Origin of the sequence: Paenibacillus sp. SORGH_AS_0306 (assembly GCF_030819345.1) — a bacterium.
In the GTDB taxonomy this organism is placed as follows: domain Bacteria; phylum Bacillota; class Bacilli; order Paenibacillales; family Paenibacillaceae; genus Saccharibacillus; species Saccharibacillus kyungheensis.
In genome coordinates this window covers 3,513,186-3,570,856 of record NZ_JAUTBP010000001.1, presented here as the reverse complement: position 1 = coordinate 3,570,856, position 57,671 = coordinate 3,513,186, and the positions used below count along the sequence as shown (strand labels likewise).

The window sequence follows — 57,671 nt, the reverse complement described above, 5'->3', positions numbered from 1 at the left end:
AGGGATTATCGGTTCTCAATTTGGTATGCCGTGGTTAGATATTGTAGCTGCTCTTGCCGTCGGACTAATTATTTGCAAAACCGCATGGGAAATTCTAAGTGAATCAATGCATCGCTTAACCGATGGATTTGACGAAAAAGAATTACCTGGACTGCGTCAAACAATCGAATCGATTGATGGAGTTGAGCATATCAAAGATATCAAAGCTCGTGTGAATGGAAGTCAGACGTTGTTGGATGTAGTGATCGAGGTACAGCCGGATTTAACGATTATCGAAAGTCATGATATTACGGATGAGATTGAAGCCAAAATGGAATTAGTTCATAATATCCGATATGTTCATGTACATGTAGAACCAAAAACGATCAAATAAACACTACATTATATTGTATAAAGGGGCAGCTTACATGTCCGGTACACGTTCTACCACTCGGCGTATTCGTTTGTGGATCATTTGGATAATCAGCATCATTTTGGTAATGGGGATTGCAGGAGCAGCTACATTATATTGGGTAGCAGCGCCTGAACGCCAGCTTAATCTGAACTATACAGATGTAGATACAACATCCAAAATTTTAGCAATGATCGAGACCAAAAAGTTACAGACGACTATTTCTCAAGATGAATTTAATCAATTAGCCAAAAAGGAATTGATAGATCGTGAAAATGAATTTCCGGTCGGTCTGAAAATGAACGGAGCGCAATTTACTCTGGATCACGATACGGTCAAAGCTGATCTAACAGGAACATATTTTGGTGTTCCTTTTGGAGCAATACTTGATTTTCATATTAGACGAGAAGATAATTTTTTGATTTTGGATCATCAAGCGACTCATGTTCGTCATGGAAATGTGCAAGGGGCACTGATTTCTCCTATTCGAATATCGTTAACTAAATATTTCCCTGCTATAGCAAATGTAAGCCAGATGGAATTTGAACAAGATCATATTCAAGTATCATTCAAGCTCAATTTGATGAGTCTACCCCGATTGTTATTGCGATAATGATAACGGGTACTTACATAACAAAAACGCTTATCTCTTGAAGAGATAAGCGTTTTTTGGTGTATTATAGTCATTTCTAACCGATTAGTGCTTTGTTAGAAACTACGTTTTCTGCCTGTAAACAAGCTGATCACGAACAATACTAAGAAGATAAAGAATAATACTTTAGCAATAGAAGCAGCAGCTTCAACAATTCCGAAGAATCCGAAGATACCAGCTACTAATGCAATGATTAGTAGGATAACAGACCATTTCAACATAAGTAATCACCATTCCTTTTCAATATTAAGTATAATTAAATAACGATTGAAATAATCGTAAAACGACTTCTATTGAGTAGATATGTATGTGTAATCTACGATGACTCAATGTTATGATGTCGTTGGTAGTTGTATCTTAACCGACAAAGTTTAGCTTGAAACAATTTACATTGTTTAAGCAAGCGTATCTTGATGCTCATAACGCCATCATGTTTCGGTGACAAAACTGAAGGGTAGTTATTGAGTAACATCTTGAAATGTTGACAGATACATTTTCTACTAGAGAAATGTAGTAACACCAAATCATATTGTGAAGAAAAGAGAGGGAATGCCATGATTATTGAGATTAGTGTAGCCGTTATCGCATTAGCATTTGTAGCACTTGTTATTTTCCTAATTAAAGTGCTTCAATCCGCAGCAAAATCTTTAGACAATGTATCTTCTACTTTGGTAGACGTACAAAAAACGATCGAAGAGTTAACGTATGAAGTGAAACAAACGATCCGTAACGTGAACGATATTACAGTGGATGTTGAACACAAACTAAAACAGGTTGATCCTTTAATGGAAACTGTAAAAAACTTGGGCGAAATCTTAAACGAAGTAACATTGTCTTCTAAAGATTTGTCGACACGCGTTATTGAAAAAGTAAAACATATTGGTGAAAGTAAACCAAAACCGGTTGCTTCTACAAAAACAGGCGTAAGCAATCAAGCGACTGCTTCTACACCTCAACAACGTACATTGCAATCGTACTCAGCTACATATAGCCACAGTAAAGCTACCAACTGGATGAAATGGGTAGATACAGCGGCTACAGTATGGCAAAGATATCGTAAATAAAAGGAATTTGTACATTTTTAAGATCATTAACCAAAGGTATAACCGATAACAACGTATATTGTATTGAGAGTTTATACCGTAAGAAAGGGTGAGACGATGATTACTTTCATGATGTTACTTGCTGGCATATTGTCCCCTTACTCCGGTTCTGCTCAAGTATCCGCTGCTACTCCAGTACAAGCTGTTACAGCTGTACAAACTGCTGATTATGAAGCAACACCAGTATCTTATACTGAAGTAGCGACACCTAAGTTAACAGCTTCGACTGCGGTGTATTCAACGACTGACTCTGTTTATGATGAACAATATAGCCGTTTGAATGGAATTTCTTTGGCAGATACCAGAGAAGATGTTCTACGGATCAAAGGGAAACCGATGAATATTGTGACCAACGAGTTAGGAGATCAAGAATATCAATACAAAGATGTAAGTGTTGGTTTTCAAGATCAATGGATTACCTATATTAGTGTGCCTAAACAAGCAGGCAGATTTACACTAGATGGTCGGACATTAACGATAGACAAAGCCGAGATCAGACAAGAACTAGGTACTCCTGATTTTTCAGCAGAAGATGGAGAAGGTTATACCAATGGTATATCTGCTCTAAAAGTGTTTTATGATTCCAGCACAGGCGCTATTCGTAGCGTAGACATATTTGATGCAACTTCAGAATAACAGCCTATCATTTAAATGTTTCATTCCATGATAAGTAAGGTTAATACTATTCAATCATAAGTATATAGAGGAGAGTGGAGAATGATGAGTTCAACAGATTCCAAAGCTTATGCTAAAGTAGTCGAAAATGGTGTACAAGCAGTCGAAGAAGCTAAAAACCTGCGTAATACAGGATATAGCGTTGAAGAGATTTATGTACTTGCACATCAAAAAGACCGTACTGAAAAAATTGCAGAAACAGCTAATGCCAAAGAAGTTGGCGTGAAAGAAGAAGGAATGTTCGATTCTGTAGCTAACTTTTTCCGTTCACGGGGAGACGAATTGCGCTCCAAAATTACATCTATGGGCTTTACGAAAGAAGAGGCTGATTTCTATGAAAGTGAACTCGATTTGGGCAAAGTACTTGTTATTGCCAATCGTAAATCATAAAGAAGTTGTATCAAAATATAACAGTGAATCGTCTACCTTCAATTTTACTTTTTAGTAGAATTGAAGGTTTTTTGACGAGTTTTGATACAGCTTCTTTTTGGACAAAAGAGGTATTTGATCTATAATAGAAACTGCATTTAGTAATGAATATCAATCAGTATACGTCTAAAAAAGCTGAAATAAGGCGACAAGGAGAAATTATGCATATATTAATAGTTGATGATAACCCTACTAATGTGATTATTATTCGTGAAATTCTTAAGCGAGAAAAATATACAAATATAACGACTTCTTCTTCTGCACGCGAAATGTTTGGATATTTAGGGATTGAAGATTCAGGTGTAGTTAATGTACCGAAGATGAACAAAGTAGATCTGGTATTGCTAGATATGATGATGCCGGAAATGGATGGAATTGAAGCTTGTCGGATAGTACAACAACATGATGAACTACGTGATATTCCGATTATTATGGTTACCGCTGTCGGGGATTCTAAAAAGTTAGCTGAAGCTTTGGATGCAGGCGCAGTCGATTATGTGACCAAACCGATTAACAAAGTGGAACTGTTAGCAAGAATTCGCCTTGCGTTACGCTTAAAACATGAAAAAGATTGGCACAAAGAGCGTGATCAACATATTCAAGATGAATTGAAATTAGCAAGTCAGGTACAGCATGCTGTATTAAGTGTACCTATTCAAGAAACCAATATTCAAATTGAAGCACTTTATAAGCCTTCATTTGAACTAGCAGGAGATCTGTATGCGTGGTATCCGTTAGGCGAAGGACGATATGGAGTTATTTTGTTAGATATGATGGGACATGGTATTTCTTCTTCTTTATTCTGTATGTTTATCGCTTCTGTATTGAAAGATACAGTAACGACTTATGTAGAACCAGAAAAAGTAATCCAGGAGCTGAATCGACGCTTTAATCAATTGCATATCGAAAATCAACTGGTGCAATACTACTTTACCGCTATTTATCTGGTTGTCGATACCAAATACAAACGGGTAGATTATGTAAATGCGGGTCATCCACCAGGACTATTTTTCCATGACGATGGGGAGATTACCAAATTATCCACCACTACATTCCCGGTTGGATTATTTGATCGTATTGAAGCAGAACCGAAAAGCTTTTCATATGAAGGCGCTGCTCACCTTGTCCTTTATACCGATGGTTTGCTGGAAATGGTTGAAGGTGATCAAGATGTACAATTAGAATTCTTGATCAATGAATTGAAATCCAGTCATCACATCAATAAACAACAGATTGAAAAAGTATTTTTTGACGAGATATCTTCACAAGAACGTGATGATGATAAATGCTTAGTATGGATTTCTTTGGCTGAAGGGGCGGAGCTTGGATGAAAATTAGAACGAAGCTGGTTATAGGATTCAGCGTTATCATTTTGACAATGATGACGCTGGCTTTTATCAGTTATGATCGAATGAATTACATGAATGCACAGTTAGATAAAGTGTATCAAGATCGGTATTTAAAAGTAAGATATTCTACAAGCTTGCGTGGGGATATGAATAGTATTGCCAAAGCATTAGCGAATCAATTGCTAAGCGCTTCATCAGAATCGGTATCCGAAAGTCGTGCTACTGTACAGAAGTTAAGTGATGATGCTCAAAAAAATGTAGATTTATTACAAAAGAGTGCTCAAACGTTAGAAGAAAAGCAAATGGTTAATGAAGTTGCCGATGCTTGGACAGACTTTGATGCTTATGGTGATCAAGTATTGAATCTATTAGAAGATAATCAGATTGCTCAAGCTAACAATTATCGTACCGGCACAGGGCTAGCTGCTCAGAATAATTTGGGTGCTTTAGCGAACGCATTAGCAGATTATCAAGACCTTGCAATCGATCAAGAAATAAAAAATGCGAATCAAGCATATCAGAACTCTATTCAGACAACCACCTTTGTCATGTTAGGTGGCATTTTGTTGAGTCTACTGATTATGTTATGGATTATTCCAAGTATTAGTAAAGGGCTGGGGACAGTTTCCTTAATGATCAACGGTTTTTCGGAAGGGCGCTTACGGGCGATCAGCCGAATTAAAGTACAATCCAAAGACGAGATCGGCGATGTAGCTCGTGTGTTTCAAGAGATGGCAACCGATCTGGAACAGCAACGAGAAGCAGAGCATCGTTATCAAAAAGCACAACAAGATCAATCATGGCTCAACTCGAACAGTGCACGCATTACAGAGTTATTACGTGGCGTTAGCACATTAGAGCAGAGTGCACAGACATTTATCAATGAATTTTCTCCGACATTGGGCGCACATTTTGGTGCACTTTATGTACGTAAGATTAACAACCCTAATGAACTTGCTTTGCAAGCGTCTTATGCAGGGGAAGGTACATTACAAGCGAAGCCTACTTTGATGTTGGGAGAAGGTCTTGCAGGACAATGTGCTTCTGATCAACACCCTATCATGTTGGATCATGTACCTGATAATTATGTTTCTGTTCATTCAGCAACAGGGCAGAACCCACCTCAAAGTATTATGATCTACCCGATTTTATTTGATGATGAATTGTTAGGTGTTATTGAATTAGCTTCTTTAGGCACATTTACAGAGTTACAAAAACAATTACTTGCGCTGTTATGCCATAATTTAGGCGTGATTTTGAATAATATTAATCGTCGATTGCATATCGAAGAGTTATTGCGTGAATCGCAAGCGATGACGGAAGAATTGCAAAGTCAGTCTGAAGAATTGCAAATGCAACAAGAAGAACTAAAACGCACCAACGAAAATCTGGAAGAACAAACAGAAGAGTTGAAGCGTTCTGAAGATTTGTTACAACGTCAACAAGAAGAGTTGGAACATTTCAACACGGAATTAATTGCGAAGACACGTGAATTGCAAGAACAAGTGCAACAAGTGGAAGAGCAGAATCAAGAGATCGAACAAAGTCGTCACCGGTTGGAACAACAAGCACAACAATTATCAATAAGCAGTAAATACAAATCAGAATTCCTTGCTAATATGTCTCATGAATTACGTACTCCGCTAAACAGTTTATTGATTCTTTCTCAATTGCTTACAGAGAACAAAGGCGGTAATCTGACCGAGAAACAGGTAGAGTATGCAAGCACGATCTATATGTCCGGAGCAGATCTACTGAAAATGATTGATGAAATTTTAGACTTATCCAAAGTAGATGCAGGTAAAATGGATATTAATCTAGAGGCTGTACCGATGAAAGCGATCGAAACATTTGTAAATATGAACTTTGCTCCGGTGGCTATCCAAAAAGGAATAGATCTAAATATCAATATTGATGATAACGTTCCAGAAGCTGTAGTGACAGACGATCATCGAGTGAAGCAAGTGTTGCGTAATATGTTATCGAATGCGTTCAAATTTACAGATAAAGGTCATATTGATGTCAATATTAAAATTCCTGCTGCGGAACAAGTACCTTCTTATCTGAATCGCAAGCATGATTATATAGCTATTACAGTAAAAGACAGTGGTATTGGTATTCCAGCAGATAAACAAGATATTATTTTTGAAGCTTTCCAACAGGTAGATGGTACAACCAGTCGTAAGTACGGTGGTACAGGATTAGGATTATCGATCAGTCGTGAATTATCCCGTCTACTTGGTGGGGGAATCGGACTGGAATCGGAAGAAAATAAAGGCAGTGCCTTTACGCTTTATTTGCCAAGACAAGATGCACTGACCGATGAACAGGTAACACAAGCAGAAGAATCGGACACAAATACAGCGAATCGTGATGTATATACGCCAGCTGACTTTACAGAGCAATTGCTTCGCAATTCACCAGGTTCATTAACACCTAACAAAAATAGTATGAATGAAGAACAAATGATTATTCCACAACCATTAGCAGATGATCGAGATCGTTTGAGTAAAAACGATAAAGTTATTTTGATTATCGAAGATGATGTGAATTTTGCTAAAATCTTATTAGAAATGGCTCGTGGTCGTGGATTTAAAGCTTTAGTCGCTATGCAAGGTGATACAGGTATGCATATGGCCAAAACGTATATCCCGGATGCGATTATTCTTGATATTCAGCTACCTATTATGGATGGTTGGTCGATCTTGAGTGAACTGAAAAGTAATGCTCATACACGTCATATTCCTGTTCATGTGATCTCTGTCGTCGATGATGTGAAGCAAGGATTAATGATGGGAGCGATTGCCTATCTCAAAAAGCCATCAAGCAAAGAATCGCTTGAACAAGCATTCTCTCATTTGGAATCTTATACAGATCAAAGCCTCAAACAATTATTGATTGTCGAAGATGATGAAAATCAACGTAAATCGATTATTGAATTGATAGGACATGATGATGTTGCGATCACTGCTGTATCTACAGGCGTAGAAGCTCTTAATGAACTACGAAGCAAGCGTTATGATTGTATGGTACTGGATCTAATGCTTACAGATATGACAGGCTTCGAATTATTAGATCGTATTCGTGATGATCAACAATTGAGTGATCTACCGATTATTATTTATACAGGTAAAGAACTCGATAATAAAGAAGAAACACAATTACGCAAATATGCAGAGTCTATTATTATTAAAGATGTGAAATCTCCAGAGCGTTTGTTGGATGAGACTACGTTGTTCTTACATCGTGTTGAAGCTGATTTACCAGAAGATAAGCGTCGTATTTTACAAAAGCTGCATAATAAAGAAACATTGTTTGAAGGCAAACGCATTTTGTTAGTCGATGATGATGTACGTAACGTATTTGCTTTATCGAGTGTGCTAGAAGGATATCGTATGGATGTTACATTTGCTGAAAATGGACGGGAAGCGATAGAACTTTTACAGCAGGATGATTTTGATCTGGTATTGATGGATATGATGATGCCAGAAATGGATGGATACGAAGCGATGCGTATTATTCGCCAAATTCCAGCTTATGAGAAATTACCAATTATTGCACTGACCGCGAAAGCGATGAAAGATGATCGAGCGAAATGTATTGAAGCCGGTGCTTCCGATTATGTGAAAAAACCGATTCAAACGGACCAACTTTTATCATTAATGCGTGTATGGTTGTATTCGTAAGTGAATAATTTGGGTAATGGATAGTAATACTGAAGTTTTATATCTTTCACAGACATTTTACACTTGAAAAATATACAAGAAATATTGAATCGGGGCTGAATATAATGACACAGACAGAACGTGACCAATTACCAATCAAATCCGAACCGCCCCAAGCGGATGAAATGATTGTCAATAATCTGGCAGAACGCGAAAATATCGAAGTTGATTTGCTTATGGATGGAGTTCATCGTCTATATGGTTACGATTTTCGCAATTATGCCAGAGCTTCTTTAACCAGACGGATCTGGCATCATGTACATGCAGAGAATCTTAAATCTATCTCAGCACTTCAAGAAAAAGTACTGCATGATCGTGCTTGTTTTGAACGCTTAGTACAGAATTTATCGATACCGGTCACTGAAATGTTTCGTGACCCTTCTCTTTTTCGTATGTTTCGTGAGAAAGTCGTTCCTTTATTACGGACGTATCCTTATATTCGGATCTGGCATGCTGGATGTTCTACAGGAGAAGAAGTCTATTCAATGGCAATCTTATTGCATGAAGAGGGTTTGTTAGATAAAGCAAGAATTTATGCGACGGATATGAATAACCGTTCTTTGCAACAAGCGCGTGAAGGTGTATTTGGAATAGAACGTATGCAACTTTACACTAAAAATTATCTAGAAGCGGGCGGGAAGCGTTCGTTTTCTGAATATTATACAGCGAAATATAGTTCTGTAATCTTTCAACCATTTTTACGAAAAAATATGATCTTTGCTGAGCATAATCTAGCAACAGATCGTTCATTTAACGAATTTAACGTTATTCTTTGCCGCAATGTTATGATTTATTTTAATGATGAATTACGTGATCAAGTTCACGGATTGTTTAATGAGAGCTTGAGTCGTTTTGGCATATTAGTACTGGGCTCCAAAGAATCGATGCAATTTACAGAATACAGTGATAGTTATGAATTATTGGATCGCGTAGAGAAAGTATATCGCAAAATTAATTAGAGATTGTAGGGGGATTCCATGAGGTTTCATGAACCGATTCATATCTTATTAGTAGATGATCGACCTGAAAACTTGCTCGCTCTGGAAGCCGTTCTTGAGAGTGAACGTTATAATCTGGTTAAAGCAACATCCGGTGAAGAAGCATTACGCTGTTTGCTAAAAGATGAATTTGCTGTAATTGTACTCGATGTACAGATGCCAGGGATGGACGGGATTGAAACGGCCAAACTAATCAAAGCGCGTGAAAAAACAAAAGAAATTCCGATCATTTTTATATCTGCAAATAGCAAAGAATCTGAGCACTTATTCGCAGGTTACTCTGCGGGTGCGATTGATTATATGGTCAAACCATTTATTCCACAGATCCTCAAGTCCAAAATTGAAGGATTTGTAAGTATGTATTTGACCAATAAACGTCATAAAACGCAATCGATGTTATTGCAACAAAAAACATTGGAATTGGAAAAAATCAATCAGGAATTAACGATAGCCAAAGAAGCAGCAGAAATCGCAGCCAAAGCAAAAACAGAATTTTTGGCAATGATGAGTCATGAGATTCGTACACCGATGAATGGTGTAATCGGCATGATTGATCTATTGATGGATACTGAACTTCAAGAAGAACAAAAAGAATATGCTTCGATTATTCGAAGCAGTGCAGATACATTGGTTATGGTGATTAACGATATTCTTGATTTTACTAAAATGGAATCCGGTAAAATGGAATTGGAAGAACATCCTTTCTCACTGGAAGCTTGTATTTCAGAAGTATTCAGTCTGTTCTCTGTCGATGCTGGCAAAAAAAATCTAGAGTTAATGTATTCTGTAACAGAAGATGTACCAGCTTATCTGTATGGAGATATGGCTCGCTTGCGCCAGGTATTGATCAATTTAACAGCGAATGCTATTAAATTTACAGATGAAGGCGGAGTTTATCTAGAAGTCATGATCAAAGATAAACTAGCAGATCGGTTAGAACTTGAATTTAGAGTGAAAGATACTGGAATTGGCATCGCTGAAGAGAAACGTGAACAATTATTCCAACCGTTTTCACAGCTTGATTCTTCGATGACAAGAAAGTATGGTGGTACAGGTCTTGGCTTAGCTATTTGCAAAAACTTGGTTCAAATGATGGATGGCGATATTCGATTAGAGAATACACCGCTTCATGAAGGCTCAGGTGCTGTATTTGTATTTACGATTTGTACAGGCGAATATGTTATGGAGGATCCCACGCTTGGATTGTTAGAAGAGCGTGCAGAGCATCTATGGTCGAATAGACATTCATCGGCTCCTAATATTCTTGTTGTAGATGATCACCCTATCAATCAGAAATTAATGGTAAGTATGCTTAATCGTCTAGGATACAATCCGGATATGGCAGATGATGGAGAAGAAGCGATTCGAATGGCTTCCGTTCATCAATACGATTATATTTTTATGGATGTTCAAATGCCTAATATTGATGGCCTTGAAGCAACAAGAATGATTCGAAGTCTCCAAAAAGACGAGAATCCTATTATTATTGCAATGACTGCTGATGTTATGGAAGGCATCAAAGGACGCTGTTTTGCAGCAGGCATGGATGATTATATTAGCAAGCCTGTCAAATTAATGAGTGTTAAAAATATGCTTGAACATTACTCTGCCAATCCTCATAATTATGAAACCAAAAAAACAGTCTTTTAAATAAAATAAGATTCGCTGATAAGAAAATAATGTTTATGTCCTGTAGTGAGCGTATACTTACAAGAGATAGAATTATTTTCTTATTTATACATTTGTTGAGACAATGAATTAAAGTAGTTTTATTGCTCTATTTTTTATGTTATATTTTGGATGTTTCAGAAGTTTTGCAGTTGGGTTATTAGTAAAGAAACCATTGTTCAGGGGAGAATGTCTATGACTACTAATAAAAATGAGAAATTTAATGTTGTAACTGAAATGGATGAAAGAGCATGCACCGTATTTTTAAGTGGGGAAATGGATTTATCGGTTGCTCCGGAATTCCGTCTTGTTATGGAACCGCTTGTTGGGGAAGCAGAACAAGATTTAATTATCAATATGAAAGACCTGAAATATATTGACAGTACTGGTATTGGTATTCTACTTTCGATTCTAAAAGCACGGCACGGTATGAATGCCAGCTTTACTGTTGAAGAAGTTCCTCCACAGATTCAAAAGTTATTTGAAATGACTGGTATTGCTAAGTTTTTTGTCCCTCAGGAGAATTCCCAATAGGAAAGGATCGAACATCGAATGAATGCTGATACTCAAAAAGTAGTTCTTAATTTGCCTGCGACGGCAGAATTTGTGGACGTTGTAAGACTAAATTTGTATGGAATTGCTTCTAAAATGGGCTTTTCTTATGAAGATATTGAAGATATGAAAGTAGCTGTCTCTGAAGCTTGTAATAACTCTGTGTTGTATGCGTACGGACAAGAGGGAGGACATGTGGAAGTGACTTTTGAAGTTGGTGAAGAAACATTATCCATTATTGTCGAAGATGAAGGGGAGAGCTTCGAATCAGTAAAGGATATGGGACAGAACAATACACTTCATGATAAAGACCTAAACGATGTACAAATCGGTGGATTAGGTTTTTATTTGATGCAAGCATTGATGGACAATGTGAGTATCGAAAATTCTGCTGGTCAAGGTACTCGTGTAGTATTATCTAAAAACCTTGCTCTAAGCGAGGAAACTGTATGAGTGAAAGATTAACTCCCCCCGAGTCTATGGACGAGGCAATCAGTATGATCTGGGAGTATCAACAAACAAAAGATAATGACATCGCTACAGTACTGATCAAAAAGTACGAGCCTATGGTCAAAATGGCTTCGGGTAAAATTGCCCGTAACCGACCGGACTTGTACGAAGATTTGTACCAAGTAGGTCAGATGGCATTAATCCGTTTGTTGCAGCAATACGATATCTCACTTGGGATTCCTTTCGAACCATATGCGATGAAGAGTATGATCGGGCATATGAAAAATTTCTTGCGCGATAAATCTTGGTACATACAGGTTCCCCGTCGTATTAAAGAAAAGGGAGCATTAGTACAACAAGCTATCGATGAATTGACCATGAAATTGGAACGATCGCCCCATGTGCGTGAGATTGCTCATTTTCTAGATCTATCTGAAGAAGAAACAATTGAAGTTCTAGCTGGACGTGAATGCTATCACTATGTATCTTTGGATTCTCCACTTTCACAAGAGGAGAGTGCGGCTACACTAGGTGAATTGATTAGTGCAGATGTGAATGATTACGATTCTGTCGAGAAACGTATGGATTTACAACAAGCGCTTAGTCAATTGAAAGAGCAAGAACAAAAAGTATTGTTATTGGCTTTCCAGGAAGGTCAATCTCAACGCGCGATTGCTCAAAAGCTTGGTGTATCTCAGATGAGTGTATCCCGTATCCAAAAACGGGCAACTGAAAAGTTGAAGCAGATCATGTCAAATGCTTCCACTTCAGGCTAAATGCATTTTATACATGCCACGAAGTGCAGCAATGATGCTAGGATACTTTGGAAAATAGAAGATTGTTAAAATGCGCTTTATTGTTCCGAACAATGGAATAGTAAAAGCGCATTTTTTGTAAGTATACATAGCTAAATACATCAAAAAACCTCTATATTCAATCCCTATACTATGTAGGGGATATATTGAACATAGAGGTTTTTTGACTTTGATAGAAAATTATATCGTCTTATCTACCTTGTGAAGCTTTCACATAATCTAGAAGTTGGGCGATATATTCCCCGATCAGAGGCATATCTACTAACTGACTTAAAATAAAACCCAAGATACCTAGAACTACAATCGTTCCTAAAGATAGCCCTAGACCACGTGCTGCACCTGCAATAAAGTTAACAACCAGTCTGCGTTTGACACTACTATAGTTTTCAATAATGTCCTGAATCTCTGCTTTATCTAACGCTTCTGCAATCTGATCTAGACGTTCATTGAGTCGTTTTACTTCATGGCGTAATTCAAAAGGATGCTCTCCAATTTCACTAGGAGGTTTGACGAGTTCTGGAGACCGTGGTGATACTTCCTTGTCTTTGGTGTCATGAGCCATCGGATATTCCCTCGCTTTCGTATAAATAATAAGATCAATTAAGTATATATTTCAGATGTTCTATGAACCGGACATAAAAATAGCCGACTGCAATGAGCCGGCTATTGGTGAATACCTATTAACGTGTAGGGAAACTTGTGTTGTTGCTACCCGTTGTAGAATTCACTTCTTTTTTCACTTCATTGCTTTTATTTTGAGCTTCTTTAGCTACATCGTTAGAAGCGCTTTTTACGTCTTTAGCAACGTCGTTAGAAGCATCTTTTACATCTTTGCTTACATTATCAGAAGCTTCTTTAACGTCTTTAGCTACGCTTTGAGCAGCATCAGCCAAAGAGTTACTTACTGTTTCTTTGTTTTCAGTAATAGATCTAGCTACATCTTTAGCTTTAGTAGATACCGTTTGAGCTAAAGAAACAGCAGAATCGCTTACTAGACCAGCTACTTGAGAAGTTTGATCCGCTACAGTAGTAGCAATCTCTTTCGTACGATCAGTTACATTACCTGCAACTTCTTTCGTTTTATCAGAAGCTTCTACAAATTTTTCAGAAATATCGCCGCGTAGTTCACGACCTGGTTTTGGTGCGAACAACAATGCTGCTGCTGCTCCCAACAATCCTCCGATAAATACACCTTTTACAAATGTAGAACTTGTTTGGACTGGGTACTGTTTTTCGACTTCATTCATTATTAATCACTCCTTGATTTAATTTAGATCGATTTGTCTGAACAGATCAATCTTTGTAAGTAAGAAAAAAATTAGCCATATGTTATTCCTTAATAAAGCTGTTCTCGAAGTTCAGGTATTATGTGTAGCTCACGTTAAGTATGGCTTATATATGTGATGCTGGTAAAGGTTCAGGCTGTTCTTCTGAACAATCTGGAAACCAGACCAAGCAAAAACACAAAAATAGCAGTTCCTAGTATAGCAGGAATAATAGCAAAATCTCCAATCGTTGGTCCAAAATGACCAAATACGAGAGCGCCTAACCAAGCGCCTACAAATCCAGCAATAGCAGCACCGATAATGCCACCTGGCATTTCATTACCTGCAAGTGCATTACCAATAACGCCGATAATAACCGCCATAACAATACTAATAATAATGCCCCACATCGTAATCGCCTCCTTTGCTGAACAAGTCAAAACACCTGTCGTAATATCAATCAGTTAGCAGTTTGTCTTACTTCGTATATAAACCCAGTACCAAAAGGTGAAACATTACATTTCTTCTATTCAATAGCGAATCGAAGCCCTTTGTTCATCGGAATGTCTCCATAAGTGTAAAGAATAAGCACAAGCAGACAGCCAAAGTGAACCAGCAATATAGCCACCAATAATATCTGTAGGGTAATGTACACCCAAATATACTCTAGATAGACCTATACCTACAATGAGGAAAATACCACAAATGACTGGAAGGACAATCGACAAATGACGTCTTCTACGATGCATTGACCAGATGACAAAAAGCATACCATACATCGCGGCTGCAATTGTAGAATGACCACTGGGGAAGCTATAACCTGAAGCATGTGTCCAAAATTCAAGATCAGGACGTGGACGCATAAAGAAAGATTTAAGCAATACATTGATTTGCCATGCGCCTGCTGTTGTAACGAGCAGAGCCAATCCTTCACGATACATATTATGGAACATAAATAAGATCGAAAATGATAATGCTACAAACACTGTAGAATAAAATGAACCCATATAAGTAAAAAATAACATAATCGTTCGTACAGGTTCTTCATGGAATGTACGTACATACGCTTGAAGCCCTTTTTCCCATGTGTGTATATCATATAATGCTATCGATTCAACAATCCATACGATTCCTCTTAATAATAGGAAGGAAGCTACACCTCCACCTACCAATACCATAACAATAAGGAGCCAGATCGGAATAGAAGAAAATCGTTGGGGTTGTTCATGTTTGGAATTAGAGAACTGCTCGGATGACATCTGTATCGCCTTCTTTCTTTACATAGAGTTATGTTTAATTTAACCCTAGTTTAACAAATGAATCGAATATAAAAAAAGCCTCTCCTTATTATTCAGGAAAGACTCATTCATTTTATTTATTTTTTACGTAAACGTCCTAATTCAGACACTAAAGCTTCTACTTCACTAATACTCAAGTTCGGCTTATTGATCACGATATCGTATACTTCTTGAATATCTTCGTATTGTTCGGTTGAAAAAGCAGAAGCTTGCATTGCTGCTCCGCTGGCCATCCGAAGTTTGGTTTTGATGCCTTCAATCATAAAAGCAATATTTTCTTGGGTAGGTTGAGACAAATCCATGAATGGGTTCTTCCTTTCTTCATTAAGCATTAGCTTATTTTTTGTATTGTATCATGGATAATGATGGGGAACCAATTATTTTGCGGTAACTTGTTGCATAAGGTAAAATGAGTATCGATAAGATACGCTATCGAATCGTACCTCAAGTACGTATATATGTTGATAAAAGGAGGGACATGGTTTTTATTATGATCAATCGTCGTTCCAGTCTGCTTCCTTATGATAATCAAGATCGTCGCAATGTAAATCAAGATGGACTGACTGATTTTTTTCGCGATATAGGAGCTACTCATTCTATAGATACTTTAGCTTTTGTGTGTATTGGTACAGATCGTTCTACAGGAGATGCGTTAGGGCCTTTAACCGGTAGCGGGCTAGTCGCTTATGGACTGCCTCATGTTATAGGTACGATGGACTTTCCTTGTGATGCTCATAATCTTCATGAACGTATTCCCCAAATTGAAGATCATCTCCAAGTGATAGCTATTGATGCGTGTCTGGGTAGACATCATACTGTGGGGTTGTATAGTATAGGAGCAACTCCATTATTTCCTGCATTATCGGTAGGAGGACGTTTTCCTGGAGTAGGCAATTATAGTATCGCAGCGATTGTCAATGAAAATGGCCCCAAACCATATTGGACACTTCAGACCACTTCACTGCATACAGTGATGAATATGTCACAAGATATTGTCCAAGCTGTTGTTCAAGGGCTAGGTATATTAAAATAAAAGGAATCAACGTTATTTCATTATTGATAGGAGATGAGGATATGAGTCAACCAACAGAACAGCAACCGATCAAATTACATTTTTCAGATACTGGTCAAGGAGAGCCGATTGTATTATTACATGGTTTTCTAGGAAGTTCAGCGTATTGGAATGAAGTAATTCCTCTTTTATCAAGACATTATCGTTGTATTGTGCCAGATCTGCGTGGACATGGTCATAGCCCTGTATCAACAGATCCTTATACGATAGAAGACATGGCAGCTGATGTGGTGAACGTATTAGATGAACTTGGTCTACAACAAGTGACTATACTGGGGCACTCGATGGGTGGATATACTACATTAGCGTTGGTGGATCTATATCCTTCATATATTAAAGCGTGGGGACTTGTACATTCCACCGCATACGAAGATACAGAAGAAGCGAAGCAGAAACGCTTGAATACTATTACACAGATTCGTACAACCGGCATTATCGACTTTGTTGATGGATTTGCTGAAGGGTTATTTGCTTCGCATTTAGTCTACAAATTACCTGAATCCGTATTAAAGGTAAAAGAGATCGGTTATATTACTTCTCCAGAAGGTGCATGTGGAGCAGCGGCGGCGATGCGAGAACGTCCTGAACGATTGCATATTATCCAAAACGCAAATGTTCCTGTATTATTAGTAGCCGGGGCAGATGATCCGATTGCTCCACCTGATCGGATGTTTATTGCAGATTCTACGAATATTACAACAGCAGTTATTCCAGATATTGCACATATGAGTATGATGGAAGCACCTGAACAATTGGTCAATATTATTCATGATTTTATGGAAAATCAACGAAAAGATTAATATTAAAGGCGGGATAGGAATGTTCAGAAATGATTACCTTATGGGTATGATTGAAGATATGGCATCGGTAATTTCGAAAGTATTCGGATTAAAGCAACAAAAGAAATTAACAGAAGCGCTCTGGGAATTGGATGATATGGTTCGCCAGAAGTTCCAGTTGAATAATGGATTGATTAACCGATTGCCAGCAGAAGAAGTAATAGAACTATTCCGTATCGGTTCAGTGGTTGAAGTTGATCGTCTGCAAGCATTAGCAAGATTGATGCGTGAAGAAGCAGATATTTACGAATTAAGCGAGCAAGAACAAGAAGCAGCAGTACGCCGAATTAAATCTTTACATTTATTTTTATATTGTGCAGTTAATGATGCCGATCGGACGATGTTTGATTATCCAGAGCAGATCGATCAATTAACCGATGAATTAGCAGACTATGCACTGCCAGCTGCGGTTGAGCATCTATTTGTCCAGTATGAAGAGCAAGAAGGCTACTACGATAATGCAGTAGATGCTTTGAAGCGTCTTACCGAGCTTGATCCTGCACAAGGTCATACAGAAGGTCAGGCGCTGTATCAACGTCTACTATTATTAAGCGATGAACAGTTAGAAGAAGGTGGCGTATCTCGTGCAGAGCTGACTACAGCACATGCCGAGCTTGAAGCCTAGTCAAATTAAGTTGAAAGACAGAAAGCGAGCTGTACACCATGGATTCACTGCAACGATTAATTACTCAATGTATCGAAGCTGGCGAGCTAATTACAGCAACTCTAAGCCAACTTCGTAAAAAAGATAATGATGCTTTTACCAAAGTCATCATCAAACCTGTCGAATTGAAAAAGCAACTTCATTACCAATTCGCATATCATTACAGCAACAAAGTGACTCATGATAATCTGTTACCAGCAGAAGCCATAACGACATTATTTGCATTATTGCAAGAAACGATGCGTCAGGGGCTCATCTGTACCAAAGAAGCGGATTATCAAGTACTGATCAGTAAAAAGTATAAAGTATCTATTTTGACCAAAACACCAACCAAAACATCGACCGATCTTAATCATAATCGCAAAAAGCAATATATTCTTGAAGATGGCGAACCTGTTCCTTTTTTGATTGAACTAGGTATTATGAATGCAGATGGCAAAGTATTAGCTCGTAAATATGATAAGTTCCGCCAGATCAATCGCTTTTTGGAAATGGTACAAGATGTACTTCCTTCTTTACCGGTTAACAAAGAGTTAACGATTGTTGATTTTGGATGTGGTAAATCGTATCTTACATTTGCACTCTATCATTATCTGAATATTCAACAACATCGTCCGCTAAATATTGTCGGTCTTGATCTCAAAGCAGATGTGATTCAACATTGTAGCCAATTAGCAGAAAAGCTTCATTATGATCAATTGAAGTTTTTAGTCGGTGATATTGCAGATTACGATGAGCTAGAACAAGTCGATATGGTAGTGACATTGCATGCTTGCGATACAGCAACAGATGCCGCGTTAGAAAAAGCAGTACGCTGGAACGCATCTGTTATTTTATCGGTTCCTTGCTGTCAGCATGAATTATTCAGCCAGATTCAGAACGATACTATGAGTCCACTGTTATCGCATGGTATTTTAAAAGAGCGTTTTTCTGCACTAGCTACCGATGCGATACGTGCCAAATTGCTTGATCTGTTAGGATACAAAACGCAATTGCTTGAATTTATAGACATGGAACATACACCCAAAAATATTTTGATTCGTGCTGTCAAAGCAGATACAGAGCAACCGGCGGAAATGTGGCAGGAATATACAGCATTTCGGGATATGATTCAAGCCAAGCCGTATCTTGAAAATGCATGCAAAGATCTGCTACAGCATTATCAAAAATCATTAGTATAATCTATATTTTATGGTATAATCCAAGCTGGATTCGTTGTTTAACAGCGAGTTCAGCTTTTTTCATGGGCAGAGGGGATTCAGTCACTCTGGTACATAGTGGAATGCCTTCTATGGGCTGTGCTAAAATAACAGAACATCGTGATAGCTGGCTTACTTGTACTGACATGGGAATACATAAATATGGGATACAGAGATACAGAATGATACACATCAAACAATGGGTTAAGGAGGATTGGTGGAAATTATATCTGATATTATTGCCCAATTATTGCATTGGGTTCAACAACTTGGGTATTTTGGAATTATGCTTGGATTGATGATCGAAGTCATTCCAAGTGAGATTGTACTGGCTTATGGAGGATATCTAGTCTCCACAGGAGCGATCAACTATTTTGGAGCTGTCTTTTTCGGAACAGTAGGGGGCGTTGTTGCTCAACTATTTATTTACTGGATAGGACGGTATGGCGGTAGACCTGTTTTAGAAAAGTACGGCAAATACATTTTGATCAAAAAAAGCCATATCGATCATGCCGAAGCATGGTTTGATAAATATGGTTCAGGTGTTATTTTTACAGCACGCTTTATTCCTGTTGTTCGTCATGCGATCTCGATTCCGGCAGGCATTTCTAGAATGTCACATATGCGCTTTATTTTATTGACTACCCTTGCAGTTATTCCATGGTCTGCGCTGTTTGTTTATCTAGGAATGGTACTTGGAAGTCAATGGGAACATATTGATGATATCGCTAGCAAATATACAGTACCATTGATTGTTGCAGCTATTGTGCTATTGGCAGCTTACTTTTTGGTTAAATGGAAGATAAAGAACAAAAAGAAGGGTGGCTAATCTTATGAACAAACCAAACTTAGCAGATAAATGGGAAAAAGGAATTTCTCCTCAGGAATTTATGGAGGGGATGACTCAAAATAAAGACGAATTTCATCATGGATACGAATTGTTTAACTGGACGGATCTAGACGATCATGAGTTTTTTAAATTGCTTGCTCATCGTGATGATTTGCGCTCATTAATTCTAGCAGCAGATTGGTGTGGAGATGTCGTTCGTAACGTTCCTGTCGTATTCCGTGCATTTGAAGAAGCAGAGATTCCAACCAAAATTTTAATTTTGGAAGATCATTTTGATACGATGGATGACTATTTAACAATGGGTGGTCGCTCTGTACCTGTGGTGATTATTACAGATACAGGTGGACATGTGCTTGCTCAGTGGGGACCTCGTCCAGAACACGTACAAGAATTAATGATCGCTTTCAAACAGGAAAATCCAGATCGTGAAGCACCAGACTATCAAGAAAAAATGGCTGTTGTCCGTAAAGGTATGGCTGAACGGTATGGTGAAGGTTCTGCTTCTCACGCTATGATTATTCGTGAATTGCGTGAAATTTTATCGGGGGTGTAATACATTTTGTTCAAAATAGAAAGTTTTTCGTTAGGCCCTTTACAGACCAATGCGTATTTACTCATTGCTGAAAATAGTTCCGATGCGATAGTGATTGATCCAGGTATGAATCCAGGTGCATTAGTTCGCCGCATCCAATCACTGAACCTCAACGTAGAAGCGATTTTGCTAACTCATGCTCACTTTGATCATATGGGCGGACTGGAAGAAGTACGTACATTATGCAACTGCCCTGTATACCTGCATGATCTAGAAGCAGAGTGGTTAACCAATGCCAAATTAAACGGTTCTGCTAATTGGTCTCAAGTGACACCGCCAATTACAGCCGAACCTGCTGAATATGCTTTAGATGAAGGACAACAATTGAAGTTAATCGGTCATACCTTCACCGTATATCATACGCCAGGTCATTCACCGGGGAGTGTAAGCTTCCTTTGTGGTAAAGAACTATTTGCAGGTGATGTCTTATTCCGTATGGGTGTAGGTCGTACTGATCTTACAGGTGGTAGTGAACGCCAATTGATTGATTCTATTCGTACCAAGCTATATCGTTTGGCAGATGATGTGACGGTATATCCAGGTCATGGACCCAAAACGTCAATCGGTGCAGAGAAATCCAGTAATCCTTACGTTCCTGCTTAATTTGAAGGTATAATCTATTACAATCTTCGAAAAGAGTTCCAGCACGCAAATCGAGATCATTTCTCTGGTTTGCGTGTTTTTTATTGAATAAGATTAATAATTGACCAGTAAATGACATGAATCGACTTTGGATATAGAAATAAACGTTATGCAAGTGTAATTAGCCTGATTTTTCGTAATAAAATTGGACATCGTTATTTTTTTTTAGTATGATACAGAAATAAAGTAGATAAAGCTAGGGGGAGTTACACGATGCTGCATTTAGGAGAAAAAATCGTAGTTGTCGCTGATACCTTTGAGCAAAGTCTGCCTGTAGGAGATTACGGATATGTTATTGCATATGACCGTAACCCTGATAATGCCTTCGATTATGTCATTCGTATTCCTAAGGTCAATCGTAATTTTTTTGTTCCTTCCGGTGATATTGAGCCAGAAGAACGGTTGCTCCGGCAGGAAGCTGAACGAGTCGGACGCGAGGCGCTAATCGATTATGCTCTAGCGACACATAATGAGAAATTATTTTATCATATTATGAATGGCGAAGAACTTCCGTTTGTGGAAGAACCTTTGACGGATACTGTAGCGCAAGCAGATTTTGTAAAACAAATTAATTTGCGTGCATGGATTTAAAGAGTCGGCTTGCCGGCTCTTTTTTATTATATACAAATAACTAACGATTTATTATAGAACTTCAATTGAATTGTCACCTTATCTACCCTATAATTAAAAAAGTTATTTTCAGCGAGGGAGGAACCACAATTGAGTATTAATATCAATGATGTAGAGCATGTAGCCAAGCTAGCACGTTTGGATCTGAGCGAGCAGGAGAAAGAAATGTTTACTGCGCAGTTGAGTGCTATTTTGAAATATGCAGAAAAATTAAAAGAATTAGATACAGAAGAGGTAGAGCCGACTACTCATGTATTGCATCTAAGTAATGTAATGCGTGAAGATGAAGTTCACGAAAGTCTTCCGATTGAAAAAGTGTTGCGTAATGCACCAGACGATGAAGACGGACAATTCAAAGTACCTGCTGTACTGGAATAGACTATAGATCAACCACTGTGATCAACAGAATTGAAGGAGGAACCTGCATTGACTTTATTTGATTTGAGTCTGAATGAAATACATAATCGGCTTCATGCCAAAGACTTGGCAGTCACCGACCTTGTAGCTCAAGCATTCAAGACAATCGGTGAACAAGACGACAAAATACAAGCATACCTTACACTTAACGAAGAAGGCGCAACAGAGTCTGCCAAAGCACTAGATGAAAAGCTAGTGAGCGGAGAAGCACGCGGATTACTGTTTGGACTTCCAGTAGGGGTTAAAGATAATATTGTGACAGAAGGACTACGCACAACATGTGGTAGTCAATTTCTTAAAAATTACGATCCTATTTATAACGCAACCGTAGCGGACAAGCTTCGTCAAGCAGACGCTGTTACAATCGGCAAGCTAAATATGGATGAATTTGCTATGGGCGGTTCTAATGAGAACTCTAGCTTTGCACCTGTGCGCAATCCGTGGAACTTGGATTATGTTCCTGGAGGTTCAAGTGGTGGTTCGGCAGCAGCTGTAGCAGCAGGAGAAGCTTACTTTACGCTAGGATCAGATACAGGTGGATCGATTCGTCAGCCTGCTTCTTATTGTGGAGTTGTAGGATTGAAGCCGACTTACGGTCTTGTGTCTCGTTTTGGTCTAGTTGCCTTTGCATCTTCGTTAGACCAGATAGGCCCTCTTACCAAAAATGTAGAAGATTCGGCTTATGTTTTACAAGCAATCGCAGGATATGATGCCAAAGATTCAACATCTGCAAAAGTGGATATTCCTGACTATGTAAGTGCATTGTCCGGTGAAATCAAAGGTCTCAAAATTGCAGTTCCTTCTGAATACATCGGTGAAGGTGTCGATGCAGAAGTGAAGCAATCGATTATGGATGCTTTAGCTGTGTTAGAAGGATTGGGTGCAGAGTGGGAAGAAGTATCTTTACCACATACTGAATATGCAGTAGCCACATATTATCTGCTTGCCTCTTCTGAAGCTTCTTCCAACCTAGCACGCTTTGATGGCGTACGTTATGGTGTACGTGCAGAGAATCCTGGCAATCTATTAGAGTTGTATCATCAATCGCGTAGTGAAGGATTCGGAGATGAAGTGAAACGTCGTATTATGCTTGGAACATATGCGTTAAGTTCTGGTTATTATGATGCTTATTATTTAAAAGCACAAAAAGTACGTACATTGATCAAACGTGATTTTGATAATGTATTTGAAAAATATGATGTTATTATTGGACCAACTGCGCCGACAACAGCCTTTAAGTTAGGTTCGCAATTAGATGATCCATTAACAATGTATCTTAATGATATTTTGACGATTCCTGTAAGTCTTGCAGGTGTTCCAGCAATCAGTGTTCCTTGTGGATTTGCTTCTGGATTACCTGTAGGGATGCAAATTATCGGCAAAGCCTTCGACGAACAGACGGTTTTGCGCGTGGCACACGCTTTTGAACAAAATACCAATCATCAACAACGGCCGCAGCTCTAAAACCGTATGAAGAAGGAGGAACCTATCAGTATGTCCAAATACGAAACAGTAATCGGACTGGAAGTTCACGTTGAACTACATACCAAGTCCAAAATCTTTTGTGGCTGTTCTACAGCATTCGGTGCACCTGCCAATACACATACTTGCCCTGTTTGTCTCGGTCATCCAGGTGTATTGCCTGTACTAAATCGTCAAGCTGTTGACTATGCAATGAAAGCAGCAATGGCGATTAACTGTAAAATAGGCGATGTTAGTAAGTTTGATCGCAAAAACTATTTCTATCCTGATTCTCCCAAAGCGTATCAGATTTCTCAATTTGACCAACCGATCGGCGAACATGGTTGGGTTGATATTGAAGTGAATGGTACAACCAAGCGTATCGGGATTACACGTCTGCATTTAGAAGAAGATGCAGGTAAATTAACACATACATCCGGTGGATATGACTCTTTGGTTGATTTTAACCGTGTCGGTACACCTCTTATTGAAATTGTGTCGGAACCTGATATTTCTTCACCAGAAGAAGCGCGTGCTTATTTGGAAAAGATTCGTGCGATCATGCAGTACTGTGATGTATCTGATGTGAAAATGGAAGAAGGATCACTTCGTTGTGATGCGAATATCAGTCTGCGCCCGGCAGGTCAAAAAGAATTTGGTACTCGTGCTGAACTTAAAAATATGAACTCTTTCCGTGGTGTACAAAAAGGATTAGAGTATGAAGAATATCGTCAAGCTGAGATTTTGGATGATGGCGACAAAGTGATTCAAGAAACACGTCGCTGGGATGAAGCTCAAGGCAAAACATTATCGATGCGTGGCAAAGAAGAATCGCATGACTATCGTTACTTCCCTGATCCAGATCTAGTGACATTGCATATCGATCAAGCATGGAAAGATCGTATTCAAGCTTCTATTCCTGAATTACCTGATGCACGTAAAGCTCGTTACACTTCAGAATACGGATTGCCTGAATATGATGCAGGTGTTATCACCTCTTCCAAACCTTTAGCTGATCTATTTGAAGATAGCCTGACTTATACCAGTGATGCCAAATCGGTAGCGAACTGGATGCAAGGGGAATTGCTAGGTTATTTGAACGCAAATAGTCTTGAATTGGCCTCTGTTCCTTTAACAGGACAAGCACTAGGTGAATTGATTGGACTGATCGAAAAAGGAACCATCAGTAATAAAATTGCCAAAACCGTATTTAAAGAAATGCTACAGTCTGGCAAATTACCGCAACAAATTGTAGAAGAGCAAGGATTAACTCAGATTAGTGATGAAGGTGCAATCAAAGGTATTGTCGAAGCAGTTATCGCTGCGAATCCGCAGTCTGTTGAAGATTACCAAGCAGGCAAAGACAAAGCGATTGGCTTTTTAGTTGGACAAGTCATGAAGCAAAGTAAAGGCAAAGCGAATCCAGGTATGGTTAACAAACTATTGGCTGAATTATTGCCTCGCTAATCTGGCATCATCCCGGAATGATAAAGGAATATAGGGGCATGCCATATGGCATGTCTCTTTTATTGTTCTTTTTTTGCTTTTGAATACATTATATCTGGCGATCAAGGAGTGATCTTGTGATTCAAAAGTGTGTATTAGAAGATGACAATACCGTTCAACAAATATGGGCGTTACAACATATTGCTTATCGATTAGAAGCTGAATTGATCGGGTTCAAAGAACTTCCTCCATTAATGGATACGGTAGAAAGTATTCGTCGTTCTGGTGAAACGTTTTATGCGTATGTGAATGAGTACGAAGAAATTCAAGGTGTTATTTCTATAGAGCAAGAAGAGCATGATACATTAACAATCGCTCGAATGATGGTACATCCGACTGCTTTTCGGCAAGGGATTGCAAGTCAATTGATTGAACATGTGTTTGCACAATATCCTAATGTTCCTTTATATATTGTATCGACAGGGAAGTTAAATCAACCTGCTGTCGCTTTATATGAAAAATATGGATTTCGCCCGGTAGAGACATTTGAAGTAGCACCAGGAGTGAAATTAACAACATTTCATCGGTTAAATCCTTCTCTTTCTCAAGTAAGGGAGGACTCAGTTGACTAATGTCTGATCCCTGGTATATTACCAATGTTCATATTTTACTTCGTTTAGTTGCATCTATGTTGATGGGCGGATTGATCGGTTGGGAACGAGAGCGTTCTAGCCATGCAGCAGGACTTCGAACACATATTTTAGTATGTGTAGGTTCTACTTTGATTATGATGCTCTCAGTCTATGGATTTGCTGAATTTGTCAAAGAACCGAATGTAAGACTTGATCCGGCTCGATTAGCTACAGCGGTTATTTCAGGTATCGGATTTTTGGGTGCAGGTACGATTTTATTTACAGGTAAAGCGATCACTGGTCTGACTACAGCCGCTTCACTTTGGGTAGTAGCTGCGATTGGTTTGGCGATTGGAGCTGGTTTTTATTTTGCAGCTTTTGTCTGTACATTGATCGTTCTTTTGAATTTGTGGGTACTTAATATCGTAGAACAACGTTATATTCGTCGTAGCAAAGATCATCAGATTACGATTGAAGGCATAGCAGGGACATTAACATTAGATAAAATCTCTCGCTTTATGGATAGCGAACATATCCAGATCAGAAAAGTCACTTATGTTAAAGAACGAGGCGGGATCAGTATGACATCTGATTTGTTAGTTACTGAACTTCGTTTGAGCGTAGTGATCAAGCACGAATACGATTCATTAGAATTGATAGGCAGTATTCAGAAGATTGAGGGAGTCACCGCAGTTGCTATTGAGTAAAAGCAAAGAAGAAGGAGGCATGATCAACAGTGAAGAAATCCCCTGCCAAGCTACCTCTCAAACGTAAATTTATCGCTGTTCTTATTGCTGCTATTCTTCCTGGATTTGGTCATATGTATCTAGGATTGGCGCAAAGGGGAATACAGTTTATTGCTGTTTTACTGCTTGATATTGCTGCCCTTTTTTATTTCACATCGAAAGGCATTCAGATCAACGTACCTCTTTTAATATTGTTAGCATTAATGATTCCTGTCATTTATTTTTATAATGTATATGATGTTTTGCAATCAACAGATTGGATTAACGATCATATAAAAGCATTGATTCCCAAGTACAAGCGCCGCAAGTCATTTGCAGGTGTACGTGGCATTTCATTCGGTTTAGTATTGATGGCTGAAGGATTATTAATCTGTATGTTTTTAGTACGACCGTATTGGCTACGCAATATCGTAAGCTTTTGGGGTGGGTATATTATTGCCGTCGTTTGTATAGTTATCGGAGTAGGACTGCTTGCTTTTCAAATGGTACGTATCTATCGTACGATTCAGAAACACAAGTCTTCTGCTACATCTCAAGCGGTAGGAGGTGCTAGCAATGACCGGTAGAATTAGAGTAGGACGAATTACAGCTTCCCTGTTATGGATAGCATTGGGTATATTAATCTGGATAGATCAATGGAGCGGTGGTAGCCAATTAATGATCCTTCTCCAATGGTGGCCTCTTATTTTCGTATGCTGGGGTTTGGAATATATTGTCTTTTATATGCTTTCCCGGCGTAACCGTATGAGATTCCGTTTGGATATCAAAGGAATACTGACAGCTGTGATTGCGACTGCGGCTATTTTTTTCGTGACCGAGCAGAATCAGTATCTATATTTATGGAGTAAAGTAAGCTTAGATTTAACAGCTGCTTCTTCTGAATTTAGCGAAGCATCTGGCAATCGAATAGAATTAACGCCGGTTGAGATTCCGGTAGATAAAGATACTGATGAATTAACAGTAGAAGGCATCAACGGAGATTTAATCGTTCATCGTGGGGATGTCGAAAAAATCGAAGTTCGCCCTGTTGTCTGGATCGATGAGATCAAAGCAGAGGAAGCACAGAAAATTGCAGATGCTACAAGTATCGAAGTTTCAGAAGGCGATGAGATTTCAATTCGTCCACAGACCCAGACGTATGGAGAATCCAACAATCGGCAACCACGAATCAATATGGAGATTACATTACCTGAAAAAAGTCGGCTAGATATCAATGTGCAGACAACCAACGGTAAAGTCACGATGACCAATATTGAAGCATTACGCAATATTGCTGTACGTTCAGGAAATGGTAGTCTGATTATGCGTAACCTTGTAGGGGATATCAAAGCTCAGACGGTTAATGGAAATATGGATATTTCGTCTATTTTAGGTAATGTCGAGGCAGATACGAAGCAAGGCACATATAAAGCTAGCGATATTAGCGGCGCTGCCAAATTGTATACCCAAGTAGGTGATGTTTCATTAATCGGTGGACTTGGTGATATTGATGTCAACACAAGAAATGGTAACGTTATGGTGGATGAAGCCAATTTTGCAGTCAAAGCTGAATCATTAAATGGAAATATAGAGATTCGTTCTGTCAGTATTGGCGGAGATTGGTCGGTATATAGCGCTGTTGGTGTCATTCATCTGTATTTACCACCGACAGGCGATTACAAAGTTTCAGGATCTAATAGTTATGGAACGATCAATACAGATTTACCGTTAAAAGTTGAAAAAAGAACAATCACAGGTGAATTTGGTACAGCAGATCATTCGATTCAGGTAGATGGTAATGGTGATTTGAATATTATGCGTAACAGTGATGCAATGATCAAAGATAATGACGATCAGACGATAGATCCATCCAATGCTGAAGAGACTGATTCTTCCACCAATTCGAAATCTTCTAGCAATATACCAAAAAGCAATACAACCAACACAGATGAAGCGGTCACAGAGTCCACCTCAGCCAACTAAAAGAGGTCGCGTTGACAATCCTCTTCATCTAACCGTACAATTAAAGCTGACGAATGTCTGCCTTGTCTGGTCACTTTCTTCTTTTATTAGTTCTTACCGGACATACAGTTTTTTTCGGAAAGTTCAATAAGGCGGTGAATAAGATGACGACAAGTGTTCAACACGCATTAGAACAACTCAAAGTCAGTGGCGTACGGATTACACCTCAACGTCATGCGATTTTAAGTTATTTATTAGAATCAATGGAACATCCAACAGCAGATGAAATTTATCGTTCGTTAGAACCTCAGTTTCCAAGTATGAGTGTAGCTACGGTATATAATAATTTGAAAATGTTTATTGAAGCAGGTATGGTGCACGAATTAACGTACGGTGATAATTCCAGTCGGTTCGATGCGAATATTACAGATCATTATCATGTCATTTGTCAGCAATGTGGCAAAATCGAAGATTTTAGTTATCCTTCTTTAGAAGCAGTAGAACAACAAGCAGCCAGGCATACAGGATTTCAGATTTCTGGGCATCGGATGGAGCTCTATGGAACTTGCGCACATTGCAGAGGCTTGAATCAACATTAATTTCCAAAGCGCGAGAAACCGTATGGTTTTTCTCGCTTTTTTTATTAGATGTGCAACTAGCAGGGTAAAAGTAGAAAAGAACAGCATGAGTTTGAATCACGCAGCACAAGGAGGATACTTTGAATAGAAAAGAACGAGCACGTCTACGCAAATCAAACAAACGTCGTTGGTGGATACTAGGGTTTGCTGCTCTTTTAGTTGTAGGTTGGATGATATTTGAGATTTTCCCTAACCCTTTACATAAAGACCCAGAGTGGAAAGGCCTAACCAAGCCTATTTTTATCAAAGGAGAGATCCTTCCTTATTCCGCAATAGGTACAGGAGATTCTTTACAGTTACCTCTGCCTGTTTTGCAAGAACAGATAGACCCTAAGATTCGCTATGAAGAAGCAACGCAATCAGTCATTTTAACAACAGATCGTAATCTAGTGCAATTGCAAAGTGGAAGTAAAGATGCACAACTGAATATGAAATCGGTACAATTGCGATTTGCTCCTCAACAAGAAGGAGACATTTTGTATGTACCGCTAGCTCCACTCAAAGAAACGTATGGCATTAATGTATATGAAGATCCGACTACCGGTGCTGTGATTTTGTTAAAAGCAGGCGAAAAAGTTCAATACGCTCACACAGTTACAGGAGGATCAGACCAGACAGTAGCATTGCGAGCAGAAGCAGATATTCATTCTCGTATTTACAAAGACGTGCCTGATAACGCACGTTTACGTATTTGGGAGACTGGAGAAGGTTGGTATACCGTTCAGTTAGATAATGGGTATGTTGGTTATATACAGAGCGATAACGTCGTTCTAGATGATTTAGAGACGGTATCAGTGCCACAGATGCCCAATAGTCGAGTCAATAGAGACTGGGCTGGTAAAAAAGTGAATCTAACATGGGAAGCAGTATATGAACGTCAACCTGATACTACAAAGATTGGCGAGTTACCAGGAATTAATGTCGTCAGTCCGACATGGTTCGAAATTGTCGATAGTACAGGAAATGTACGCAGTAAAGCCGATATGCATTATGTAAATTGGGCACACAACCGCAACAAAGAAGTATGGGGATTGATCACTAACAATTTTGATGCAGATATGACAACAGGAGCACTATCAACGTATGAGAATAGAAGTCGTGTTATATCACAACTATTAGAATATGCTAGTCTGTACCAACTAGACGGGATCAATATTGATTTTGAAAGTGTGCATACCAAAGACGGTCCTAACGTAACTCAATTTGTACGTGAACTACGACCACTTGCTCTTCAAAAAGACCTGGTACTTTCAATGGATGTAACACCAAAGTCCAATAGTGAGCTATGGTCGAAATTTTTAGATCGTGAAGCATTAGCCCCTTCGTTAGATTATATGATGCTTATGGCGTACGATGAACACTGGGCAGCAAGCCCCAAATCCGGTTCAGTAGCTTCATTACCGTGGGTAGAAAAAGCAGTAAATCGTGTTCTGGAAGAAGATGAAGTGCCAGCTAACAAATTGATTCTGGGTGTTCCTTTATATGCGCGTGTATGGACAGAAAAGACTGAAGATGGTCAAACAAAAGTCTCATCCAAAGCCTTAGGCATGAACGGCATTGCAGAATTAATCAAAGAAAAGAAATTATCACCGAAGTTAGACTCTAGCACAGGACAGAATTATGTAGAGTATCAACAAGATGGAGCACTCAAGCGAATTTGGATCGAAGATGAAGTGTCACTCCAAGCAAGAGTAGAACTTGCTCAAAAGCTTAATCTAGGTGGAGTCGCTTCATGGACACGTAGCTTAGGTGATGATCGCGCATGGAGTACATTATCCAAGATAGAGCAATAAATCATGATGAATCAATAAGACTTCATCATCAATAAAGTAATCTTCTTTTATAAGGCTAGAGCATCTATAGAGTATCCATCTATAGGCGTTCTAGCCTTTTTTATAGAAATACTCACATTTCAAGCAGGAAAGGGATTCCAAATTGTAGAAATAAGTTCTATAGCGATAAAAACAATGAGTCAACTTTCAACCAAATGAAGGAGGACAACGTGGAATTAACTAATCTTTCTTTTCTACATGCACATTCCAATAACCATAAGATTATCGGAGCGGTTGCATCGAAAGGCCAAAACCAGCAATTCAATGGTTCACTTTTACATGATTTTGAAGTTCTTATTATTGTAGTATGCAGTTATCATGAGCAGGTAGAAGTTATCGAACATCGTATTGATGGATCAAATACACATGTACAAGTTATCTATGTCGATCAAGACATTCTAGAACAATGTATGATCACTGGAGATAACCGTATTATGATCGAACATTTCCTCAAAGGGGAATTGCTCTGGGATACCAATGAACAAGTAGATCATTTAAGAAAACAATTTATACACTTTTCCAGTCCTTTGCGTGAGCGTCGTATATTTTTAGAATTTACACAATTTCTAACACAATACGTAGAAGCCAAGCACCATATGAAACAGAATCAAGTCATGGATGCTTATAATAGTATTTTTCAAGCATTACAACACTGGGCAAGAATTGATCTATCTGAAAAAGGAATCTATCCTGAATCAGCAGTATGGGAACAAGTAAGGACATGCAAGCTAGACGTTTACAAATTATATGAACAACTAGCATTCAGTACAGAGACGATGGAGCAGCGAGTAGAGTTAGTATTACTAGCATGCGAATTTTCAGTCATGTCCAAAATGAGAGAATGTTCATCTATACTATTCCAAGTGCTTCGCAGCCGTAAGCAACCATGGAGTGTCAAAGAACTGTTACAGCATCCTGACTTATCTCATGTAGGCAATATGCTACCTATGGTTATTCGCAAACTTGTATTTCGGTCATTGATCAATGAAGTCGTATCATGGAGACCAGAACAAGCAGGTGGAGAAAGAGAAATTCGCTATTGGCTTAACCGATAACAACTGAAGAAATCAACGTTCACTAACGAAGCGGAATACGGCAATATCCAATCTATAATAATTTGCTAAATAAGTAGTTGACTTGTGTTAACAATCTGTGATAAATTATAAAACGTTCCGCTTCAACGGATACAGCGATTAACACTATATATTCTTCTATAAGTAAATGAAAGATTACGAAGGAAGAAAAAAACTTCTTGAAAAAAAGTGTTGACTAAATGAAATGAGCATGATATATTATAAGAGTTGCTGATGCGATAACGCGTCGGTGCACAAAAGCAAAACAAACGAAATGTTTGATCTTTGAAAACTGAACAACGAGTGAGTAAACAAAGGTCTTAGCCGACCTTTACAAAATAGAGAACTTCGGTTCTCGCCAGTTTCAAATTGAGCAAGTCAAACACTTTATGGAGAGTTTGATCCTGGCTCAGGACGAACGCTGGCGGCGTGCCTAATACATGCAAGTCGAGCGGAGTTGATAAGAAGCTTGCTTCTTTGATACTTAGCGGCGGACGGGTGAGTAACACGTAGGCAACCTGCCCTCAAGCTTGGGACAACTACCGGAAACGGTAGCTAATACCGAATACATGATTTGTTCGCCTGAACGAATTTGGAAAGACGGAGCAATCTGTCACTTGAGGATGGGCCTGCGGCGCATTAGCTAGTTGGTGAGGTAACGGCTCACCAAGGCGACGATGCGTAGCCGACCTGAGAGGGTGATCGGCCACACTGGGACTGAGACACGGCCCAGACTCCTACGGGAGGCAGCAGTAGGGAATCTTCCGCAATGGACGCAAGTCTGACGGAGCAACGCCGCGTGAGTGATGAAGGTTTTCGGATCGTAAAGCTCTGTTGCCAGGGAAGAACGTCTGAGTGAGTAACTGCACTCAGAGTGACGGTACCTGAGAAGAAAGCCCCGGCTAACTACGTGCCAGCAGCCGCGGTAATACGTAGGGGGCAAGCGTTGTCCGGAATTATTGGGCGTAAAGCGCGCGCAGGCGGCTTTTTAAGTCCGGTGTCACAGCCCAAGGCTCAACCTTGGGTCGCACTGGAAACTGGAGAGCTTGAGTACAGAAGAGGAAAGTGGAATTCCACGTGTAGCGGTGAAATGCGTAGAGATGTGGAGGAACACCAGTGGCGAAGGCGACTTTCTGGGCTGTAACTGACGCTGAGGCGCGAAAGCGTGGGGAGCAAACAGGATTAGATACCCTGGTAGTCCACGCCGTAAACGATGAATGCTAGGTGTTAGGGGTTTCGATACCCTTGGTGCCGAAGTTAACACATTAAGCATTCCGCCTGGGGAGTACGGTCGCAAGACTGAAACTCAAAGGAATTGACGGGGACCCGCACAAGCAGTGGAGTATGTGGTTTAATTCGAAGCAACGCGAAGAACCTTACCAAGTCTTGACATCCCTTTGACCGGACTAGAGATAGTCTTTTCCTTCGGGACAAAGGAGACAGGTGGTGCATGGTTGTCGTCAGCTCGTGTCGTGAGATGTTGGGTTAAGTCCCGCAACGAGCGCAACCCTTATGCTTAGTTGCCAGCACATCATGGTGGGCACTCTAAGCAGACTGCCGGTGACAAACCGGAGGAAGGTGGGGATGACGTCAAATCATCATGCCCCTTATGACTTGGGCTACACACGTACTACAATGGCCGGTACAACGGGAAGCAATATCGCAAGATGGAGCCAATCCTTAAAAGCCGGTCTCAGTTCGGATTGCAGGCTGCAACTCGCCTGCATGAAGTCGGAATTGCTAGTAATCGCGGATCAGCATGCCGCGGTGAATACGTTCCCGGGTCTTGTACACACCGCCCGTCACACCACGAGAGTTTGCAACACCCGAAGTCGGTGGGGTAACCGCAAGGAGCCAGCCGCCGAAGGTGGGGTAGATGATTGGGGTGAAGTCGTAACAAGGTAGCCGTATCGGAAGGTGCGGCTGGATCACCTCCTTTCTATGGAGAATCGTTTCCTGCAACGGAAACATTCGAACGTCTTTCTTTCGGGAAAGACAAACGCAGAACACTCCGGTGGATCTGTGGTCACCCAAGTGGTGACACCACTCACTCGTTGTTTAGTTTTGAGAGGTCAATCTTCTCAATATTTACCGTATGTTTCATCGTTTGGTGGCGATGGCGGAGGGGTTCCACACGTACCCATCCCGAACACGACCGTTAAGCCCTCCAGCGCCGATGGTACTTGGACCGCAGGGTCCTGGGAGAGTAGGACGCCGCCAAGCGCATTCTTTTCATGTCGAAAAGAATCTTACAATACGGGCCCTTAGCTCAGCTGGTTAGAGCGCACCCCTGATAAGGGTGAGGTCGGTGGTTCGAGTCCACTAGGGCCCACCATATAGATTTACTTCCCAATTATGGGGCCATAGCTCAGCTGGGAGAGCGCCTGCCTTGCACGCAGGAGGTCAGCGGTTCGATCCCGCTTGGCTCCACCATATTATTTTTACCCAAGTTGATCCTTGAAAACTGGATACCGAAAACGAAACATCGCGTTTTAGAAGGTTTCTTCTCTACAAACTGTGTAAACAGTGGTAGGCGAGAAATTGAAATACACCGTTTCTATTTATAGAAACACTTAGGTTAAGCTACTAAGAGCACACGGTGGATGCCTAGGCGCTAGGAGCCGATGAAGGACGTGGCGAACAACGATAAGGCCTCGGGGAGCTGTAAGCAAGCTGTGATCCGGGGATGTCCGAATGGGGAAACCTAACTGGATTCATCTCCAGTTACTCACACCTGAATACATAGGGTGTGCAGAGGCAGACGAGGGGAACTGAAACATCTAAGTACCCTCAGGAACAGAAAACAAGAGTGATTCCGTCAGTAGCGGCGAGCGAACGCGGAACAGCCCAAACCAATGAGCTTGCTTGTTGGGGTTGTGGGACGTCTCTTTGGAGTTACAAAGGAGTATCGTAATTGAAGAGGTCTGGAAAGGCCCGCTAAAAAAGGTGAAAGCCCTGTAGATGAAATGATGCTCTCTCCGAGACGGATCCCGAGTAGTGCGGGGCACGTGAAACCCCGTATGAATCTGCCAGGACCATCTGGTAAGGCTAAATACTCCCTAGCGACCGATAGTGAAGCAGTACCGTGAGGGAAAGGTGAAAAGGACCCCGGAAGGGGAGTGAAATAGAACCTGAAACCGTGTGCTTACAAAAAGTCAGAGCCCGTTTTATGGGTGATGGCGTGCCTTTTGTAGAATGAACCGGCGAGTTACGTTCCCGTGCAAGGTTAAGGTGAAAAGCCGGAGCCGCAGCGAAAGCGAGTCTGAATAGGGCGACTGAGTACGTGGACGTAGACCCGAAACCAGGTGATCTACCCCTGTCCAGGGTGAAGGTACGGTAACACGTACTGGAGGCCCGAACCCACGCACGTTGAAAAGTGCGGGGATGAGGTGGGGGTAGCGGAGAAATTCCAATCGAACCTGGAGATAGCTGGTTCTCCCCGAAATAGCTTTAGGGCTAGCCTCGGAAGGTGAGTCGTGGAGGTAGAGCACTGATTGGATGCGGGGCCCGCAAGGGTTACCAAGTTCAGTCAAACTCCGAATGCCACAGACTTTATTCCGGGAGTCAGACAGTGAGTGCTAAGATCCATTGTCGAAAGGGAAACAGCCCAGACCATCAGCTAAGGTCCCCAAGTGTGTGTTAAGTGGGAAAGGATGTGAAGTTGCACAGACAACCAGGATGTTGGCTTAGAAGCAGCCACCATTGAAAGAGTGCGTAATAGCTCACTGGTCGAGTGACTTTGCGCCGAAAATGTAACGGGGCTAAACACACCACCGAAGCTATGGCTTGATACGTTAGTATCAGGGGTAGGGGAGCGTTGAATGAAGATTGAAGGTGTACCGCAAGGAGCGCTGGACCTCATTCAAGTGAGAATGCCGGTATGAGTAACGAAAAGATCAGTGAGAATCTGATCCGCCGAAAACCCAAGGATTCCTGAGGAAGGCTCGTCCTCTCAGGGTAAGTCGGGACCTAAGGCGAGGCCGAAAGGCGTAGTCGACGGACAACAGGTTGAAATTCCTGTACCACCGAAAGCCGTTATGAGCAATGGGATGACGCAGGAGGATAGTGACGCGGACTGATGGATGTCCGTTCAAGCAGTGAGGCTGGTATGTAGGCAAATCCGCATACCGCAAGGCCAGGCTGTGATGAGGAGCGAAAATTGTAGTAGCGAAGGTCATGATTTCACACTGCCAAGAAAAGTCTCTAGCCAGGAAGCAGGTGCCCGTACCGTAAACCGACACAGGTGGGTGAGAAGAGAATTCTAAGGCGCGCGGAAGAACTCTCGTTAAGGAACTCGGCAAAATGACCCCGTAACTTCGGGAGAAGGGGTGCCCCGGTAGTGTGAATAGCACGAGGGGGCCGCAGTGAAAAGGCCCAAGCGACTGTTTAGCAAAAACACAGGTCTGTGCGAAGCCGCAAGGCGAAGTATACGGGCTGACGCCTGCCCGGTGCTGGAAGGTTAAGGGGAGTGGTTAGCGCAAGCGAAGCTATGAACCGAAGCCCCAGTAAACGGCGGCCGTAACTATAACGGTCCTAAGGTAGCGAAATTCCTTGTCAGGTAAATTCTGACCCGCACGAATGGCGTAACGATTTGGGCGCTGTCTCAACGAGAGATCCGGTGAAATTTTAATACCTGTGAAGATGCAGGTTACCCGCGACAAGACGGAAAGACCCCATGGAGCTTTACTGCAACTTGATATTGAACTGGGGTGCGATTTGTACAGGATAGGTGGGAGCCGTAGACATCGGAGCGCAAGCTTCGGTTGAGGCGCCGTTGGGATACCACCCTGATCGCATTTGAGTTCTAACCTCGTACCGTGATCCGGTACAGGGACCGTGTCAGGTGGGCAGTTTGACTGGGGCGGTCGCCTCCTAAAGTGTAACGGAGGCGCCCTAAGGTTCCCTCAGAATGGTTGGAAATCATTCGAAGAGTGTAAAGGCATAAGGGAGCTTGACTGCGAGACAGACACGTCGAGCAGGGACGAAAGTCGGGCTTAGTGATCCGGTGGTACCGCATGGAAGGGCCATCGCTCAACGGATAAAAGCTACCCTGGGGATAACAGGCTTATCTCCCCCAAGAGTCCACATCGACGGGGAGGTTTGGCACCTCGATGTCGGCTCATCGCATCCTGGGGCTGAAGTAGGTCCCAAGGGTTGGGCTGTTCGCCCATTAAAGCGGTACGCGAGCTGGGTTCAGAACGTCGTGAGACAGTTCGGTCCCTATCTGTCGTGGGCGTAGGAAATTTGAGAGGAGCTGTCCTTAGTACGAGAGGACCGGGATGGACGCACCGCTGGTGTACCAGTTGTTCCGCCAGGAGCATCGCTGGGTAGCTACGTGCGGAAGGGATAAGCGCTGAAAGCATCTAAGCGTGAAGCCCCCCTCAAGATGAGATTTCCCAGTATGTAAGACCCCTTGTAGACGACGAGGTCAATAGGTTGGGGGTGGAAGTGCCGCAAGGCATGGAGCTGACCAATACTAATCGGTCGAGGGCTTATCCAAATAAAGCTAACACGCGATGTTTTCGTTTTCGGATTCAGTTTTCAGGGAGCAACACACCTGCACGTTTGGTAATGATGGCGGAGGGGTTCCACACGTACCCATCCCGAACACGACCGTTAAGCCCTCCAGCGCCGATGGTACTTGGACCGCAGGGTCCTGGGAGAGTAGGACGTTGCCAAGCGAAGCAAGACGATTGACCGTTTCGAGGAGAGATCCGGCGAAACGGTGACTATTCCCTGATAGCTCAGTTGGTAGAGCACTCGACTGTTAATCGAGTTGTCACAGGTTCGAGTCCTGTTCGGGGAGCCATATGGAGAGGTGTCCGAGTTGGCCGAAGGAGCACGATTGGAAATCGTGTAGGCGTCACAAGCGTCTCGAGGGTTCGAATCCCTCTCTCTCCGCCACAAGTAAGGCCCGTTGGTCAAGTGGTTAAGACACCTCCCTTTCACGGAGGTAACAGGGGTTCGAGTCCCCTACGGGTCATATCTTTTCTTTCATTACATTGTTAAGTTTAGTAACATTGCTTATAAAAATAACTTGACAATGCTAATCAAAAAATGATATAATATGTTTTGTGTCACAATGGAGGTTTAGCTCAGCTGGGAGAGCATCTGCCTTACAAGCAGAGGGTCGGCGGTTCGATCCCGTCAACCTCCACCATAGAATACTATAGTAAGAAAAATGACGCGGGGTGGAGCAGTCCGGTAGCTCGTCGGGCTCATAACCCGAAGGTCACAGGTTCAAATCCTGTCCCCGCAATTAATCTGGAACCGTGGTGTAGGGGTTAACATGCCTGCCTGTCACGCAGGAGATCGCGGGTTCAAATCCCGTCGGTTCCGCCATTAATTGCTTTATAAAAGTATCAACTCACTACATTAATAGATGGTTATCATCGTGATTGAGTAGAAGAGTCGACACACAGCAATACATTAGACTACGGCTCGGTAGCTCAGTCGGTAGAGCAGAGGACTGAAAATCCTCGTGTCGGCGGTTCGATTCCGTCCCGAGCCACCATTTAGCTTAATGTATAACACTTGCCGGTGTAGCTCAGTTGGTAGAGCAACTGACTTGTAATCAGTAGGTCGGGGGTTCAAATCCTCTCGCCGGCACCATCTTTTTTTTATTTATTGTGGAGGCTTAGCGAAGTGGCCAAACGCAGCAGACTGTAAATCTGTTCTCTCCGAGTTCGGTGGTTCGAATCCATCAGCCTCCACCAGTTTTGAAGGGGCATAGTTTAAAGGTAGAACAACGGTCTCCAAAACCGTTAGTGTGGGTTCAATTCCTGCTGCCCCTGCCAATATAACATTAATGATTTATTTTATAGCATGGCGATCGTGGCGAAGGGGTTAACGCACCGGACTGTGACTCCGGCATTCGTGGGTTCAAGTCCCATCGGTCGCCCTTTTTATTGGGGATTAGCCAAGCGGTAAGGCAACGGACTTTGACTCCGTCATGCATAGGTTCAAATCCTATATCCCCAGCCATTATTTACTTTTACTTAAATGATATGTAAGCGGACGTGGCTCAGCGGTAGAGCATCGCCTTGCCAAGGCGAGGGTCGTGGGTTCGATTCCCATCGTCCGCTCCAAATTTTACAATATAATATGGCGCCATAGCCAAGTGGTAAGGCACAGCTCTGCAAAAGCTCTATCCCCAGTTCGAATCTGGGTGGCGCCTCCAGTTATTTTTTAAATTCTTGCGCCCTTAGCTCAGCTGGATAGAGCGTTTGACTACGAATCAAAAGGCCAGGAGTTCGAATCTCTTAGGGCGCGCCATTTTAGCTCTTATGTTTTAAATGGAAGTACCAAAAAAATAGCATTATTTTTACTTAGCCGGTGTGGCGGAATTGGCAGACGCGCGCGACTCAAAATCGTGAGGGAAACCGTGGGGGTTCGAGTCCCTTCACCGGCATACACATGAAAAGCACTAGATCATTTGATCTGGTGCTTTTTTTATTTGCTTTTTTAGAATCACACAGCATACTTGTTCAGTATGTAGTATGTAGTATGTAGTATGTAGTATGTAGTATGTAGTATGTAGTATGTAGTATGTAGTATGTAGTATGTAGTATGTAGTATGTAGTATGTAGTATGTAGTATGTAGTATGTAGTATGTAGTATGTAGTATGTAGTATGTAGTATGTAGTATGTAGTATGTAGTATGTAGTATGTAGTATGTAGTATGTACTTAAATTGAATATATGTATAAGTTAATCTGATAATGCACAAGGGCTCCCCGTCTAAGGTCTAGGATAAAAAACCACCTGTAGTCCATTTTGCAGAATACAATTCTACTTTACAATGTGTATATAAGGCAAAGACAAAATTTGCTACAACCAGATAGGAAAGTGAAAAGGTACTTGCTTTACAATCTTAAAGTATTGTTATCTGGCTAAAGATCAACATCTAAGAAGCGTATACCGAAAATGATGAATACCAATAACGAGGTAAAGGAGGTGGAACATTTGCGCATAAATCGTAAAAGTATAGCTGCTTTTGCATTAATTTTCATCGGTGTGTTGATGGTTTTTGGCAAATTTTTACCCGAAGTACATAGTCTACTCAGTTATCTGATAGGACTATTATTCCCAGTCGCATTACTTGTACTTGGATATTATGCTTTACAAAGCGGACATCGATTTTTGGGAATTGCATTATCCGTTATAGGTGCATGTATCCTATTTGCTAAATTGTCTTGGATTATCGGGCCTGCTATTGGAATCGCATTAATATGGTGGGGTTATTCATTACTAAAAAATCGTCATCATCAACAAGAACAGAATAGAATGTTCTAAACAGATCATATTCTTTATGTAAATCACTTCTTATTGTTGATGTACAGGCTGTGAATGGGTAACATTCTAATAAAGCGATTTATATTGTACGATATAAAGATAATAAGATGTTATTACGAAATATTGTAAGTTATTTTTGAAAAAAGTAGTAAAATATTAGTAATAGTTGATTTCATCTGTTATTCATACTTGTTCGATATGATGCAATACGATATAGATGAATATCAAAAAAGATCACTTGTGATCAAGCAAGGGAGGGAGCAATTATTCATGAACGTTTTTAAACGTGTACGTGATATTACAGTGGCTACTTTAAATGAAAGATTAGAACAGAGTCAAGATCCTGTGAGAATGATTGATCAATTTCTTTTAGATACACGACGTGCTATTACAGAAGCTGAACAATTGCAACATCATGTGACTCAACATACACGTCAGTTAAAACAACATGTAGATCAGGCATCTGCGATGCGTCAAAAGCGCGAAGAACAAGCGATGTTAGCTCTACAGGCTGAAGAAGAAGATTTGGCTCGTATGGCTTTGCAAGAAAAAGTGATGTATGAAGAAAAAGAAAATCAGTATTCTGAATTGTTGGATCAAAATACAGAAGCTTTGCGAGAAGTACAGGCTCAATTAAATACATTAAAATCAGAGTACCAAGCAGTCTATAGCAAACGTGAGTATTATTATGCTCGTATGGAGACTCTTCGTTTGCAACAACAGATGAATCGTCGTTTTGGTAATGCGGTACAAAGCACACCACAAGCATTTGGACGATTAGAAGATCGCATTTCCGATTGGGAGATTGAAGCCAAAGCATTACGGGATTTGCGAAATGGTGATTCTTATTCTTCTGTTTCAGGCACAACGAATGGTGTGTCGTTAGATGAGGAATTGGAACGGTTAAGACGTAAGCTTGATGCAGATCGTAAGGAGGAGTAATATGCGTCCGAAGTTATATCGTTCAAATCATGATCGGATTTTGACGGGACTTAGTGGCGGTCTAGCTGAATATTTTCAGATTAATCCTACGTTGTTGCGGGTTCTGTTAATATTAAGTATTCCTTTTACTGGAACAACGACAGTGTTGATCTATATTATTGCTGCACTGATTGTACCTAAACAACCGCCAGTATATCGTCCTTTTGAACAAAGTCCTTTTCATGAAGAATATCAAGAAGATCGTTATGGTCCGCGTCAAAGTTATGGCGGATACTGGGGTACTTCACAAAATGCGTATGAACCTAATACGTATGATGCTCCACACAAAAGCAATTCTCGTTATTTTGGGAAAAATCGCCCTCCACAACAAGCTCCAGATCAGACATCCAAATCAAATGGTGATCTTGATTCGATGATGGAAGGTATTGAAAATAAAGCTTTACGTAAAGAAGTAGAACAATTAAGAAAAAAAGTCGCTCAATATGAGAAGGGAGATTTATAATATGGGAGTTTTTAAAAGATTGAAAGATATGACTAAGGCATCGGTGAATGATTTACTAGATAAGGTAGAAGATCCAATTGTAATGTTAAATCAATATCTGCGTGATATGGAAGCAGAAATTCATCAAGCAGAGGTTACTGTAGCTAAACAAATGGCAAATGAACGTCGTATGAAACAACGTTTTGACGAAGCTGCACGTGTAGGTATGCAACGTGAAAGCCAAGCAACCGCTGCACTTAAAAATGGTCAAGAAGAAGTGGCACGTAAACTGCTAGAAGAAAAGTTGTATTTTGATCAAAAATTCACTGAGTATTCTGAAATGCACAGCCAAGCTAAAGAGCAAGTGACAGATATGATGAACCAATTGCATGAAATGAAAGACGAATTCTACAAAATGCGTAACAAACGTAATGAATTGGTTTCTCGTGCTCAAATGGCAAAAGCGAAAAAACAAATGGCTCAAGTAAGTTCTGTAAATTCAATTGATAAAGGCGGCGCTTCGCTTGGATTTAACCGCATGGAAGAAAAAATCATGCAAATGGAAGCAGAAGCAGATGTAATGCGTGCTCCTTACCGTTCTGGTTATGGATCAAGCCCGTATGTGAGTGCAGAAGATGCAGAAAAACAACTTAGAGTGGATGAGCAATTGAATTTGCTGAAAAGTAAATTAGCACCTAAAACTATTGAATCTAATCCATCTGAAGGTCCATCTCTTTCTAAAGAAGATACACAATATTAATTTGTTCTTTTGAGCAGACTAAGTGTTCATAGATGTTATATAGCTATTCATAGATGTAAATCATAGTTATTAAAATGACAATATGATATGCTAGAACAGGCGAAGCCATACAGCGTATGTGTCATCATGCGGGTATGGCTTTTCTATTATTAGCAGTAAAGGAGGTGCGGTTATGGGGAGAAAAAGAAAAATATTTGCAGTTTTATTAATTGCGATTGGCTTGCAGGTGCTTTTGGGTGTATCATTTGGCTTTTTTACGGTTGCCGCACTTCTTTTGTTGCTAATTGGAATTATGCGTTTACGTAGTGGAGCGATGAGACAAGGGTATATTTTCGGTGGTATAGGATTAGGGTTATTGTTATTAGATCATTTGATGATTGTGGTCGGGGTTACTTTGATATCGCTAGGATGGTTTTATGTACATGCTAATAAAGCACATCGGGGACAACCTTATCGTTTGAAACAAGGATTTATCACAAATATGCGTTATGATCGTGAACCGTGGATGATGCAAAGTTCTAGTTCATGGCATGCTATCGGAGATATTGATTGTGATCTATCGCTGGCTATGCCTGATGAATCGGAGACTGTTCTTTATTTTCAAGGAATATTAGGAGATCTGGACTTTTCGATACCAGAAGATTATGGTGTAGAAATTGAAGCATATTTATTGTTTGGTCAGATTGGCTGTGAATCGAATGGATATCCTATAGCAGAACGGCAACAAGGAGTGCAAAATCGATTGCAATGGAAATCTGCTAATTATGCTACCAGTAAACAAAAAGTGAAGTTGGTTATTTCGTATATTGCAGGAGATTTAAATATTCGATTATCCTCGTAATATGTTTATACAAAAGTAGACTTTTACAGCAGTAGCAGTAGCAGTAGCAGTAGCAGTAGCAGTAGCAGTAGCAGTAGCAGTAGCAGTAGCAGTAGCAGTAGCAAGTATGCTATTTCTATCAAGCTAATGAATGGATAAAAGGTACTAAATTTTTTAAAAGTCAGAAAAGCAGGAGGACTTGATACGTGAAAAAAAGAAAACCTGCTGACTTGATTGTCCGCAGTATGAGTGAAGGGGTTTTATTGTCCTTCTTATTACTGGTTATTATTATCTATGTACTATATACCTCTGGTCATTTGAAAATAGATTTATCATGGCCTTCTTTATTACAGACTGGTGCAGCGTTATTGGTACCGGTTATTGTTGTAGGTGCATTATATGGTTTGTATCATGCGCTTAGGCTCAAAATGCGTCTGGATAAATTACGGGATACGTTATTGATGTGGGAAAAAGGCAATTGGTCGCAAGCGGCTCCTCAATGGGGCAATGATGAATGGTCACGACTGGGTGAGCAAATTGATCGCATCGGTAAAAAGTGGGAAGATCAGATCAGTAGTCTGCAACGTTTATCTACTAACAATGCGCAATTGGCAGAACAAGCTAGAATTACAGCTATTATCGAAGAACGTCAGCGTTTAGCGCGAGAATTGCATGATGCAGTCTCTCAGCAGTTGTTTGCGATTTCGATGACAGCGACAGCGATAGGACGTACTTTTGATAGTAATCCAGCCCGTGCTAAGCGTCAGGTTGAATTAATCGAAGAAATGTCATCTGTTGCACAATCAGAAATGAGAGCGCTACTATTGCATCTTCGCCCTGTATATTTAGAAGGGAAGCGTCTATCTCAGGGGTTACGGGAATTAATTCGCGAATTACAAGCCAAAATTCCGATGGAAATTACTTTGGATATGGATGATGACCTACGGTTGTTAAAAGGAGTAGAAAATCATATTTTCCGTATTGTACAGGAGTCTTTATCAAATACACTACGTCATGCCAAAGCCGAGCGAATGGAGATTCGGATCGTGCAAAAGGTAGATTCTGTACGGGTAACTTTGAAAGATGATGGGATCGGATTTGAATTAAACGAAACCAAACAAGCTTCTTACGGCTTATCTACAATGAGAGAACGAACAAATGAACTCGGAGGCACTATTCAATACATAACTGCTCCTGGAAAAGGAACACGTATAGAGATTGTGATTCCGATTGTGACTTTAAATACGGAAGAAAGCAGGTGGGGATAATACAATGGAAAACGATGAGCAATTGATCAAAGTATTATTAGTCGACGATCATGAGATGGTTCGTATTGGACTTGCGGCTGTACTAGACACAGAAGACGGTATTGAAGTGGTGGGTGAAGCAAGTAACGGAGAAGAAGGGATTCGTCTTGCACAAGAATACAAACCGGATGTCATTCTAATGGATCTTGTGATGGAAGGTATGGACGGTATCGAAACAACAAGACGTGTATTGCAGATCAACTCTGATTGTAAAGTGATTGTACTGACAAGTTATTTGGATGATGAAAAAATGTATCCTGTGATCGAAGCAGGTGCTTTCAGTTATTTGCTTAAAACATCGCGTGCAAGTGAAATAGCAGATGCTATTCGAGCTGCTGCTAGAGGACAATCGGTGCTGGAATCACAGGTGGCTTCTAAAATGATGAGTCGCTTTCGTGAGCCACTTGAACGTGCACTTCATGAAGAATTAACAGATCGTGAAATGGATGTCCTTCGCTTACTAGCACAAGGTAAATCCAATCAAGATATTGCAGATGAATTAATTATCGGTATCAAAACGGTCAAATTCCATGTAACAAATTTGCTAGCCAAGTTAGGTGTAGAAGATCGCACACAGGCTGCAATTTATGCGTATAAAAACGGATTAGCCGAGTGATACACTATTTGCGTACAGGTATCAATTTTATTTGCAAAAGATATAAGTACTTCTTATAGTGGTCAGATAGCGATAGATAGGGTAATTATGGTAGAATACGTTTACCACATTACAGATTTTACATAGAAAGTTGAGGAGCTATGACTGGAAAACAAAATCTTGAGACATTGCAGACACCAAGTGCGGTATTTTTCATTTTTGGAGCAACCGGGGATTTGGCAAGACGTAAATTGTTTCCTGCTATTTATAGTTTGTATCGTGAAGGTAAACTTGCAGAGGATTTTGCAGTCATTGGTGTAGCGCGTCGACCGCGTACCAATGAAGAATTTCGGGAAGATCTCCATCAGTCTATCATAGAGTTTTGTCGCTACAAGATCGGAGCCGAAGAAGATTGGACTCGATTTGCAGAACATTTTGAATATAAATCGTTAGATATTAACAATGTCGCCGGTTTCCAAGAGTTAAAAGAACAAACAGAAGTGATTGAGAATAAGTACGGTATCCCAGGCAACCGATTCTTTTTCTTAGCACTTGCACCTGAACTATTTGGCAGTGTATCGCTTAACCTTCGTGCAGGTGGCATGATGGATGGTACAGGCTGGAATCGTCTGGTGATTGAGAAGCCTTTCGGATATGATCTGGAATCTGCACGCAAACTTAATGCAGAGATCAATGAAGTGTTTGAAGAAGATGAAATTTATCGGATTGACCACTATTTGGGTAAAGAAATGGTGCAAAATATCGAAGTGATTCGATTTGCGAATGCTTTCTTTGAACCGTTGTGGAACAATCAGCATATTTCAAATATTCAGATTACGCTTAGTGAAACGGTCGGAGTCGAAGAACGTGGTGGATATTATGATCATTCCGGTGCATTGCGTGATATGGGACAGAACCATATGTTGCAAATGTTAGCGATGATCGCGATGGAACCGCCAAGTCGTCTATTACCTGAAGATATTCATGATGAAAAAGTAAAAGTGCTTCGTTCTCTTCGTGCATATATGACACCAGAAGAAGTGGATCAAAATGTAGTACGTGGTCAATATACAGCAGGTGAATCTAAAGGTAAAACATTACCTGGATATCGTGAAGAAGACAAAGTAGATCCTGCTTCTAATACAGAAACGTATTTTGCAGCACGATTATTTGTAGATAATTTCCGCTGGTCAGGTGTACCTTTCTATATTCGTACTGGTAAACGTCTACCTGTCAAAACAACGGAAATTATTGTTGAATTCAAGCGGACACCAACAAATGTATATCTTGGACAGCGTCATAATCTAGAGCCGAATCTATTGGTTATTCGTGTCAATCCAATGGAAGGTATTTATATCAAAATCAATGCTAAAAAACCAGGTTCTGATTCTGAAATTCAACCGCTTGCGATGGATTTCTGTCAAAGTTGTATGATCGGAATCAACTCGCCAGAAGCGTATGAAAGCTTGATCGAAGATGCAGCCCAAGGAGATTCGACATACTTTACCCGTTGGGATGAAGTATCTGCGGCTTGGAGCTTTATCGATCATATTGCGGATGCATGGGCACAGAACCCTACAGATGTAAAACCATACCCTGCCGGTTCTTGGGGACCCGATGCAACTCATCTATTGCTTCAGCAAGATGGATATCATTGGTGGCCTGTGAATGGTCAAGATGAAGATGATGTGATCTGGCAAATGGGAAGTAGCAATTAACGCTGATGGTTATCTAGTTTTGCTATATGTGTAAGTAAGTCGTTTCCTTTACTGCTATTTGGCAGTGAGGAAGCGGCTTTTTTGTTTTGAAGTATGCTAGAAAGAGAGACTTTTATAAAAGATAAACATCGGGGATAGCCTTCGGTTACTTGGTCGTGAAACAGGAATTGACATGTTAAAAGAAGCAGTCCGTACTCAACTTGAAGAGATTGACGCAGAGATACGCAGGTTGGACGAACTCAAGACAAGTCTGATCTTTTTGTTGAGGAAAGAAGATGCGGAAATCGTGAGCTATGTAGAATCGTTCCGACGTAGCGACAAATAGGAAGCGTCCGCGATTTCTTCTCTTATTTTGTGTCGTAAATGTGTTATAATAGAGGGATGAACCAAGAGGAGAAGGGAACGTGGAAATGAGTAAAACGATAGATCAAGCTTTGCAAAATGAAGTCGACAAACGCAGAACGTTTGCCATTATATCTCACCCGGATGCCGGGAAAACAACATTAACAGAAAAATTATTGCTATTCGGGGGCGCTATCCGTGAAGCGGGTTCGGTTAAAGCTCGTAAAGCAAATAAACATGCGACCAGTGACTGGATGGCGATTGAGAAGCAACGGGGTATCTCGGTTACTTCTTCAGTGATGCAATTCGATTATAATGGACATCGTATTAATATACTGGATACACCGGGTCACCAAGATTTTAGTGAAGATACGTATCGTACATTAACTGCGGCAGATGCAGCAGTGATGTTGATTGACGTTGCTAAAGGTGTAGAAGCACAGACGATCAAACTATTTAAAGTATGTGCTCAACGTGGTATTCCAATCTTTACTTTTATTAACAAATTAGACCGCGAAGGACAAAGTCCTTTTGAATTGATGGAAGAATTAGAGCAAGTACTAGGTATTCGTTCTGTACCTATGAACTGGCCGATCGGTATGGGACGCGAGCTGTCTGGTGTCTATGATCGGATGAAAACACAGGTTGAATTGTTTAATGGGAAAGACCATTCTACAATTGAAGTGCAAAAAGTAGAAGATTATCGTGATCCAATTATTAAAGAAATGGCTGGCGAGTTTTTGTATGATCAACTTTGCCAAGATATTGAGTTGTTGGATGTAGCAGGTGATCCTTTTGATTACGATAAAGTATTACGTGGTGAATTAACGCCTATCTTTTTCGGTAGTGCAGTTAATAACTTTGGTGTGCAGACATTCTTAGAAAATTTCTTGGAGCTTGCACCCAAACCAGAACCCCGTCGTAGTACAGCAGGTATGATCGATCCAATGAATGATAAGTTCAGTGGATATGTATTTAAAATTCAAGCGAATATGAATCCAGCTCACCGTGACCGGATTGCCTTTTTACGTGTAGTATCCGGTAAGTTCGAACGTGGTATGAGTGTTCGTCATGTACGTGTAGGTAAAGAGATCAAACTGGCACAACCACAACAATTTTTGGCACAGGATCGTGATATTGTCCAAACGGCTTATCCTGGCGATATTGTTGGTTTGTTCGATCCAGGTATTTTCCGTATAGGAGATTCGTTAAGTCAGGGTTCGGATATTATTTTCGACGAATTGCCTACGTTCTCGCCTGAGATTTTTGCTAAAGTGACTGTAAAAAATGCACTTAAGCACAAGCAGTACCAAAAAGGAATCGATCAGTTGACAGAAGAAGGTACGATCCAAGTATTTAATACTGTTAGCTTTGATGAAACGATTCTAGGCGTAGTAGGACAACTGCAATTTGAAGTATTTGAATATCGGATGAAAAATGAGTATGGTGTAGATGTACAATTGCAACGGATGCCTTTCCAATTTGCACGCTGGATTATTACAGATAAAGTAGATGCTTCCAAATTCCGTATCAACTCTACACTGGTTAAAGATAAAAAAGGAAATCATGTTGTCCTATTTGAAAATGAGTATGCGATGCGTACAGCAATCGACAAAAATCCAGATGCTCAGTTTTTGGAAATGGCTCCTTAATCAGAAATATAGCATATGCTTATGAAAAGCTTGGAGGTTACAATATGCCTAGAAAGCAGTATGCCATTATTGGTATCGGACGCTTTGGTTCTAGCATTGCCAAAACATTGAGTGAAATGGGCTTTGACGTATTGGCTATCGATTCAGATGAACACCGTATACAAGAAGTATCCAAAATCGTAACTCAAGCCGTAACAGCTGATTCTACCGATGAAGAAGCTTTGCGCTCATTGGGATTACGTAACTTTGATGTAGTCGTTGTTGCGATTGGAGAAGATATTCAATCCAGTATCTTAACAACACTGATTCTTAAAGAAATGGATATTCCAACGATTCTGGTGAAAGCACAAAATGAACTGCATGGTAAAGTATTAACTCGGATCGGTGCAGACAAAGTCATTTTCCCGGAACGTGATATGGGTGTGCGGGTAGCGCATCATTTAACATCACCGAATGTGCTAGATTATATCGAAATATCAGAAGATTACAGCATAGTGGAAATGAAAGCGTCTGAGCCGATGATCGGTTCGAATCTAAAAGAACTCAATATTCGTGTCAGATATAGCTGTAATGTAATGGCGATCAAACGTGGCAGTCAGATGAATATTGCGCCTTCACCGGATGAGCGTCTCAAACCGGATGATATTCTGGTTATTGTTGGACAAAAAAATGATCTGCTTAAAATGGAATTAGGTCTGGAAGAATGACCGAAATTCTATCGACCCAGAATGCTAAAGTCAAGGAATGGGCGCAATTGCTTGAGAAAAAGCATCGGGATAAGCAGGGTAAATTTATTGTAGAAGGTATTCATCTAGTGAGCGAAGTTCTTCGCAGTGATTGGGATATCGATTGTATCGTCTATGATACAGAGAAAGGCATTCCTGCTGAGTTGCGCGAAGATATCGCTCATTATTCTGGTGGAGCTCAGTATATTGCGGTATCTGAAGCTATACTTGCCAAATGTACAGATACCAAAACGCCACAGCCTGTTTTTGCTATTGTATACAAACGTAATGCGCTCACAGATCGCTTGCTTGAGATAGAGCATAGTCTAGTGATGGTACTGGATAATGTACAAGATCCGGGCAATGTGGGCACGATTATTCGTAGTAGTGATGCGGCAGGGGCAACTGGTATTGTACTTGGTAAAGGTTGCGCTGATCTGTATAATCCCAAAACGATTCGTTCGACGATGGGTTCCTTGTTTCATTTGCCTGTGATTGAAAGTGATCTTAGTGAACTGTTACCTGTTGCGAAGCAAAAAGGGCATCTAGTGCTCAGTACATCGTTACAAGCCAGTCAATCTTGTTATGAATTTAATTTTACAGCAGGCGCTTGGATCGTGATCGGCAATGAAGGCAAAGGCATTTCAGCAGAAGTATCGCAGTTAGTGGATCAGCATATTTTGATTCCGATGCAAGGACAAGCAGAATCGCTAAATGCGGCGATGGCATCGACGATACTGTTATTTGAAGCGATGCGTCAGCGGATATCTTAATCATCTACTATAAAGATTAAATATAACAAAAAGGAACTTCATCTAAAAAGAGAAGTTCCTTTTTTGTCTTAGCTACCGTGTTAGTATGGCGTAAAGCATAATATACATTTTATACAATAGCAGTCTTGCAAAAAAACGAAAATATTTATACTTTTGCAGGTCTTTTCACCAAACTGATAAAGCAAAGTACAGCGAGCACTTCGGCTACCAAAATAACCACACTCATCGGCACAGCAGTCAGCCCACTACCAAGTCCCACTAATGGAGAAGCCGCTCCACCTAATAGAAGTGGAAGCAGTCCTAACAGCGCAGAAGCGCTTCCTGCGGCGTTGCCCTGACTTTGCATCGCGAGTGAAGTCGATGTAGCTCCTACAGAGCCTACACAAGACACAACAAAGAATAACATCGCAGCAATAGGGAACAGTCCACCACCAGCCAGCGCAATAATCAATAACAATAAAGCAGCTGTAAAAGCGATCCCTAGACTGATTTTCAAAATAGCCAATTCGCCATATTTACCAGATAGACGACCTGCTAATTGAGCGAAAATGACAATGCCTAATCCATTCATAGCAAAAAACAAACTAAATCCTTGTGCAGATACACCGAATATCTTCTGCACCACAAAAGGAGAACCTGCAATATAAGCAAACATTGCGGCGGTAATAAAAGCTTGTGATAAAGCGAATCCGATAAAATGACGATCTTGGATCAATCGTCCAAATGTACGCAGTGTGGAGCTTAGTCCACCAGAAGCTTTACGTTCATTGGGTAATGTCTCCGGTAAGCCAAACAACACCATAAATAACATCACTGCCCCGATAACCGCTAAAACAATAAAAATACCTTGCCACGGTACAAATTTGAGCAATGCGCCCCCGATAATTGGAGCAGCGATTGGAGCTACACCGTTAATAAGCATCAAAAGCGAGAAGAACTTGGTGAGTTCATGCCCTGAGTACAGATCACGTACTACAGCACGCGAGATCACAATGCCAGCAGCTCCTGTCACGCCTTGTATAAAGCGTAGTACAATCAGTAGACCGATACTTTGCGTTAATGCACAGCACAGCGATGCTACGGTATATAAGATCAATGAGATGATCAGCGGAGCACGTCTACCTTTTACATCGCTTAGTGGCCCGACAAGTAATTGTCCGAATGCCAGACCGAGCAGGCAAGCAGTTAGACTGAGTTGTGCCAGCGAAGCATTGGTATTCAAATGTTCGGCTAGCGTAGGCAAAGCAGGTAAGTACATATCAATTGATAATGGAGCAAACGCAGATAAAGAACCTAAAATCAAAGCAATCCATAACCGTTTCGAACGGGTTAAGGAAGATGCTGTTAAAGGTTGATTAGATGAAGCTTTGTTCATTAATGTTCTCATTCCTTTCTTCTATCACCGCATAGTATATGCGACTATATTTATATTTTAGCTAATGGATGTTCAGACAAATAGATCGCTATACATCCTTACAATAGTATTTAGTGTAAACGAATAAAGTATAGTAGGAAAGCCTAATATTTCGGTATGCATTAATTCGTGCTATAATAAATCCCAAAAGATTGTAACATCCTGAAAGCCAATTACACCCGAGGAAGGAAGGTCAACTATCTTGTCCACTAAAGCCAAACAACCGAAACCTGAATGGATCAAAATCAAGATGACCAATGACAGTAACTATCAGGAAATTAAAAGTATGATGCGTTCCAAAACTCTTCATACCGTCTGCGAGGAAGCACGCTGTCCTAACATTTATGAGTGCTGGGCGAATCGTACAGCTACTTTTATGATTTTGGGAGATATTTGTACACGTGCTTGTCGTTTTTGTGCAGTCAATACGGGGATGCCTACGGAGCTTGATTTGCAAGAGCCAGAAAGGGTTGCGGAAGCGGCTGAAAATATGGGGCTTCAACATTGTGTAATTACAAGTGTAGCCCGTGATGATCTGAAAGATGGCGGAGCACATATTTTTGCGGAAACGATTCGTGCAGTTCGCAAGCGTTTACCACTTTGTAGTGTGGAAGTATTGATCCCTGACTTTATGGGAGATATTGATTCACTAAAAATTGTTATGGATGCTAAACCGGATATTCTAAATCATAATATTGAAACAGTGGAACGGATGTCTGATCGTGTTCGTGCAAGAGCTAAATATCCTCGTTCTATGGAATTGTTACGTAACTCCAAAACACTACAACCTTCGATTCCAACCAAATCTAGTATTATGCTAGGTGTAGGTGAGGAATGGGATGAAATTTTAAAAACAATGGATGACCTTCGTGCCATGGATTGCGATATTATGACGATTGGACAATATTTGCAGCCTTCACCAAAACATTTGGATGTGGCTAAATATTATACTCCTGATGAATTTGCAATTTTAAAAGAAGAAGGATTAAAGCGTGGATTCAGTCATGTTGAGTCTGGTCCGCTTGTCCGTAGTTCCTATCATGCGCATGAACAGGTTCAATCCGCATCGAAGTCGAAGGAAACCTCGACGGTCTAAATGCTGAAAGGCGGGAGAACCTTGATTCAAATCGGCGGTAAAACATACGAAATTATTAAAGAGCATCGTGATGGTTGGAATGCAGAAATATTCCGTGAACGATATAGTGAAGTATTGGATCGGTATGATTATATTCTAGGAGACTGGGGTTATAATCAATTGCGTCTCAAAGGATTTTATCGTGATGGACATCCCAAAGCCGGTAAAGATACTTCTTTATCCAGCTTGACTGAATATATTAATGAATACTGTAACTTTGGTTGTGCTTATTTTGTATTGCAAAAAACAAAAGAAGTTGCAGAGCCACCGAAGCCAGCTAATGGAGAAAAAGCAGAAAAGTCTGAGAAATCCGAGAAATCGTCTAGAGGACAAGGAAATCATTCCAAAAAAGATAAGCAGGATAAAGCAGCTTCCAAAGCTGTGCCTGCCTCTGCTCCAGTCGTGCCTGCAACTCCGGTAGCACCTGTTGTTGAAACAGTAGAAGTACCTGTTACAGAAAAGCCTGTAGAGCCTTCTACAGAGCCTGTACAACCTTCATCTGTAGAAAGTCATACAGAAGTCGAGACAGACGTAAAACCAAGCGAAGAAAGTTCCAAATCTTAATTTCCTCGTTTAACACAAAAAGCTTCCAACTCCACAATCACAGTGGCGTTTGGAAGCTTTTTTTAGATACAGCTAAAGTCATATGGTATTACCGTTCTTATTTATCCTAGAAATGATTGACGTACACGATTCCAAAATGGATAAGGACGATAACGTGCAAAGCTTACTTGCTTTTTGGAAACCTGACAACGAATAGAAATCAGATCATCAAATGACATATTTAAATGATCCATTGTCAATTGTAGCTTTTGTGGTTTGCGTGAATGAATATCACAATGGTGATGCTTGGGTAACATTAACGAAGAACCGAGTGTACGATAAATTCGGTTATTGATCGAAGCAATCTCAGCGATCTGAAGAGCTTCAATCGTTGGATGTACCATAGCGCCACCAAGTGCTTTGTTATACGCAGTACTTCCCGAAGGTGTAGATACACAGATTCCGTCACCACGGAACATTTCAAAAATCTCATCGTTGATATCGACTTGAGCGACAACTGTCGTTCCGTCTACCCCTTTGAGTGTAAATTCGTTAAGTACCGTATGATGAGTTGTTCCGCTCTTGGTCTGAATATCCAATTCAATTAATGGATATTTGACGATTTTGGGATGACGATCTGATGTTGATGACTCACCCGCCATAAAATTAACCAAATCAGCCAATTCATCTGCTTTCCAGTCAGCATAAAATCCTAAATGTCCGGTATGAATACCGACAAATGCTAAATCTGGGATATGATCGATAAATGTGTGAAACGCATGAAGCATAGTTCCGTCTCCACCAATAGATACGACGATCTCTGGTGATTCAGCATCTAGCTGAAATCCGCGTTCGGCAGCAAGCTTATGGAATTGCTCGCTCAGTTCGATAGATAATTGATCTCCACGATCAAGCACATAGTATCTCAAGTTTGGAAAGCTCCTTTGTCCTTTATCGTTAAATCCTTTGTAAATATACTCACCTTCGATGATAATCAATTCTTGAGCGGAACACAATGTTTAACTGTAAATCTATTTTAAAATAAATAGGGTTTAGTCATATGACTGATACATAACCGACATAATGTAGGCTTCTGTAAAGAGTTTGTAATCTAATTGTTAAAGAAAGCGTTTGCAAAAAGGGTTATATTCTGCAAAAAGGTATGATAAAATAAAGGTATAAATGGTCGTCGGAATTGTCAATGATTGTTAGTACACACTTAGAATGGAGTGATGAACATGACTACAAGCATTCTTGCCGGTATTCTCGTATGTCTATTCGTGTACGTCATTCGTGCTTCTTTTGTTCAATCTGGTGAAGAAGATCGAAGCATGTATTGACCTAGACCGCACTTGTATTTTACATTATATTTTTTTCATATATTATACATTGATTAAAGACGCTAAAGAAATCTTTGGCGTCTTTTTTATGATATAATTTGACACATGACGTATAGAAAGAAAGTTGGCGAGCGATAGTGAAATTTGATCAATCTTTGTATGTATTGCTAGGCGAAGCAGATGGAATCAAGCGCTTGGTCGAAGCTTTTTATCCTAAAGTACAGCGTGATCCTTTAATTGGTCCGCTTTTTCCTGAAGATATCAATCCTGTGATGGAGAAACAATATATGTTTCTTTCTCAATTTTTCGGAGGGCCAGCGCTTTTCTCTGAAGCTTATGGTCATCCGATGATGAGAGCGCGTCATATGGCGTTTCCGATTACCGATGAAAAAGCAGATGCCTGGTTAGCCTGTATGAATGAAGCTTTGAAGGAGCTAAATATTGAAGACGAATTACGTGTATTTGTGGTAGATCGTTTATCAGGACCGGCTCATCATTTTGTAAATACGCATTAATTTGATTTGGGGGAAGTGGGTTAGATGGAGGGGACAACAGAGTTAGAGCCGTTATATACGATAAAAATCACCTGTCCACAGTGTGATGAAGAATTCAAAACAAGTCGTGTTCGTCCAAGTATGAAAAGAGCTTCCAGACGTGACTCTGACTTTTGTGCTTATTATCAGCATGAAAATCCTGATTTTTATGTTGTACGGATGTGCCCGCATTGTGGATTTGCATCTACTGAAAATTCACAAGCCACATTAACAGATCGTCAGCGTGAACTGTATATGGAGCAGATCGGCAGTCGATTGATCAAGCGTGATATGGGTGGACATCGTACTAGAGAGCAAGCGTTAGAATCTTACAAATTCGCATTAATGTGTGCACAAGCCATCGGGGATCGAGAACGCATCATAGCAAGCTTTCTTCAACATATTGCTTGGATTCATCGCTATGGTGGTGAAACAGAGCAAGAACTTCGCTTTTTACGCTATTGTCTGGATTCTTATATTAAAGTGTATCAGATTGAAAGTGTTAGTGGTGGGGATGCCAAGTTATTATATCTGATCGGTGAATTACACCGCCGACTTGGTGAATTTAACGAAGCGGTTAAATGGTTTTCGCGTGTTATTCATGATAAACGGATTACAGACTCGGCGATGATTCGAGCTTCGCGTGAACAATGGGCTCTATTGCGAGAACAAATGTTATCCAAAAACATGGATTTGCCAGAGGAAATGAAAGAATCATAAATCACAAATAGCGGGCACTCTAATGATCTTTAGAGTTGTCCGCTATTATTACAATATCTATACATATGCGATCGAATATTAGTGACGAAGGACTGTATCTGCTAACAAATAATCTGAATCGGTATCTAACAAAGTGATTCGATTACTGCAACAAGGGAACACCAGTAATTTTTTTTTGCCTTCATGGATCGAAATTAACTCTTTTGGTTTGAGTGGTAAAATTATATTTTCTGCCTGACAAAATGGACATTCATGAACATAAATATCATTCATAATAATGTCGTAAGGCCAGGTCTGATTAAAAGGAATCATAATTATTCGTTGCCGCCTTTTTCGTCTTCTTTTGCCAGTTCAGCAATTTTTTGAAGCAGGATATGCTTGGGCATATGCATCAGTTGTTCTAAAGGTACATTCAGCTTTTCCGCCAATTTGACTGCGGTATCTGCTGAGATCTGTAGTGGTTGCATAAAGCTTCCCTCCTATCTTGGAATATGATGATTTAGAGTATACTATACTTATACCCACTTGACGATGGTACAGTAAATCAAGCATTATATTTGTTATGATTTATACATAGATTTGAAATTGTAGCCAATAATCGGCATACTTGTAGCTACAAGCAAAATAATCAATTATTCCAACATATGTCTATTCACAGGCAGATACAGAAAGGTGTGCTATGATGAACCATCCTATTCAACCTACATGGAATTTAGAAACGATTTTTGCTGGAGGTTCCAGTTCAGAACAATTGCAGACTTTTTTGCAAACATTATCTCAAGATATTCAAGCATTATATCAGCAATTAGAGTCGATGACAGCACCTCAAAATGTTACAGAGACTGAACAATATGATAGATTGTTAGATCAACTACAAGCTACACGTATTCGTCTGCGTGAAGCCTCTTCTTTTGTCGGTTGTCTGACAGCTCAAGATCAAACAGATAAAGAAGCAAATCGTCTGGGATCATCAATCTCTACGATGTCCGCTAATCTGCAAGGCGTATTTGTACGTTTCCATAGCTTACTAGCTGCAACAGCAGATGATGTCTTCCAGCAATGGGTCAGTCGTCCTGAGATTGCACCGATTTCTTTTTATCTGACAGAGAATCGTTCACTAGCGCGAGAGAAAATGGCTCCAGAACTGGAAGGATTGGCGTTAGATCTTGGTGTGGATGGTTATCATGGTTGGAGTAAATTATATGATACGATTGTAAGCCATATCCAGATTCCGTTTGAACAAGATGGCAAAACAGTGATGTTATCCGCAGGTCAAGCAGCTAATAAAATGAACGATACCAATCGTGAAGTACGCGAAGAGATGTTCCGTAAATGGGAAGAAGCATGGGGCAATGCCGAAGATTATTGCGCCGATACGCTTAATCATCTTGCCGGCTTCCGCTTGAAATTATATGAACGTCGTGGCTGGGAACAAGTGTTAAAAGAACCGCTAGCGATTAACCGAATGTCTGACCAAACGTTATCAGCGATGTGGAATGTAATTGTGCAAAATAAACCGGTGTTTGTCGATTA

Annotated in this window: 56 protein-coding genes, 18 tRNA genes and 4 rRNA genes (2 of these 78 cut by a window edge); 68 read left to right on the top strand and 10 right to left on the bottom strand. The window is 40.4% G+C overall.

Annotated features, from left to right (window positions below):
• Both QE450_RS15690 and QE450_RS15685 read left to right on the top strand, forming a co-directional pair.
• Nucleotides 1–373 carry the 3' end of a cation diffusion facilitator family transporter gene (locus QE450_RS15690; protein WP_273613577.1) on the top strand. It extends 503 nt beyond the left edge of the window, so 373 of the gene's 876 nt are visible here — the last part of the coding sequence; the start codon falls outside the window, past its left edge; it ends in the stop codon at nt 371–373.
• Between the two features lie 34 nt (nt 374–407).
• Nucleotides 408–1,004, top strand: a complete 597-nt coding sequence (locus QE450_RS15685) for a hypothetical protein (RefSeq protein ID WP_307300423.1) — start codon at nt 408–410, stop codon at nt 1,002–1,004.
• Nucleotides 1,005–1,099: 95 nt separating this feature from the next.
• On the opposite strand, the gene QE450_RS15680 is transcribed toward QE450_RS15685, so the two are convergent.
• Nucleotides 1,100–1,264: a DUF1328 domain-containing protein gene (locus QE450_RS15680; RefSeq protein ID WP_083243274.1), complete on the bottom strand. Its 165-nt coding sequence runs from the start codon at nt 1,262–1,264 to the stop codon at nt 1,100–1,102.
• 333 nt (nt 1,265–1,597) lie between these two features.
• Between QE450_RS15680 and QE450_RS15675 the strand changes: the two genes are divergently transcribed.
• The 10 genes from QE450_RS15675 (at nt 1,598) to QE450_RS15630 (ending at nt 12,768) form a co-directional block, all read left to right on the top strand.
• A complete protein-coding gene (locus QE450_RS15675; RefSeq protein WP_273613575.1) occupies nt 1,598–2,107 on the top strand; it encodes a DUF948 domain-containing protein in 510 nt (169 codons plus the stop codon).
• A 96-nt stretch (nt 2,108–2,203) separates the two neighbouring features.
• A complete protein-coding gene (locus tag QE450_RS15670) occupies nt 2,204–2,782 on the top strand; it encodes a hypothetical protein (RefSeq protein ID WP_273613574.1) in 579 nt (192 codons plus the stop codon).
• A gap of 84 nt (nt 2,783–2,866) precedes the next feature.
• Nucleotides 2,867–3,211, top strand: a complete 345-nt coding sequence (locus QE450_RS15665) for a YflT domain-containing protein (protein WP_273616358.1) — start codon at nt 2,867–2,869, stop codon at nt 3,209–3,211.
• Between the two features lie 200 nt (nt 3,212–3,411).
• Nucleotides 3,412–4,581 carry a PP2C family protein-serine/threonine phosphatase gene (locus QE450_RS15660; protein WP_274172869.1) on the top strand — a complete coding sequence of 390 codons (1,170 nt, stop codon included), beginning with the start codon at nt 3,412–3,414 and terminating at the stop codon, nt 4,579–4,581.
• On the top strand, nt 4,578–8,285 hold the full coding sequence (locus QE450_RS15655) for a response regulator (RefSeq protein ID WP_307300416.1): 3,708 nt from the start codon (nt 4,578–4,580) through the stop codon (nt 8,283–8,285). Before QE450_RS15660 ends, QE450_RS15655 begins: the two co-directional genes overlap by 4 nt.
• A gap of 164 nt (nt 8,286–8,449) precedes the next feature.
• Nucleotides 8,450–9,283 (top strand): CheR family methyltransferase, encoded by an 834-nt coding sequence (locus tag QE450_RS15650; RefSeq protein ID WP_273616357.1) that lies wholly within the window; start codon nt 8,450–8,452, stop codon nt 9,281–9,283.
• Nucleotides 9,284–9,301: 18 nt separating this feature from the next.
• Complete coding sequence (locus QE450_RS15645; protein WP_273613571.1) at nt 9,302–10,972, top strand: response regulator; 1,671 nt, start codon at nt 9,302–9,304, stop codon at nt 10,970–10,972.
• Between the two features lie 213 nt (nt 10,973–11,185).
• Nucleotides 11,186–11,524, top strand: coding sequence for an STAS domain-containing protein (locus tag QE450_RS15640; RefSeq protein WP_069325604.1), 339 nt, complete (start codon nt 11,186–11,188; stop codon nt 11,522–11,524).
• Nucleotides 11,525–11,542: 18 nt separating this feature from the next.
• Nucleotides 11,543–11,995 (top strand): anti-sigma B factor RsbW, encoded by a 453-nt coding sequence (rsbW, locus tag QE450_RS15635; RefSeq protein ID WP_204827123.1) that lies wholly within the window; start codon nt 11,543–11,545, stop codon nt 11,993–11,995.
• Nucleotides 11,992–12,768: a sigma-70 family RNA polymerase sigma factor gene (locus tag QE450_RS15630; protein WP_069325602.1), complete on the top strand. Its 777-nt coding sequence runs from the start codon at nt 11,992–11,994 to the stop codon at nt 12,766–12,768. Before rsbW ends, QE450_RS15630 begins: the two co-directional genes overlap by 4 nt.
• A 229-nt stretch (nt 12,769–12,997) precedes the next feature.
• Here QE450_RS15630 and QE450_RS15625 read toward each other — a convergent pair whose 3' ends face one another.
• The 5 genes from QE450_RS15625 to QE450_RS15605 all read right to left on the bottom strand — a co-directional run bounded on the left by QE450_RS15625 (nt 12,998) and on the right by QE450_RS15605 (nt 15,672).
• The gene (locus tag QE450_RS15625; protein WP_274171893.1) at nt 12,998–13,369 is read right to left on the bottom strand and encodes a DUF5665 domain-containing protein; all 372 of its coding nucleotides are present in this window, start codon (nt 13,367–13,369) and stop codon (nt 12,998–13,000) included.
• Between the two features lie 118 nt (nt 13,370–13,487).
• Entirely contained in the window at nt 13,488–14,054 is a 567-nt protein-coding gene (locus tag QE450_RS15620) for a YtxH domain-containing protein (protein ID WP_273613569.1), read from the bottom strand.
• Between the two features lie 170 nt (nt 14,055–14,224).
• Nucleotides 14,225–14,482: a GlsB/YeaQ/YmgE family stress response membrane protein gene (locus QE450_RS15615; protein ID WP_273613568.1), complete on the bottom strand. Its 258-nt coding sequence runs from the start codon at nt 14,480–14,482 to the stop codon at nt 14,225–14,227.
• Nucleotides 14,483–14,602: 120 nt separating this feature from the next.
• On the bottom strand, nt 14,603–15,331 hold the full coding sequence (locus QE450_RS15610) for a phosphatase PAP2 family protein (RefSeq protein WP_307300401.1): 729 nt from the start codon (nt 15,329–15,331) through the stop codon (nt 14,603–14,605).
• A 116-nt stretch (nt 15,332–15,447) separates the two neighbouring features.
• Complete coding sequence (locus tag QE450_RS15605) at nt 15,448–15,672, bottom strand: DUF1128 domain-containing protein (RefSeq protein WP_204827128.1); 225 nt, start codon at nt 15,670–15,672, stop codon at nt 15,448–15,450.
• 176 nt (nt 15,673–15,848) lie between these two features.
• Here QE450_RS15605 and yyaC point away from each other — a divergent pair, with 176 nt between their 5' ends.
• The 51 genes from yyaC (at nt 15,849) to QE450_RS15350 (ending at nt 50,453) form a co-directional block, all read left to right on the top strand.
• Complete coding sequence (gene yyaC / locus QE450_RS15600; RefSeq protein WP_373461989.1) at nt 15,849–16,403, top strand: spore protease YyaC; 555 nt, start codon at nt 15,849–15,851, stop codon at nt 16,401–16,403.
• A gap of 41 nt (nt 16,404–16,444) precedes the next feature.
• Entirely contained in the window at nt 16,445–17,242 is a 798-nt protein-coding gene (locus tag QE450_RS15595) for an alpha/beta fold hydrolase (protein ID WP_307300398.1), read from the top strand.
• 19 nt (nt 17,243–17,261) lie between these two features.
• Nucleotides 17,262–17,906 (top strand): DUF6483 family protein, encoded by a 645-nt coding sequence (locus tag QE450_RS15590; RefSeq protein WP_307300395.1) that lies wholly within the window; start codon nt 17,262–17,264, stop codon nt 17,904–17,906.
• A 38-nt stretch (nt 17,907–17,944) separates the two neighbouring features.
• Complete coding sequence (locus QE450_RS15585) at nt 17,945–19,126, top strand: class I SAM-dependent methyltransferase (RefSeq protein WP_307300392.1); 1,182 nt, start codon at nt 17,945–17,947, stop codon at nt 19,124–19,126.
• Nucleotides 19,127–19,361: 235 nt separating this feature from the next.
• Nucleotides 19,362–19,973: an undecaprenyl phosphate transporter UptA gene (uptA, locus tag QE450_RS15580; RefSeq protein ID WP_307300388.1), complete on the top strand. Its 612-nt coding sequence runs from the start codon at nt 19,362–19,364 to the stop codon at nt 19,971–19,973.
• Between the two features lie 4 nt (nt 19,974–19,977).
• Nucleotides 19,978–20,547 (top strand): thioredoxin family protein, encoded by a 570-nt coding sequence (locus tag QE450_RS15575; RefSeq protein ID WP_273613561.1) that lies wholly within the window; start codon nt 19,978–19,980, stop codon nt 20,545–20,547.
• 6 nt (nt 20,548–20,553) lie between these two features.
• Nucleotides 20,554–21,189 carry an MBL fold metallo-hydrolase gene (locus QE450_RS15570; RefSeq protein WP_373461988.1) on the top strand — a complete coding sequence of 212 codons (636 nt, stop codon included), beginning with the start codon at nt 20,554–20,556 and terminating at the stop codon, nt 21,187–21,189.
• Nucleotides 21,190–21,441: 252 nt separating this feature from the next.
• The gene (locus QE450_RS15565) at nt 21,442–21,819 is read left to right on the top strand and encodes an ATPase (RefSeq protein WP_273613560.1); all 378 of its coding nucleotides are present in this window, start codon (nt 21,442–21,444) and stop codon (nt 21,817–21,819) included.
• A gap of 129 nt (nt 21,820–21,948) precedes the next feature.
• On the top strand, nt 21,949–22,236 hold the full coding sequence (gene gatC, locus QE450_RS15560) for an Asp-tRNA(Asn)/Glu-tRNA(Gln) amidotransferase subunit GatC (RefSeq protein ID WP_273613559.1): 288 nt from the start codon (nt 21,949–21,951) through the stop codon (nt 22,234–22,236).
• A 48-nt stretch (nt 22,237–22,284) separates the two neighbouring features.
• Nucleotides 22,285–23,739 carry an Asp-tRNA(Asn)/Glu-tRNA(Gln) amidotransferase subunit GatA gene (gene gatA, locus QE450_RS15555; RefSeq protein WP_137226276.1) on the top strand — a complete coding sequence of 485 codons (1,455 nt, stop codon included), beginning with the start codon at nt 22,285–22,287 and terminating at the stop codon, nt 23,737–23,739.
• A gap of 30 nt (nt 23,740–23,769) precedes the next feature.
• Nucleotides 23,770–25,203 carry an Asp-tRNA(Asn)/Glu-tRNA(Gln) amidotransferase subunit GatB gene (gene gatB, locus QE450_RS15550; RefSeq protein WP_273613557.1) on the top strand — a complete coding sequence of 478 codons (1,434 nt, stop codon included), beginning with the start codon at nt 23,770–23,772 and terminating at the stop codon, nt 25,201–25,203.
• Between the two features lie 116 nt (nt 25,204–25,319).
• A complete protein-coding gene (locus tag QE450_RS15545) occupies nt 25,320–25,814 on the top strand; it encodes a GNAT family N-acetyltransferase (protein ID WP_301263672.1) in 495 nt (164 codons plus the stop codon).
• The gene (locus QE450_RS15540; RefSeq protein ID WP_273613555.1) at nt 25,814–26,521 is read left to right on the top strand and encodes an MgtC/SapB family protein; all 708 of its coding nucleotides are present in this window, start codon (nt 25,814–25,816) and stop codon (nt 26,519–26,521) included. The genes QE450_RS15545 and QE450_RS15540 overlap by 1 nt, the downstream gene beginning before the upstream one ends.
• Nucleotides 26,522–26,550: 29 nt before the next feature.
• Nucleotides 26,551–27,126, top strand: a complete 576-nt coding sequence (locus tag QE450_RS15535) for a hypothetical protein (RefSeq protein ID WP_273613554.1) — start codon at nt 26,551–26,553, stop codon at nt 27,124–27,126.
• Nucleotides 27,116–28,522, top strand: coding sequence for a DUF4097 family beta strand repeat-containing protein (locus QE450_RS15530; protein WP_307300372.1), 1,407 nt, complete (start codon nt 27,116–27,118; stop codon nt 28,520–28,522). Before QE450_RS15535 ends, QE450_RS15530 begins: the two co-directional genes overlap by 11 nt.
• Before the next feature lie 143 nt (nt 28,523–28,665).
• Complete coding sequence (locus QE450_RS15525) at nt 28,666–29,100, top strand: Fur family transcriptional regulator (RefSeq protein ID WP_307300369.1); 435 nt, start codon at nt 28,666–28,668, stop codon at nt 29,098–29,100.
• A 209-nt stretch (nt 29,101–29,309) separates the two neighbouring features.
• Nucleotides 29,310–30,932 carry a glycosyl hydrolase family 18 protein gene (locus QE450_RS15520; protein WP_373462048.1) on the top strand — a complete coding sequence of 541 codons (1,623 nt, stop codon included), beginning with the start codon at nt 29,310–29,312 and terminating at the stop codon, nt 30,930–30,932.
• Nucleotides 30,933–31,141: 209 nt separating this feature from the next.
• A complete protein-coding gene (locus QE450_RS15515) occupies nt 31,142–32,026 on the top strand; it encodes a nucleotidyltransferase-like protein (protein ID WP_273613551.1) in 885 nt (294 codons plus the stop codon).
• 404 nt (nt 32,027–32,430) lie between these two features.
• A 16S ribosomal RNA gene (locus QE450_RS15510) occupies nt 32,431–33,983 on the top strand.
• Nucleotides 33,984–34,150: 167 nt separating this feature from the next.
• Nucleotides 34,151–34,267: ribosomal RNA gene (gene rrf / locus QE450_RS15505) — 5S ribosomal RNA — on the top strand.
• Between the two features lie 35 nt (nt 34,268–34,302).
• Nucleotides 34,303–34,379 (top strand) — tRNA-Ile (locus QE450_RS15500).
• A 22-nt stretch (nt 34,380–34,401) separates the two neighbouring features.
• Nucleotides 34,402–34,477 (top strand) — tRNA-Ala (locus QE450_RS15495).
• A 143-nt stretch (nt 34,478–34,620) separates the two neighbouring features.
• Nucleotides 34,621–37,544: ribosomal RNA gene (locus QE450_RS15490) — 23S ribosomal RNA — on the top strand.
• A gap of 64 nt (nt 37,545–37,608) precedes the next feature.
• Nucleotides 37,609–37,725, top strand: a 5S ribosomal RNA gene (gene rrf / locus QE450_RS15485).
• The 16S, 23S and 5S rRNA genes sit together here with 18 tRNA genes alongside, the layout of an rRNA operon.
• Before the next feature lie 52 nt (nt 37,726–37,777).
• A tRNA-Asn gene (locus QE450_RS15480) sits at nt 37,778–37,853 on the top strand.
• Nucleotides 37,854–37,856: 3 nt separating this feature from the next.
• Nucleotides 37,857–37,948, top strand: a tRNA-Ser gene (locus QE450_RS15475).
• A 7-nt stretch (nt 37,949–37,955) separates the two neighbouring features.
• Nucleotides 37,956–38,027, top strand: a tRNA-Glu gene (locus QE450_RS15470).
• Between the two features lie 101 nt (nt 38,028–38,128).
• Nucleotides 38,129–38,204, top strand: a tRNA-Val gene (locus QE450_RS15465).
• 25 nt (nt 38,205–38,229) lie between these two features.
• Nucleotides 38,230–38,303, top strand: a tRNA-Met gene (locus QE450_RS15460).
• A gap of 7 nt (nt 38,304–38,310) precedes the next feature.
• A tRNA-Asp gene (locus QE450_RS15455) sits at nt 38,311–38,386 on the top strand.
• Nucleotides 38,387–38,482: 96 nt separating this feature from the next.
• A tRNA-Phe gene (locus QE450_RS15450) sits at nt 38,483–38,558 on the top strand.
• Nucleotides 38,559–38,580: 22 nt separating this feature from the next.
• Nucleotides 38,581–38,656: transfer RNA gene (locus QE450_RS15445), tRNA-Thr, on the top strand.
• 19 nt (nt 38,657–38,675) lie between these two features.
• Nucleotides 38,676–38,760 (top strand) — tRNA-Tyr (locus tag QE450_RS15440).
• Nucleotides 38,761–38,767: 7 nt separating this feature from the next.
• Nucleotides 38,768–38,841 (top strand) — tRNA-Trp (locus tag QE450_RS15435).
• Nucleotides 38,842–38,872: 31 nt separating this feature from the next.
• Nucleotides 38,873–38,945, top strand: a tRNA-His gene (locus tag QE450_RS15430).
• Between the two features lie 8 nt (nt 38,946–38,953).
• Nucleotides 38,954–39,028: transfer RNA gene (locus tag QE450_RS15425), tRNA-Gln, on the top strand.
• 29 nt (nt 39,029–39,057) lie between these two features.
• Nucleotides 39,058–39,132 (top strand) — tRNA-Gly (locus QE450_RS15420).
• Nucleotides 39,133–39,150: 18 nt separating this feature from the next.
• Nucleotides 39,151–39,224: transfer RNA gene (locus tag QE450_RS15415), tRNA-Cys, on the top strand.
• A gap of 18 nt (nt 39,225–39,242) precedes the next feature.
• Nucleotides 39,243–39,319, top strand: a tRNA-Arg gene (locus tag QE450_RS15410).
• A 56-nt stretch (nt 39,320–39,375) separates the two neighbouring features.
• A tRNA-Leu gene (locus tag QE450_RS15405) sits at nt 39,376–39,455 on the top strand.
• A 553-nt stretch (nt 39,456–40,008) separates the two neighbouring features.
• Nucleotides 40,009–40,338, top strand: a complete 330-nt coding sequence (locus QE450_RS15400) for a hypothetical protein (protein WP_274171902.1) — start codon at nt 40,009–40,011, stop codon at nt 40,336–40,338.
• 270 nt (nt 40,339–40,608) lie between these two features.
• Nucleotides 40,609–41,280 (top strand): PspA/IM30 family protein, encoded by a 672-nt coding sequence (locus tag QE450_RS15395; protein ID WP_307300362.1) that lies wholly within the window; start codon nt 40,609–40,611, stop codon nt 41,278–41,280.
• Between the two features lies 1 nt (nt 41,281).
• Entirely contained in the window at nt 41,282–41,782 is a 501-nt protein-coding gene (locus QE450_RS15390) for a PspC domain-containing protein (protein WP_301264077.1), read from the top strand.
• A 1-nt stretch (nt 41,783) separates the two neighbouring features.
• Entirely contained in the window at nt 41,784–42,521 is a 738-nt protein-coding gene (locus tag QE450_RS15385) for a PspA/IM30 family protein (RefSeq protein WP_274171904.1), read from the top strand.
• 172 nt (nt 42,522–42,693) lie between these two features.
• Nucleotides 42,694–43,362: a cell wall-active antibiotics response protein LiaF gene (gene liaF, locus QE450_RS15380; protein WP_273613546.1), complete on the top strand. Its 669-nt coding sequence runs from the start codon at nt 42,694–42,696 to the stop codon at nt 43,360–43,362.
• Between the two features lie 185 nt (nt 43,363–43,547).
• Entirely contained in the window at nt 43,548–44,609 is a 1,062-nt protein-coding gene (locus tag QE450_RS15375; RefSeq protein WP_307300357.1) for a sensor histidine kinase, read from the top strand.
• Nucleotides 44,610–44,613: 4 nt separating this feature from the next.
• Nucleotides 44,614–45,264: a response regulator gene (locus QE450_RS15370; RefSeq protein WP_273613544.1), complete on the top strand. Its 651-nt coding sequence runs from the start codon at nt 44,614–44,616 to the stop codon at nt 45,262–45,264.
• Between the two features lie 140 nt (nt 45,265–45,404).
• Nucleotides 45,405–46,961 carry a glucose-6-phosphate dehydrogenase gene (gene zwf / locus QE450_RS15365; protein ID WP_273613543.1) on the top strand — a complete coding sequence of 519 codons (1,557 nt, stop codon included), beginning with the start codon at nt 45,405–45,407 and terminating at the stop codon, nt 46,959–46,961.
• Between the two features lie 410 nt (nt 46,962–47,371).
• Entirely contained in the window at nt 47,372–48,955 is a 1,584-nt protein-coding gene (locus QE450_RS15360; protein WP_273616355.1) for a peptide chain release factor 3, read from the top strand.
• Between the two features lie 8 nt (nt 48,956–48,963).
• Entirely contained in the window at nt 48,964–49,662 is a 699-nt protein-coding gene (locus tag QE450_RS15355) for a potassium channel family protein (RefSeq protein ID WP_307302729.1), read from the top strand.
• Nucleotides 49,659–50,453 carry a TrmH family RNA methyltransferase gene (locus tag QE450_RS15350; RefSeq protein ID WP_274171910.1) on the top strand — a complete coding sequence of 265 codons (795 nt, stop codon included), beginning with the start codon at nt 49,659–49,661 and terminating at the stop codon, nt 50,451–50,453. The genes QE450_RS15355 and QE450_RS15350 overlap by 4 nt, the downstream gene beginning before the upstream one ends.
• 145 nt (nt 50,454–50,598) lie before the next feature.
• On the opposite strand, the gene QE450_RS15345 is transcribed toward QE450_RS15350, so the two are convergent.
• Entirely contained in the window at nt 50,599–51,840 is a 1,242-nt protein-coding gene (locus QE450_RS15345; protein ID WP_373461987.1) for a multidrug effflux MFS transporter, read from the bottom strand.
• A gap of 229 nt (nt 51,841–52,069) precedes the next feature.
• Between QE450_RS15345 and lipA the strand changes: the two genes are divergently transcribed.
• Both lipA and QE450_RS15335 read left to right on the top strand, forming a co-directional pair.
• Entirely contained in the window at nt 52,070–52,963 is an 894-nt protein-coding gene (lipA, locus tag QE450_RS15340) for a lipoyl synthase (RefSeq protein WP_273613541.1), read from the top strand.
• A gap of 21 nt (nt 52,964–52,984) precedes the next feature.
• On the top strand, nt 52,985–53,566 hold the full coding sequence (locus QE450_RS15335; RefSeq protein ID WP_307300352.1) for a YutD family protein: 582 nt from the start codon (nt 52,985–52,987) through the stop codon (nt 53,564–53,566).
• 101 nt (nt 53,567–53,667) lie between these two features.
• Here the strand turns inward: QE450_RS15335 and QE450_RS15330 are convergent, their stop codons facing one another.
• A complete protein-coding gene (locus QE450_RS15330) occupies nt 53,668–54,474 on the bottom strand; it encodes an NAD kinase (protein WP_204826857.1) in 807 nt (268 codons plus the stop codon).
• 548 nt (nt 54,475–55,022) lie between these two features.
• Here QE450_RS15330 and QE450_RS15325 point away from each other — a divergent pair.
• Both QE450_RS15325 and QE450_RS15320 read left to right on the top strand, forming a co-directional pair.
• Nucleotides 55,023–55,400: a globin domain-containing protein gene (locus QE450_RS15325; protein ID WP_273613535.1), complete on the top strand. Its 378-nt coding sequence runs from the start codon at nt 55,023–55,025 to the stop codon at nt 55,398–55,400.
• Nucleotides 55,401–55,424: 24 nt separating this feature from the next.
• Nucleotides 55,425–56,138: a DUF2225 domain-containing protein gene (locus QE450_RS15320; RefSeq protein ID WP_204826855.1), complete on the top strand. Its 714-nt coding sequence runs from the start codon at nt 55,425–55,427 to the stop codon at nt 56,136–56,138.
• A gap of 78 nt (nt 56,139–56,216) precedes the next feature.
• Here QE450_RS15320 and QE450_RS15315 read toward each other — a convergent pair whose 3' ends face one another.
• A complete protein-coding gene (locus tag QE450_RS15315; protein ID WP_273613534.1) occupies nt 56,217–56,450 on the bottom strand; it encodes a hypothetical protein in 234 nt (77 codons plus the stop codon).
• 2 nt (nt 56,451–56,452) lie between these two features.
• Complete coding sequence (locus QE450_RS15310; protein WP_204826853.1) at nt 56,453–56,605, bottom strand: YycC family protein; 153 nt, start codon at nt 56,603–56,605, stop codon at nt 56,453–56,455.
• Nucleotides 56,606–56,820: 215 nt separating this feature from the next.
• On the opposite strand from QE450_RS15310, the gene QE450_RS15305 reads away from it, so the two are divergent.
• A protein-coding gene (locus tag QE450_RS15305; protein ID WP_307300348.1) for a M3 family oligoendopeptidase crosses the window boundary here: on the top strand, nt 56,821–57,671 show its beginning. 955 nt of this gene lie beyond the right edge of the window; only the first 851 of its 1,806 coding nucleotides appear in the window; it begins with the start codon at nt 56,821–56,823; the stop codon falls past the right edge of the window.

Bases quoted from the DNA above. Each gene is read 5' to 3' on its own strand.
- QE450_RS15685 (WP_307300423.1), top strand. From the start codon at position 408: ATGTCCGGTACACGTTCTACCACTCGGCGTATTCGTTTGTGGATCATT.
- QE450_RS15680 (WP_083243274.1), bottom strand. From the start codon at position 1,264: ATGTTGAAATGGTCTGTTATCCTACTAATCATTGCATTAGTAGCTGGT.
- QE450_RS15675 (WP_273613575.1), top strand. From the start codon at position 1,598: ATGATTATTGAGATTAGTGTAGCCGTTATCGCATTAGCATTTGTAGCA.
- QE450_RS15670 (WP_273613574.1), top strand. From the start codon at position 2,204: ATGATTACTTTCATGATGTTACTTGCTGGCATATTGTCCCCTTACTCC.
- QE450_RS15665 (WP_273616358.1), top strand. From the start codon at position 2,867: ATGAGTTCAACAGATTCCAAAGCTTATGCTAAAGTAGTCGAAAATGGT.
- QE450_RS15660 (WP_274172869.1), top strand. From the start codon at position 3,412: ATGCATATATTAATAGTTGATGATAACCCTACTAATGTGATTATTATT.
- QE450_RS15655 (WP_307300416.1), top strand. From the start codon at position 4,578: ATGAAAATTAGAACGAAGCTGGTTATAGGATTCAGCGTTATCATTTTG.
- QE450_RS15650 (WP_273616357.1), top strand. From the start codon at position 8,450: ATGATTGTCAATAATCTGGCAGAACGCGAAAATATCGAAGTTGATTTG.
- QE450_RS15645 (WP_273613571.1), top strand. From the start codon at position 9,302: ATGAGGTTTCATGAACCGATTCATATCTTATTAGTAGATGATCGACCT.
- QE450_RS15640 (WP_069325604.1), top strand. From the start codon at position 11,186: ATGACTACTAATAAAAATGAGAAATTTAATGTTGTAACTGAAATGGAT.
- rsbW (WP_204827123.1), top strand. From the start codon at position 11,543: ATGAATGCTGATACTCAAAAAGTAGTTCTTAATTTGCCTGCGACGGCA.
- QE450_RS15630 (WP_069325602.1), top strand. From the start codon at position 11,992: ATGAGTGAAAGATTAACTCCCCCCGAGTCTATGGACGAGGCAATCAGT.
- QE450_RS15625 (WP_274171893.1), bottom strand. From the start codon at position 13,369: ATGGCTCATGACACCAAAGACAAGGAAGTATCACCACGGTCTCCAGAA.
- QE450_RS15620 (WP_273613569.1), bottom strand. From the start codon at position 14,054: ATGAATGAAGTCGAAAAACAGTACCCAGTCCAAACAAGTTCTACATTT.
- QE450_RS15615 (WP_273613568.1), bottom strand. From the start codon at position 14,482: ATGTGGGGCATTATTATTAGTATTGTTATGGCGGTTATTATCGGCGTT.
- QE450_RS15610 (WP_307300401.1), bottom strand. From the start codon at position 15,331: ATGTCATCCGAGCAGTTCTCTAATTCCAAACATGAACAACCCCAACGA.
- QE450_RS15605 (WP_204827128.1), bottom strand. From the start codon at position 15,672: ATGGATTTGTCTCAACCTACCCAAGAAAATATTGCTTTTATGATTGAA.
- yyaC (WP_373461989.1), top strand. From the start codon at position 15,849: ATGGTTTTTATTATGATCAATCGTCGTTCCAGTCTGCTTCCTTATGAT.
- QE450_RS15595 (WP_307300398.1), top strand. From the start codon at position 16,445: ATGAGTCAACCAACAGAACAGCAACCGATCAAATTACATTTTTCAGAT.
- QE450_RS15590 (WP_307300395.1), top strand. From the start codon at position 17,262: ATGTTCAGAAATGATTACCTTATGGGTATGATTGAAGATATGGCATCG.
- QE450_RS15585 (WP_307300392.1), top strand. From the start codon at position 17,945: ATGGATTCACTGCAACGATTAATTACTCAATGTATCGAAGCTGGCGAG.
- QE450_RS15575 (WP_273613561.1), top strand. From the start codon at position 19,978: ATGAACAAACCAAACTTAGCAGATAAATGGGAAAAAGGAATTTCTCCT.
- QE450_RS15565 (WP_273613560.1), top strand. From the start codon at position 21,442: ATGCTGCATTTAGGAGAAAAAATCGTAGTTGTCGCTGATACCTTTGAG.
- gatB (WP_273613557.1), top strand. From the start codon at position 23,770: ATGTCCAAATACGAAACAGTAATCGGACTGGAAGTTCACGTTGAACTA.
- QE450_RS15540 (WP_273613555.1), top strand. From the start codon at position 25,814: ATGTCTGATCCCTGGTATATTACCAATGTTCATATTTTACTTCGTTTA.
- QE450_RS15530 (WP_307300372.1), top strand. From the start codon at position 27,116: ATGACCGGTAGAATTAGAGTAGGACGAATTACAGCTTCCCTGTTATGG.
- QE450_RS15525 (WP_307300369.1), top strand. From the start codon at position 28,666: ATGACGACAAGTGTTCAACACGCATTAGAACAACTCAAAGTCAGTGGC.
- QE450_RS15520 (WP_373462048.1), top strand. From the start codon at position 29,310: ATGATATTTGAGATTTTCCCTAACCCTTTACATAAAGACCCAGAGTGG.
- QE450_RS15395 (WP_307300362.1), top strand. From the start codon at position 40,609: ATGAACGTTTTTAAACGTGTACGTGATATTACAGTGGCTACTTTAAAT.
- QE450_RS15390 (WP_301264077.1), top strand. From the start codon at position 41,282: ATGCGTCCGAAGTTATATCGTTCAAATCATGATCGGATTTTGACGGGA.
- QE450_RS15385 (WP_274171904.1), top strand. From the start codon at position 41,784: ATGGGAGTTTTTAAAAGATTGAAAGATATGACTAAGGCATCGGTGAAT.
- liaF (WP_273613546.1), top strand. From the start codon at position 42,694: ATGGGGAGAAAAAGAAAAATATTTGCAGTTTTATTAATTGCGATTGGC.
- QE450_RS15370 (WP_273613544.1), top strand. From the start codon at position 44,614: ATGGAAAACGATGAGCAATTGATCAAAGTATTATTAGTCGACGATCAT.
- zwf (WP_273613543.1), top strand. From the start codon at position 45,405: ATGACTGGAAAACAAAATCTTGAGACATTGCAGACACCAAGTGCGGTA.
- QE450_RS15360 (WP_273616355.1), top strand. From the start codon at position 47,372: ATGAGTAAAACGATAGATCAAGCTTTGCAAAATGAAGTCGACAAACGC.
- QE450_RS15350 (WP_274171910.1), top strand. From the start codon at position 49,659: ATGACCGAAATTCTATCGACCCAGAATGCTAAAGTCAAGGAATGGGCG.
- QE450_RS15345 (WP_373461987.1), bottom strand. From the start codon at position 51,840: ATGAGAACATTAATGAACAAAGCTTCATCTAATCAACCTTTAACAGCA.
- QE450_RS15320 (WP_204826855.1), top strand. From the start codon at position 55,425: ATGGAGGGGACAACAGAGTTAGAGCCGTTATATACGATAAAAATCACC.
- QE450_RS15315 (WP_273613534.1), bottom strand. From the start codon at position 56,450: ATGATTCCTTTTAATCAGACCTGGCCTTACGACATTATTATGAATGAT.
- QE450_RS15310 (WP_204826853.1), bottom strand. From the start codon at position 56,605: ATGCAACCACTACAGATCTCAGCAGATACCGCAGTCAAATTGGCGGAA.